53 protein-coding genes (1 of these 53 only partly in view) are annotated in these 51374 nt (G+C 36.9%); 34 read left to right on the forward strand and 19 right to left on the reverse strand.

The features are described from left to right. The 6 genes in view from ACFCYJ_RS05690 to ACFCYJ_RS05715 are tightly spaced (at most 37 nt apart) and all read left to right on the forward strand, a layout consistent with a single transcriptional unit that may run on beyond the window. Nucleotides 1-361: the final stretch of an ABC transporter ATP-binding protein gene (locus ACFCYJ_RS05690; RefSeq protein WP_376071845.1), read on the forward strand. 668 nt of this gene lie to the left of the window's left edge; 361 of the gene's 1029 nt are visible here — the last part of the coding sequence; the start codon falls outside the window, past its left edge; the stop codon is at nt 359-361. Next, the gene (locus tag ACFCYJ_RS05695; protein WP_376071848.1) at nt 336-1313 is read left to right on the forward strand and encodes an ABC transporter ATP-binding protein; all 978 of its coding nucleotides are present in this window, start codon (nt 336-338) and stop codon (nt 1311-1313) included. Before ACFCYJ_RS05690 ends, ACFCYJ_RS05695 begins: the two co-directional genes overlap by 26 nt. 37 nt (nt 1314-1350) lie before the next feature. Further along, nucleotides 1351-2322: a P1 family peptidase gene (locus tag ACFCYJ_RS05700; protein WP_376072173.1), complete on the forward strand. Its 972-nt coding sequence runs from the start codon at nt 1351-1353 to the stop codon at nt 2320-2322. Nucleotides 2323-2340: 18 nt separating this feature from the next. Beyond that, nucleotides 2341-3888, forward strand: a complete 1548-nt coding sequence (locus ACFCYJ_RS05705) for an ABC transporter substrate-binding protein (RefSeq protein ID WP_376071851.1) — start codon at nt 2341-2343, stop codon at nt 3886-3888. Between the two features lie 17 nt (nt 3889-3905). Then, the gene (locus tag ACFCYJ_RS05710) at nt 3906-4847 is read left to right on the forward strand and encodes an ABC transporter permease (RefSeq protein ID WP_376071854.1); all 942 of its coding nucleotides are present in this window, start codon (nt 3906-3908) and stop codon (nt 4845-4847) included. A 12-nt stretch (nt 4848-4859) separates the two neighbouring features. Next, a complete protein-coding gene (locus ACFCYJ_RS05715) occupies nt 4860-5687 on the forward strand; it encodes an ABC transporter permease (RefSeq protein ID WP_376071857.1) in 828 nt (275 codons plus the stop codon). Here the strand turns inward: ACFCYJ_RS05715 and ACFCYJ_RS05720 are convergent. Together ACFCYJ_RS05720 and ACFCYJ_RS05725 are read right to left on the reverse strand one after the other, a co-directional pair. Further along, nucleotides 5676-7313: a PucR family transcriptional regulator gene (locus ACFCYJ_RS05720; protein ID WP_376071860.1), complete on the reverse strand. Its 1638-nt coding sequence runs from the start codon at nt 7311-7313 to the stop codon at nt 5676-5678. The genes ACFCYJ_RS05715 and ACFCYJ_RS05720 overlap by 12 nt on opposite strands. A 206-nt stretch (nt 7314-7519) precedes the next feature. Beyond that, the gene (locus ACFCYJ_RS05725; RefSeq protein ID WP_376071863.1) at nt 7520-7972 is read right to left on the reverse strand and encodes a MarR family winged helix-turn-helix transcriptional regulator; all 453 of its coding nucleotides are present in this window, start codon (nt 7970-7972) and stop codon (nt 7520-7522) included. 161 nt (nt 7973-8133) lie between these two features. On the opposite strand from ACFCYJ_RS05725, the gene ACFCYJ_RS05730 reads away from it, so the two are divergent. Then, nucleotides 8134-8574 (forward strand): GNAT family N-acetyltransferase, encoded by a 441-nt coding sequence (locus ACFCYJ_RS05730; RefSeq protein WP_376071866.1) that lies wholly within the window; start codon nt 8134-8136, stop codon nt 8572-8574. A gap of 62 nt (nt 8575-8636) precedes the next feature. Here ACFCYJ_RS05730 and ACFCYJ_RS05735 read toward each other — a convergent pair whose 3' ends face one another. The 8 genes from ACFCYJ_RS05735 to ACFCYJ_RS05770 all read right to left on the reverse strand — a co-directional run bounded on the left by ACFCYJ_RS05735 (nt 8637) and on the right by ACFCYJ_RS05770 (nt 15855). After that, nucleotides 8637-9401 (reverse strand): aminoglycoside 6-adenylyltransferase, encoded by a 765-nt coding sequence (locus tag ACFCYJ_RS05735; RefSeq protein WP_376071869.1) that lies wholly within the window; start codon nt 9399-9401, stop codon nt 8637-8639. 62 nt (nt 9402-9463) lie between these two features. After that, the gene (locus ACFCYJ_RS05740) at nt 9464-9853 is read right to left on the reverse strand and encodes an RDD family protein (protein ID WP_376071872.1); all 390 of its coding nucleotides are present in this window, start codon (nt 9851-9853) and stop codon (nt 9464-9466) included. Between the two features lie 30 nt (nt 9854-9883). After that, nucleotides 9884-10858, reverse strand: coding sequence for a carbohydrate kinase family protein (locus ACFCYJ_RS05745; protein WP_376071875.1), 975 nt, complete (start codon nt 10856-10858; stop codon nt 9884-9886). Nucleotides 10859-10876: 18 nt separating this feature from the next. Beyond that, complete coding sequence (locus ACFCYJ_RS05750; protein ID WP_376071878.1) at nt 10877-11026, reverse strand: hypothetical protein; 150 nt, start codon at nt 11024-11026, stop codon at nt 10877-10879. A gap of 232 nt (nt 11027-11258) precedes the next feature. After that, complete coding sequence (locus tag ACFCYJ_RS05755) at nt 11259-12137, reverse strand: DMT family transporter (protein ID WP_376071881.1); 879 nt, start codon at nt 12135-12137, stop codon at nt 11259-11261. Between the two features lie 239 nt (nt 12138-12376). Next, nucleotides 12377-13627 (reverse strand): glutamate-5-semialdehyde dehydrogenase, encoded by a 1251-nt coding sequence (locus ACFCYJ_RS05760; RefSeq protein ID WP_376071884.1) that lies wholly within the window; start codon nt 13625-13627, stop codon nt 12377-12379. 12 nt (nt 13628-13639) lie between these two features. Then, a complete protein-coding gene (gene proB, locus ACFCYJ_RS05765; RefSeq protein ID WP_376071887.1) occupies nt 13640-14734 on the reverse strand; it encodes a glutamate 5-kinase in 1095 nt (364 codons plus the stop codon). A gap of 737 nt (nt 14735-15471) precedes the next feature. Further along, on the reverse strand, nt 15472-15855 hold the full coding sequence (locus ACFCYJ_RS05770) for a sodium:proton antiporter (protein ID WP_376071889.1): 384 nt from the start codon (nt 15853-15855) through the stop codon (nt 15472-15474). A gap of 285 nt (nt 15856-16140) precedes the next feature. Here ACFCYJ_RS05770 and ACFCYJ_RS05775 point away from each other — a divergent pair, with 285 nt between their 5' ends. Both ACFCYJ_RS05775 and ACFCYJ_RS05780 read left to right on the forward strand, forming a co-directional pair. After that, nucleotides 16141-16764 carry a LysE family translocator gene (locus ACFCYJ_RS05775; RefSeq protein ID WP_376071892.1) on the forward strand — a complete coding sequence of 208 codons (624 nt, stop codon included), beginning with the start codon at nt 16141-16143 and terminating at the stop codon, nt 16762-16764. A 14-nt stretch (nt 16765-16778) separates the two neighbouring features. After that, on the forward strand, nt 16779-17579 hold the full coding sequence (locus ACFCYJ_RS05780; RefSeq protein ID WP_376071894.1) for a DUF1835 domain-containing protein: 801 nt from the start codon (nt 16779-16781) through the stop codon (nt 17577-17579). Nucleotides 17580-17806: 227 nt separating this feature from the next. Here the strand turns inward: ACFCYJ_RS05780 and ACFCYJ_RS05785 are convergent, their stop codons facing one another. Beyond that, nucleotides 17807-18685 (reverse strand): LysR family transcriptional regulator, encoded by an 879-nt coding sequence (locus ACFCYJ_RS05785; RefSeq protein WP_376071897.1) that lies wholly within the window; start codon nt 18683-18685, stop codon nt 17807-17809. 441 nt (nt 18686-19126) lie between these two features. On the opposite strand from ACFCYJ_RS05785, the gene ACFCYJ_RS05790 reads away from it, so the two are divergent. Further along, the gene (locus tag ACFCYJ_RS05790) at nt 19127-19879 is read left to right on the forward strand and encodes an alpha/beta hydrolase (RefSeq protein WP_376071899.1); all 753 of its coding nucleotides are present in this window, start codon (nt 19127-19129) and stop codon (nt 19877-19879) included. Between the two features lie 501 nt (nt 19880-20380). Further along, a complete protein-coding gene (gene brnQ, locus ACFCYJ_RS05795; RefSeq protein ID WP_376071901.1) occupies nt 20381-21718 on the forward strand; it encodes a branched-chain amino acid transport system II carrier protein in 1338 nt (445 codons plus the stop codon). 261 nt (nt 21719-21979) lie between these two features. Here the strand turns inward: brnQ and ACFCYJ_RS05800 are convergent, their stop codons facing one another. Further along, nucleotides 21980-22525 carry a helix-turn-helix domain-containing protein gene (locus ACFCYJ_RS05800; protein ID WP_376071904.1) on the reverse strand — a complete coding sequence of 182 codons (546 nt, stop codon included), beginning with the start codon at nt 22523-22525 and terminating at the stop codon, nt 21980-21982. Nucleotides 22526-22994: 469 nt separating this feature from the next. On the opposite strand from ACFCYJ_RS05800, the gene dapA reads away from it, so the two are divergent. Genes dapA through abaF form a run of 3 tightly spaced genes read left to right on the forward strand, consistent with a single transcriptional unit; the run spans nt 22995 to nt 26702 of the window. Then, entirely contained in the window at nt 22995-23861 is an 867-nt protein-coding gene (gene dapA / locus ACFCYJ_RS05805) for a 4-hydroxy-tetrahydrodipicolinate synthase (RefSeq protein ID WP_376071907.1), read from the forward strand. A gap of 16 nt (nt 23862-23877) precedes the next feature. Beyond that, entirely contained in the window at nt 23878-25362 is a 1485-nt protein-coding gene (locus ACFCYJ_RS05810; protein ID WP_376071909.1) for an aldehyde dehydrogenase, read from the forward strand. 32 nt (nt 25363-25394) lie between these two features. Continuing rightward, on the forward strand, nt 25395-26702 hold the full coding sequence (gene abaF, locus ACFCYJ_RS05815; RefSeq protein WP_376071912.1) for a fosfomycin efflux MFS transporter AbaF: 1308 nt from the start codon (nt 25395-25397) through the stop codon (nt 26700-26702). A 354-nt stretch (nt 26703-27056) separates the two neighbouring features. Here abaF and ACFCYJ_RS05820 read toward each other — a convergent pair whose 3' ends face one another. Then, nucleotides 27057-27815, reverse strand: a complete 759-nt coding sequence (locus ACFCYJ_RS05820) for an SDR family oxidoreductase (RefSeq protein ID WP_376072176.1) — start codon at nt 27813-27815, stop codon at nt 27057-27059. Nucleotides 27816-28010: 195 nt separating this feature from the next. Between ACFCYJ_RS05820 and ACFCYJ_RS05825 the strand changes: the two genes are divergently transcribed. Together ACFCYJ_RS05825 and ACFCYJ_RS05830 are read left to right on the forward strand one after the other, a co-directional pair. After that, nucleotides 28011-28580 (forward strand): TetR/AcrR family transcriptional regulator, encoded by a 570-nt coding sequence (locus ACFCYJ_RS05825; protein WP_376071915.1) that lies wholly within the window; start codon nt 28011-28013, stop codon nt 28578-28580. Between the two features lie 161 nt (nt 28581-28741). After that, nucleotides 28742-28939 (forward strand): hypothetical protein, encoded by a 198-nt coding sequence (locus ACFCYJ_RS05830; protein WP_376071918.1) that lies wholly within the window; start codon nt 28742-28744, stop codon nt 28937-28939. Between the two features lie 221 nt (nt 28940-29160). On the opposite strand, the gene ACFCYJ_RS05835 is transcribed toward ACFCYJ_RS05830, so the two are convergent. After that, the gene (locus tag ACFCYJ_RS05835) at nt 29161-29451 is read right to left on the reverse strand and encodes a hypothetical protein (protein WP_376071920.1); all 291 of its coding nucleotides are present in this window, start codon (nt 29449-29451) and stop codon (nt 29161-29163) included. A gap of 444 nt (nt 29452-29895) precedes the next feature. Here ACFCYJ_RS05835 and ACFCYJ_RS05840 point away from each other — a divergent pair, with 444 nt between their 5' ends. The 9 genes from ACFCYJ_RS05840 (at nt 29896) to ACFCYJ_RS05880 (ending at nt 39533) form a co-directional block, all read left to right on the forward strand. Beyond that, nucleotides 29896-30219 (forward strand): PadR family transcriptional regulator, encoded by a 324-nt coding sequence (locus ACFCYJ_RS05840; RefSeq protein WP_376071923.1) that lies wholly within the window; start codon nt 29896-29898, stop codon nt 30217-30219. Nucleotides 30220-30268: 49 nt separating this feature from the next. Beyond that, nucleotides 30269-30475 (forward strand): DUF2812 domain-containing protein, encoded by a 207-nt coding sequence (locus ACFCYJ_RS05845; RefSeq protein ID WP_376071926.1) that lies wholly within the window; start codon nt 30269-30271, stop codon nt 30473-30475. Between the two features lie 470 nt (nt 30476-30945). Continuing rightward, nucleotides 30946-31476 (forward strand): DUF2812 domain-containing protein, encoded by a 531-nt coding sequence (locus ACFCYJ_RS05850; protein WP_376071929.1) that lies wholly within the window; start codon nt 30946-30948, stop codon nt 31474-31476. 12 nt (nt 31477-31488) lie between these two features. Beyond that, nucleotides 31489-32394: an ABC transporter ATP-binding protein gene (locus ACFCYJ_RS05855; protein ID WP_376071932.1), complete on the forward strand. Its 906-nt coding sequence runs from the start codon at nt 31489-31491 to the stop codon at nt 32392-32394. Continuing rightward, entirely contained in the window at nt 32372-33622 is a 1251-nt protein-coding gene (locus ACFCYJ_RS05860; protein WP_376071935.1) for an ABC transporter permease, read from the forward strand. The genes ACFCYJ_RS05855 and ACFCYJ_RS05860 overlap by 23 nt, the downstream gene beginning before the upstream one ends. A 337-nt stretch (nt 33623-33959) precedes the next feature. Continuing rightward, nucleotides 33960-35129, forward strand: a complete 1170-nt coding sequence (locus tag ACFCYJ_RS05865; protein ID WP_376071938.1) for a toxic anion resistance protein — start codon at nt 33960-33962, stop codon at nt 35127-35129. A 168-nt stretch (nt 35130-35297) separates the two neighbouring features. Continuing rightward, entirely contained in the window at nt 35298-35834 is a 537-nt protein-coding gene (locus ACFCYJ_RS05870; protein WP_376071941.1) for a hypothetical protein, read from the forward strand. A 111-nt stretch (nt 35835-35945) separates the two neighbouring features. Further along, nucleotides 35946-36851 (forward strand): EamA family transporter RarD, encoded by a 906-nt coding sequence (gene rarD / locus ACFCYJ_RS05875; protein ID WP_376071944.1) that lies wholly within the window; start codon nt 35946-35948, stop codon nt 36849-36851. A gap of 777 nt (nt 36852-37628) precedes the next feature. Next, nucleotides 37629-39533 carry an endonuclease MutS2 gene (locus ACFCYJ_RS05880; RefSeq protein WP_376071947.1) on the forward strand — a complete coding sequence of 635 codons (1905 nt, stop codon included), beginning with the start codon at nt 37629-37631 and terminating at the stop codon, nt 39531-39533. A gap of 49 nt (nt 39534-39582) precedes the next feature. Here ACFCYJ_RS05880 and ACFCYJ_RS05885 read toward each other — a convergent pair whose 3' ends face one another. Next, complete coding sequence (locus tag ACFCYJ_RS05885; protein ID WP_376071950.1) at nt 39583-40833, reverse strand: helix-turn-helix domain-containing protein; 1251 nt, start codon at nt 40831-40833, stop codon at nt 39583-39585. Between the two features lie 138 nt (nt 40834-40971). Between ACFCYJ_RS05885 and ACFCYJ_RS05890 the strand changes: the two genes are divergently transcribed. The 5 genes from ACFCYJ_RS05890 (at nt 40972) to ACFCYJ_RS05910 (ending at nt 44783) form a co-directional block, all read left to right on the forward strand. Beyond that, nucleotides 40972-42258: an MFS transporter gene (locus ACFCYJ_RS05890; protein ID WP_376071953.1), complete on the forward strand. Its 1287-nt coding sequence runs from the start codon at nt 40972-40974 to the stop codon at nt 42256-42258. Between the two features lie 21 nt (nt 42259-42279). Beyond that, on the forward strand, nt 42280-42423 hold the full coding sequence (locus tag ACFCYJ_RS05895) for a GNAT family N-acetyltransferase (protein WP_376071956.1): 144 nt from the start codon (nt 42280-42282) through the stop codon (nt 42421-42423). Nucleotides 42424-42835: 412 nt separating this feature from the next. Next, complete coding sequence (locus ACFCYJ_RS05900; protein WP_376071958.1) at nt 42836-43672, forward strand: aminoglycoside 6-adenylyltransferase; 837 nt, start codon at nt 42836-42838, stop codon at nt 43670-43672. Between the two features lie 151 nt (nt 43673-43823). Next, on the forward strand, nt 43824-44297 hold the full coding sequence (locus tag ACFCYJ_RS05905; protein WP_376071961.1) for an 8-oxo-dGTP diphosphatase: 474 nt from the start codon (nt 43824-43826) through the stop codon (nt 44295-44297). Nucleotides 44298-44489: 192 nt separating this feature from the next. Beyond that, a complete protein-coding gene (locus ACFCYJ_RS05910; RefSeq protein WP_376071964.1) occupies nt 44490-44783 on the forward strand; it encodes a hypothetical protein in 294 nt (97 codons plus the stop codon). Nucleotides 44784-45128: 345 nt separating this feature from the next. On the opposite strand, the gene ACFCYJ_RS05915 is transcribed toward ACFCYJ_RS05910, so the two are convergent. The 4 genes from ACFCYJ_RS05915 to ACFCYJ_RS05930 form a co-directional block, all read right to left on the reverse strand. Continuing rightward, nucleotides 45129-45845 (reverse strand): LutC/YkgG family protein, encoded by a 717-nt coding sequence (locus ACFCYJ_RS05915; RefSeq protein WP_376071967.1) that lies wholly within the window; start codon nt 45843-45845, stop codon nt 45129-45131. Beyond that, nucleotides 45845-47272 carry a LutB/LldF family L-lactate oxidation iron-sulfur protein gene (locus ACFCYJ_RS05920; RefSeq protein ID WP_376071970.1) on the reverse strand — a complete coding sequence of 476 codons (1428 nt, stop codon included), beginning with the start codon at nt 47270-47272 and terminating at the stop codon, nt 45845-45847. Before ACFCYJ_RS05920 ends, ACFCYJ_RS05915 begins: the two co-directional genes overlap by 1 nt. Before the next feature lie 16 nt (nt 47273-47288). Then, nucleotides 47289-48005 carry a (Fe-S)-binding protein gene (locus ACFCYJ_RS05925; RefSeq protein WP_376071973.1) on the reverse strand — a complete coding sequence of 239 codons (717 nt, stop codon included), beginning with the start codon at nt 48003-48005 and terminating at the stop codon, nt 47289-47291. Nucleotides 48006-48183: 178 nt separating this feature from the next. Then, on the reverse strand, nt 48184-48912 hold the full coding sequence (locus ACFCYJ_RS05930; protein WP_376071976.1) for a FadR/GntR family transcriptional regulator: 729 nt from the start codon (nt 48910-48912) through the stop codon (nt 48184-48186). A 415-nt stretch (nt 48913-49327) separates the two neighbouring features. Between ACFCYJ_RS05930 and ACFCYJ_RS05935 the strand changes: the two genes are divergently transcribed. The 4 genes from ACFCYJ_RS05935 (at nt 49328) to ACFCYJ_RS05950 (ending at nt 51341) form a co-directional block, all read left to right on the forward strand. Beyond that, nucleotides 49328-50038, forward strand: a complete 711-nt coding sequence (locus ACFCYJ_RS05935; RefSeq protein ID WP_376071979.1) for a cytochrome c biogenesis CcdA family protein — start codon at nt 49328-49330, stop codon at nt 50036-50038. 33 nt (nt 50039-50071) lie between these two features. Then, the gene (locus tag ACFCYJ_RS05940; RefSeq protein ID WP_376071982.1) at nt 50072-50449 is read left to right on the forward strand and encodes a response regulator; all 378 of its coding nucleotides are present in this window, start codon (nt 50072-50074) and stop codon (nt 50447-50449) included. Between the two features lie 31 nt (nt 50450-50480). Beyond that, nucleotides 50481-50978 carry a CcdC family protein gene (locus ACFCYJ_RS05945; RefSeq protein ID WP_376071985.1) on the forward strand — a complete coding sequence of 166 codons (498 nt, stop codon included), beginning with the start codon at nt 50481-50483 and terminating at the stop codon, nt 50976-50978. Between the two features lie 213 nt (nt 50979-51191). Continuing rightward, nucleotides 51192-51341 (forward strand): hypothetical protein, encoded by a 150-nt coding sequence (locus tag ACFCYJ_RS05950; RefSeq protein WP_376071988.1) that lies wholly within the window; start codon nt 51192-51194, stop codon nt 51339-51341. The last annotated feature ends 33 nt before the right edge of the window (nt 51342-51374 follow it).

The raw sequence follows: 51374 nt of genomic DNA on the forward strand, positions 1-51374 counted from the left end.
GAGTGTTGTAGCAGAAACGGCAGATCGCGTTATGGTCATGTATGCAGGACAAATCGTAGAAGAAGCACCCGTGCGAGAGCTTTTTATGAATCCAAAGCATCCGTATACAACTGCTCTTTTAAAAACAATGCCTAATCTAGACGCAGATGTTAAAAGATTACCGTCAATCCCAGGCACTGTTCCACCAGCTTATGCGTTACCAGAGGGCTGTCACTTTGCACCACGCTGTCCATTTGCGATGGAACAATGCCATGAGGTGCAGCCTGAGGTAATCCATATTCAAGACGAGCATAAAGTGCGCTGTCATTTATTTACGGAGAAGGGGGCGCTTGATCATGACGAAGAAAGAAGTTTTGCTTGAAATTAATCATTTAAAAGCCTACTTTCCTGTAAAACGTAAGTCGATGAAGGAAGAGAAAAAAGTCATTAAAGCAGTCGATGATATTTCTCTTGAAATTTTCCGTGGCGAGACGCTTGGGATCGTAGGAGAATCTGGCTCCGGAAAATCGACGTTTGGCCGAACTATTTTGAAACTCGTTGAACCGACCGGGGGAGAAATTTTCTATAAAGGACAGCCTATTCAGCAGTTAAAGGGCAGTAAGCTCCAAACCTATCGCAATCAAATGCAAATGATTTTTCAGGATCCTTTTGCATCGCTCAATCCTCGTATGCGAATAGGTGCCATTATCGAAGAGCCGATGAAGTTGCAATTAACATTAACGAAAGAGCAGCGCAAAAAACGTGTAAAGGAGCTTTTACAGAAGGTAGGTCTACCAGAAGATGCTGTGCAAAAGTTCCCGTATGAATTTTCCGGCGGTCAAAGACAACGAATCGGTATTGCGCGGGCTCTTGCTATTCATCCAGAGTTCATTATTGCGGACGAGCCTGTATCTGCACTAGATGTTTCGGTGCAATCACAGGTTTTGAACTTAATGATGGATTTACAGGATGAATTTCATTTGACCTATTTATTTATTTCACATGATTTAAGTGTTGTGAAACATATTAGCGATCGAGTGGCTGTGTTGTATTTAGGAAGGGTAGTGGAAATTGGCGCGAAGAAAGAATTATACGCTAATCCTCTGCATCCATATACGAAGGCGTTACTATCGGCCATTCCAGTGATCAATTTTGATGAACCGAAACAAGAAATACCGTTACAGGGTGAATTGCCAAGCCCGATGAATCCTCCTGTAGGCTGTGTGTTTCATACACGTTGTCCCTATGTCATGGACAGATGTCATCAGGAACGGCCTGTGCTTCAGGAAGAAAATAACCATCAACGGGTAGCGTGCTTTTTATATAGTAAATAGATTGAAAAATCAGTCTATATGAAGTGGGGTGTGTATGATGTTTGGCAATATTACGGATGTGCCTGGAGTTAAAGTAGGGCATGCAGAAAATAGTGAAGGAATTACAGGCTGTACAGCAATTTTAGTGGAAAATGGTGCGGTGTGCGGTGTCGATGTAAGAGGCTCAGCACCGGGCACTCGAGAGACGGATGCACTTGATCCTATTAACGAAATTGATCATGTACATGGGATTTGCTTGTCCGGAGGAAGTGCATTCGGATTGGATGCTGCGACAGGAGTAATGCAATTTTTAGAGGAGCAGGGTATTGGTGTGGATGCAGGTGTTGCTACCATTCCAATTGTTCCTAGTGCTGTACTGTTCGATCTATTTATAGGTGATCCAAAGACAAGACCTACTGCTCCAATGGGCTATGAAGCGGCTATGAGTGCAGTTGTTGGTCCATTTGCAAATGGGAATACAGGAGCTGGTTATGGTGCGACTGTAGGGAAATTGGCAGGTCCTCAATTTTGTATGAAAGGGGGGCTAGGTAGTGCCTCTATAGCTGGCAAAGAGGGTGTTGTAGTTGGCGCCATAGTTGCTGTCAACGCTGTTGGGGATGTAAAAGATCCTGCTACAAGAGCAACACTAGCAGGAGCAAGGGATCCGAAAACAGGGGAATGGCTTGATTGCTGTACTTATTTAGAAGAGCATGTGCAATCGGAAGCATTATCTGGTACGAATACGACAATCGGTGTCATTGCAGTGAATGCCAAGCTAACAAAAGCAGAGGCGAAAAAAATAGCCCAGCTTACACAAAATGCTCTTGCACGGACAATTTATCCAGTACACACAATGCTGGATGGAGATACGATTTTCGTGCTTGGTACAGGAGATAAAACATATCCAGTTGACTATTTGGGCCATTTGGCTACAAGAGCTATGGAGGAAGCAATCATTGCTGGCATTAAAGCTGCTGATAAATTAGCTGAAATTGAAAGCTTTAAAAGCATTCAAATAATGAGCACATAGGGAATAGGGGGAAATGACATGAGGCTGAAGAACAATTGGTTGATGCTGTTATTGACATTGATAGTAGTTTTACTAATTAGTGCCTGTTCAAGTGATGACAAAAAAGATGCAAGTTCTGGTGGAAAGACAGTAGCAGATTTACCTCAAGAAATCGTAATACGTATAAATGATGACCCAGATTTTTTAGATCCACATAAAGCAACAGCATCTATTTCGTACCAAATGATTCTTAATATTTTTGAAGGACTAATGGCACCACAAACAGATGGAACTTTAATAGAAGGGTTAGCCGAAAGCTATGCAATATCAGAAGATGGTTTAACATATACATTCAATATTCGTCCGGGTGTGAAATTTCATAATGGTGAGGATTTAACTGTTGAGGATATTCAGTATTCATTTGATCGTTTAATGGGGAAAAACGGTGGCGAAAAGATGTCAAACAGCTTTGATAACGTTGCGTCAACGGAAGCACCAGATGCCAATACATTTGTGATCAAGCTAAAGGAGCCAAACTCCAACTTCTTATATTCATTAACAGCACGTCAATCAGCCATCTTACCAAAAAGCAATGATGGAAAGCATAATGAAAACCCAATAGGTACGGGACCATTTGCTTATGTAAAATACTCTCCGGGCACAAATTTAGAATTGAAGAAAAATGAACACTACTGGAAGAAAGGGTTACCTTACTTGAATAAAGTGACGTTTACCTTCCAATCGGATGATCAAGCAGCAATTATGAGTTTAATGGCCAATGAAGTCGATTTAACGAGTGTACCATGGCAACGTGTAAGTGAAGTAGAAGGTAACTATAACTTATCACATCAAAATAATAACTCATCATTAATCGTGACATTTAATGAAACGAAGGCACCTTTTGATAATGTAAAGGTCCGTCAAGCAATTAACTATGCGATTAGTAAGTCCGATATTATTGACTCAGTGTATGCAGGCTATGCTGTACCACTTGGTTCAAATATGAGTCCAGCGATGGGGGACTATCAAAAGAAAGGCTTAGAAGATATGTATAAGCGTGATGTGGAAAAAGCTAAAGCATTATTAGCAGAAGCAGGCTATCCTAAAGGCTTTAAAACAAAAATTACGGTATCTTCGCATAATGATATGTATTCAAATATCGCGCAAATAGTTGCGGCTAATTTAAAGGAAATTGGTATTGATGTGGAAATTGAAGTTGTAGAATGGGGTATTTGGCTAGACCGAGTTTACTTTGGTCGCGACTATCAAATGACAACGATTGATTTAACAGGTCGTGCATCTGCCTATGAAATTTTAAATGATTACATTTCAACAAATGATAGTGAAAACTTCTTCAAATTTAAAAATGATGAATACGACAAAATTATGGTAGACGTTTTAAAAGAAAGAGATCAGGCAAAACAAATTGATTATTACCATCGTGCACAGGAAATTTTAGCTGAGCAGGCAGCAGCAGTATACATCGCAGATTATCAAATTGTCTGGGGAGCTAAGAAGCAAGTTACTGGATTAAAGAACTACCCATTCTGGTTCCATGATATGTCTGAGGTTAAAATTTCTAACTAGAAAGGGATGAGTGCTTGATGATGTATATTATACGTCGATTCATCCTGTTAATAACAACCATCCTTCTAGTGTCGATAATTACATTCGGTGTTTTTCAAATTTTACCTGGTGATCCGGTTCGGACAATGTTAGGCACTGAAGCGGACCCCACACAAATTGAAAATTTGCGATCAGAGCTTGGCTTGAATCGCCCCCTTTATGAGCAATATACAGATTGGATGAAGGGATTATTAACAGGGGAATTAGGAAATTCCATTCGTTTTTCAATGCCAGTAAAAGATTTACTGTTTAATAGATTACCTGTAACGATGTCATTGGCTGGGCTCACCCTCTTAATTGTGTTACTTATTTCCTTACCATTGGGGATGTTTGCGGCGAGAAGACAAAATAAGCTCAGTGATGTGTCGTTGTCGACAGTGACGCAAGTTGGCATGGCCATTCCTTCTTTCTGGCTTGGCATGATACTCATTTTATATATTGGTATGCAGTTCAGCTTCTTTAAAATAAGTGGGTATATTCCGTGGACGCAAAGTGTAGCAGGAGCGTTAAGTACGCTCGTTCTCCCAGCGTTAACAATTGCGATTCCACAAATTGCTGTCAATTTCCGCTATGTTCGTACGGCTATTTTAGAGCAAGTTCAGCTCGATTATGTGCGTACGGTTCGCAGTAAAGGGATGTCTGAGCAAAATGTTATGTATAAGCATGTCTTAAAAAATTCGATGATTCCCATATTAACAGTATTTGGATTGATCATGGCAGAAGTTGTTGCTGGAACGATTATTGTGGAGCAAGTATTTTCACTCCCAGGTGTTGGTCAACTCCTCATCACGGCTATTAGTAATCGTGATTTTCCATTAGTACAGGGAATCGTAATGTATATTACTGTTGCGGTGGTTATGATCAATTTTATGGTCGATATTTTATATTCCGCGTTAGATCCTAGAATCCGATTACGATGAAAGGTGGATACGATGAAAAATATACAAAGGTACATGAAAAATATCAATTTAATCATTGGTCTACTAGTCATTGTCGGTTTTCTAATCGTAATGATTATCAGCTTTTTTTATACACCACATGATGTGAACTCGATGAATATACCTCAAAAATTACGTAGCCCAAGTAGTGATTATCTTTTTGGTACGGATGAATTTGGTCGTGATATTTTTAGCCGTATAATGAAAGGAACACAAACGGCCTTTACAGTCGGTCTACTGACGGTATTTATCGGAACAATTTTTGGTATTTTAATTGGGGGTATAGCAGGGTATGTAGGAGGCTGGATCGATGAAATTTTTATGCGCATGATGGATGCATTAATGGCCTTTCCAGGAATTATATTAGCTTTAATGCTCGTTGCGGTATTTGGTCCAGGGATTGTTAATACGGCTATTGCATTAGGCATTATTGCCATACCGGCCATCGCAAGAATTACGCGAAGTGGATTCGTCCAACATCGTGACACTGAATATGTCTTAGCAGCAAAATTAATCGGCGTAAAACCTTTTAACATTATGTTTCGCCATATTTTACCTAATATTTCTTCTCAAATTATCGTCGCAGCAACTGTAACCTTTGCCACTGCGATGCTTGCGGAGGCAGCACTGAGTTATTTAGGGCTTGGCGTGCAGCCACCAAACCCTAGTTGGGGACGAATGTTAAAAGATTCACAAGCTTATTTAGTTGGAGCCCCTTGGTACACTTATGCGCCAGGTGGAGCCATTACAGTACTTGTATTAGGCTTGTATATGCTTAGCAATGCGTTACGCGATTTTATGGATCCACGTTCAAAAGCGTAACATATCAGGTGCTGTTTTTTTCAATAATTCATAGGCCTTCACCGCTATTTCTATATTGAGACGGTGAGGGGCCTGTAAAAAATCAGCTCCTAAAATATTTTCTAGTCGTTCAATTCGTTTATAGAGTGTTTGACGGACAATAAATAATTGTTCAGCTGTATCATTTTTGGCACCATTGCATGCTAAATAAACACAGAGCGTTTGATAAAGGTCATTACCATTCTTTTGATCAATCAACAGTATTTCTTGTAAATAATCTTTAACGTATTGCAAAAGGGCAGCATGGTCCTGATGTAATAACAATCTGTAAACACCTAAATCCTTGTAATAAATAGAAGAAGCAAGTTCATTGTGTTGCATTTGAATGGTTGTTTTTGCCTCTTTATAGCCTTGCTGAACGCTGTTAACGGATTGATAAACATTACTAATGCCAAAGGTAAGGGTTATTTGCTCGAAAAGCTGCGGTGTTTTTCGGGCAATAATCTGCTGTATTGCTTGATTAAAAGAGTCACGATTTTCTTCCATATCATCTGCTGCAATATAAAATGCAAGGAGTATTATTTCCTGTTGTCGAACCGAAACGGTAGGGAAGAAGCCAAGTTTTTTTAAGATGGAACGAACAAACATGACATTTTGAAGCTGTATTTCTTGCCAGTCTTCCTCTGTAAAGGTAGCGGCATAATCAAGAATAGTAAACACGACTACACGATAAAATAAGTTGCGACTTTCCATTGGCAAATAGCTCTGATGATACTGAAGATCAATGGGCTGACCTTGTATTAAGGCGAGGATAAATTCATCCTCACGACTTTGTTGGCGTTCCTGTAACATTCGATTGCGCATTAATATTTGGGCAATAGACATCGTTGCACGTTCAAGGTTTAACAATGTATAATCACTTGGCTTCGGCAGTGTAGAACGCATACATAAATAGCCCCATACTTGTCCAAGTCCGTTGACTGGAATGATGACGAAATGATCTTTGTCAATGGATAGAAGTTGTAGGGTTTCTTGTAATTCTAGTTGTTGACAGTGATCCTTCATAAGTTGTAAATACTTTTTGGCTTCTATTGGATAATAAAAGCTTTTTGTATCTTCGGAGACAAATAAAAATAATGCATCGGTATCTTGATGAAGCACCTGTAAAATTTTTAAAATTCCATTTGGCATTAGCGACAATTCCATAAACGTCTTTGATATCGTATCAAGCTGTGTTAATGCTTGCTGATGCTGATTAATAATGTAAGTATGTAGATCCTGCGTAATATCGATAAATCTTACAACCTCTTCAAAAATGATGATAGGAAAATCATGAGCATTAGCCATTGCAACCAGTTCTGCAGGGACATAATTAAAATAATCACCAATCTCAATACAAAGAGCTGCAGCACCGTTACGAATAAGGTTTTGAAAGTAAGCAATTTGTGTTTCACGCTCTAACTGTAAACCTACACCGGTTGTTAATATGAGCTCACCGCCATTTATTAACGTATCAAAATCTTTTATTTCTAAAATATGTGTCCATAGTACTTGTCGATTTAGGCCTTGTTGTCCTGCGATTAGCTTGGCGGATTCAAAATGCTTTCGCTCTAATACATCACGTACAAGTAGAGGATGTTTCGACATTAATAAGCACCTACCCTTCGAATGTACAATAATTATGTTTGATTAATCAGAAAATTTCAATGTTAAATAGAATAATAGAGTAAAGTCGGTGAATAAGGGTTCCCGGGGATAGAGACGGACGGATGTATGTGTGGAGTGGAGAGATAAAAAGGTATTTTTCGCAAAGGAAGGCGATTCCAAATGCTCAGAAGCGCAAGGAATCGCCTTTAATAATTTCGTTTATGCCCTTTTTTTACGTATTCCCAATCAGTTTCGATGTTTTGACGAATACGAATTAAAAAGTCTTGAACACTGTCCATTTCTTCAGGAGAAAAACCATCTAATGCTCTAGTATTCGAATAGTCTCCTTCTCGCTTTAAAAACGGATAAATCTTTAAACTTTTTACTGTTGGGAAAAGCTGTTTGTTTTTCTTGTTACCAACTTCAGTACGCTTTTCTACAAAGCCTTTTGTTTCTAACTTTTGAATCGCTCGGGAGGCAGTTGTGCGATCTACCTTCAATAGTTCCGCAACCTTTTCCTGAATAATACCAGGGTTTTCACAGATGCGGGTGACATACAAATATTGTCCCTTTGTTAAATCGAGTTCTTTAAACTCAATATTACTAATGGAATCAAGTGCCCGCGCAATCGCACCAATATCTCGTAAAATTTCCTTCATTGATTGCCTCCGAAAAATATTGTATTTGCAATAAAAAATACTCTATACTATATATTATCATCCATGCAAGGAAATTTCACTTCATATCTACAGGTGATTTTCTTTTCCAAGCAGCGGAGATTACGCTTCTAAACCATCAAAAAACGAGGAGGAATATAAAAATGAACACAAAAAAAATTACAGATGAAAAAGATTTACAAACAGCATTTGCGATTCGTCAAAAAGTTTTTATTGATGAGCAAAAGGTGCCAGAGGAAGAAGAATTTGATGAATTCGACACGCTAGATGCAGCATGTGATCATATTCTTGTGTACTATAACGAACAACCTGTGGGCACTGGCAGACTGCGAGTTGTTGATGGCTACGGCAAACTAGAGCGTATATGTATATTAGTAGAATTCCGCAAATTTGGTCTAGGTAAAGTGATTATCCAAAGTTTAGAGGAAATAGCATTTGAAAAAGGTTTAACAAAATCTAAATTAAACGCGCAATCCTATGCAGAGGGCTTTTATGAAAAATTAGGCTATAAGCGTGAAGGTGAAGAATTTATGGATTGTGACATCCCACATATTTTAATGAAAAAACAATTTAATAGAGTGTAGTGGTATTTATTTTTCATTTAACAAAATAGCAAACTAGGTTTAATTTAGTTTGCTATTTTGTTTTAGTGCAATAGCTCTTTTATTTTTTCCCAGAATGGCTTAATTTTTTCTTTATTCGGCACATTTTCAAATATCCAATCTGATTCGTTTTCGAATGCGTTCACTAATTTCTTTACTGCCATCTCATGTGTTACAAGGCTCATACAATTCATGATATCGACTACCCCATCTAATGGGTCAGTAGGTAACGAATTATACAACGCTTTAAGTCCAAGTAAAGCCCGCTCAGGACAATATTTATGCAGTAGAACTTTTGCGAAGTGTTCTAAACTATTCCGTAGTAAATGAACACTCCAAATCTCATTTCCACGTTTAGCACTCCAATAATATTGATACAAATACCAAAGCGTATCATCTACAGCATCTTGAAATTCGAGTGAAGTTAATGACAAAGTAGTAATTTTTTGTTTAGCTGTGAGAATTTCATTTGGATCAAATAATATTTTAATCGCATCGTGATCACTTATTTCAGAGGGAGTTACTGTAAATAAATCGATATGAATCAAATCGTCATATACGACTAGTAGCTGAGGGGCAATAATATAAATGTCATCAACAAATAATGTATCCTTATAAGTTTCAATATGCTTCTTGCGATTGGGTAAAAACGCTTCAATATTTTCTTCCTTCACAACGCAATACATATCGATATCTGAAAATTCATCATGCTCCTCTCTAGCCATGGATCCTCTTAAAAATACAGCTTCAATATAGTGATCATCTTTTAAACTTTCAAGTAAAACCTCAACAATATGATCCAAATTCAAGTGTATCCTCTCCTTTTATTAAAACAGGCTACCCAAAGTATGTTTTGAGTAGCCTTATTTTCCTAGACTTCCTTTACAACAGTGTCTGAGAAGTTATCGTGAGGAAGAAGTTGTCCATTTTGTTGTTCATATGCAGTTGGATTTTTCAAGTAATCGAATGGGCTAATTGAGTCACGGTAAGCCATTCGTTTCAAAAGTTGAGAGGAAGTCAGCTTAGTCCCATGTTCATTTTCAAGAACTAGACCCATTTTTTTGTAGCCAACTGTTTGGCCCTTTTTACGTAATTGTGCAAATTCAAGTGACCACAAAACGACTGTTGGTGTGACAATGGCATGAATGGCCTCGTTTTTTACTTTTTTTCGCAGGACATATTCAATCCCAGTTGTGACAGCCGTTGAAATTGCCAAATCAATTAGAAATGCTTTTGTTCGTTTTTTAGTAATAGATTTCATCGAAGTACCTCCTCATAAGTTCCGAAATTTTTAAAGGAATATATTATTTTTAAATGGTAATTCTTGTTTAGTAAGGTAAGAGGCAATGGCCCCATGTTTTTCTGTCGAAGCTCCTGCATAGCTATTCGCGAATGTAAGGAGGGAGGTAGCATGCTGCTGACAAAAGTCGATTAGATTAATCGCTGTAATCTGTTTGCTAAGGAGAATAGCTAACAATGCGCCAATAAAGGCATCACCCGCTCCAGTTGTATCAATCGCATGGACTTTATCAGCTGGTACTTTAACATGAAACTTTTTAGTATAAAGACTTGCACCTTCTGCTCCACGAGTAATTGTGATCACTTGTACTTTCCCTTGAAATAATGATTGGACCGCTGTTTCCTCCTCCTCAATCGCTGTTAAAAATAAAAGTTCTTCCTCGGACAATTTAATGATATGGGCCTTTGGTAAAAATTCTAAAATGGTTTGACGGCATGCCTTCGCATCATTCCATAGTGGCAAGCGAACATTTGGATCAAAAGAAACAAGACTACCTGCCTGATGAGCCTGTTCAATCAAGGCCACATGTGCATGTTTCATCGGGCTTTCTACTAAATTAACTGAACAAAAATGAAGAATATCTTTATCTGTTAATAGACTAGTTGGGAGTTGCTTTTTGTTGTATAGCAAATCTGCAGCGTGGCGGCGATAAAATAAGAAATCACGTGCTCCATCACTTGTCAGTGAAACAAAGGCTAGACTTGTTTCACCCTCAACAGTTTGAACAATATAGTTCGTATCGACATCGGCCTTTTTTAATGTTTCTACTAGAAAATCTCCAAAAGCATCCTGACCTACCTGTGTAATGAGGGCTGCTTGTTGCTCAAGCTTAGCACAAACAGCGGCAACATTGGCAGGGGCCCCACCAGCATTTTTAGTAAATTGCTCAACTGTAGCAAGGGAGGCATTTTGTTCAGTAGGTGTAAAATCAATTAATAATTCACCGATTGCATAAAGTTTACTCACGGAAAATCCTCCTTTATATCAATTTCGCCTTAGCGTAATTGTAGCTGACGCTTTGCTTTCGCTACAGAAAAATTGCCACAGGCGTGGGCTTTCCGTCGCTCTGTTTGACCTTTCCGTCACTAAGCGCTTTGTATCCGTCGTTCTGCCAGTCCATTCCGTCGCCTTCATGTGTATCCGTTGTTCTGCCCGACCTTCCATCACCTTGCCCTTGGCGTTTTAGCCTGAGTTCCTCTATTTCAGTATGTGTTTGGATATTCACTGAAAAGGAAGCACACCCGCATTCATCTCTTCACCTTTAAAGGTGGGAGTCTTGACGCTTTGCTTTCGCTACAAAAAACATCTGTAGCTGACGCTTCGCTTTCGCTACAAAAAACATCCGCTGTATGAAGATAAATAAGAACTACGCCTGAGACATACGCTTTTTCTTTGGTACGTAAATAGTATAGAAAATACCACCAAAAATTAATGCAATACCAACTGTTTGCATGAAGCTCGGCATAAAATCAAGCAACAGCATATCAAGAAATATAGCCACAACTGGGTCAACAAATACTAATACTGAAACTAGAATGGTAGAGAGACTACGAATACTATCAAAAAATAAATAGTAAACAAACCCTGTATGAATAAAGCCTGTACCTAATATATATAGCCAGTTTGTTGTCGTTAAGCTTTCAAATAACGAAAAATTAACAAATGGGAATAGTATGATAATTCCGACCGTTGTTTGAATATATGTTAATGCGTAGGAGCTAAGCTTTGTGATCGTTTTACTTGTTAGCATCGTAAATGCGTAAAACAATGCAGACAGTAATGCCCAAATAAAGCCTGATTTCATAAATTCAGAGAGGGACATAAAATTATTTAAACCAATAATGAACATACTGCCGATAAAACAAGTGAGTGTTGCTAGTAAAGCTTGAATAGTCATCTTTTCTTTTAAAAACAATGTGCCAAAAATTAAAACGAATATTGGTGCTAAATTATAGATAGAAATGGCAATGGAAATCGACATTTCTTCAAAGGCTTTAAATAAAAATACCCAGTTTAAGACAATAAAGACACCGCATAGAAGTGTACGTAATATTTCTTTTTTATCCCATTTCTCCGTCTTATGACCACCAGTGATAAGCCACATTCCTCCAAGGAAGAGAGTAGCACAAATACATCTAACAAAAACTAGCTCGATTGCAGGTACGCCCGTATGAACGGTGAAAAATCCAATAGAGCCGAACAGAGCCATAGAAACAGTTAGTTTGATAATCGCTGATATGTTCATATAAAACCTTCTTTCTTAAATTTTATTATAATTTTTGACGCATGTGAAAGTAGGGGAGACTTAACGTTATTTCGCCCCCCCATTATCAAAGTTCTTCACTCACATAGTGGTCAGAACTGCCCAGCTAAGAGTAAAATTCGCCACGTCCCTTTACAAATCTTTCAAATCCCTAGACTTCAAAAAATAAGCAAAGAAAGCCGACAGCGTATGTCAACTGTCGGCTTTTCCTAGTTCTACAATTATTCTCGGATTTGGCCGTTACCGTGAATGTAATACTTTGTAGATGTTAACGCAGGTAAACCCATTGGTCCGCGAGCGTGTAATTTTTGCGTACTAATGCCGATTTCTGCACCGTAGCCAAATTCAAAGCCGTCTGTGAAGCGAGTGGAGGCATTATGATAAACAGCAGCAGCATCCACGCTATGTAAGAAAGTATCTGCTGCTAACTGATCCTCTGTCATAATAGCTTCAGAGTGGTTCGTGCCGTATTTATTAATGTGTTCGATTGCTTCATAAACGTTTTCCACAATTTTGACACTGATCTTTAAATCTAAATATTCAGTTGCATAGTCTTCTACAGTTGCTAGTTGCGCGAAATCAAGAGCTTGACAAATGGTTTCATCACCGATAATTGTCACACCTGTTCGATGCATAGCACTTAGTAGCTGTTTGCCATGTTCATTGAACCAATCAGGATGAATAAGTAAGCTTTCTGCTGCATTACAAACCGAAGGACGCTGTGTTTTTGCATTGATACAAATCTTTTCTGTTTTTATGTAATCGGCCGTTTGGTCTACATAAATATGACAGTTGCCAGCACCTGTTTCTAATACTGGTACAGTGGCTTCATTTACTACTAAGTCAATAAGTGCCTTTCCACCACGAGGAATTAAAACATCTAAGTATTCTTTTAAATGGAATAATTCTTTGACAGTTTCTCGATTTGTATCCTCGATTAATTGTACTGCGTCCGCAGGGATAGCCGTTTTTCTAAGTGCACGATGAATACTTGCCACTAGCGCTACATTAGAAAATTTTGCAGAAGAGCTGCCACGTAAAATGACTGCATTGCCTGTTTTCAATGATAAAGTTGCCGCATCCACTGTTACATTCGGTCGTGCCTCGTAAATCATCCCGATAACGCCAATTGGCACTAGACGCTTTTCAATTAGTAAGCCATTATCTTTTTCTATTCGTTCTAAGAGACTGCCTACTGGATCATTTAATTCAACTAGTAAATGAATAGCATTTGACATTGCCTGCACTCGTTCTTTGTTTAGCATGATGCGATCGAGGGTAGAAGCGGGCATTCCTTGTTTCTCGCCATTTGCTAAATCCTTTGCATTTTCAGCAATGATAGTATCTTGGTCGATTAGTAATTGCTCAGCAATTTTTGTGAGAGCCTCATTTTTCTCGCAAGTTGTTTTAATATTTAAAATATAGCTTGCGGCCTTAGCCAGCTTTCCTTTTTGTTGAACTTCACTCGTCATGTGAATTCCTCCTTAATTTGTTTGGATTTTAAGCCATTTATCTCGATGAATGACCTCAATGGGATAGTTCGCTAACTCATCTGTACGTTTTCCCATCGCATGTGCTAACTCTAGGGAAGAATATAAGACCTCACCACGGCCAAGCAGTCCCTTGTCACTATAAACCTCGACAACGTCACCATTTGCGAAGTCGCCTTCGACCCGATATACACCAGCAGGCAACAAGCTTTTCCCATTTGCCAATAATGCATGTTCAGCACCGCTATCTATAAAAATTTTACCAGATACTTCCGTGAGTGCAATCCACTGTTTATTATTCGTTAAAACAGCAAGTGCGTCATGCTCAACATACGTACCATCACCATGTCCTTCTACTATATCGACAAGCTTATTAGCACCGTGACCGGTTCCAATAAACACTTTGACACCTGCATTTAAAGCTGATCGAGCTGCCAGTAATTTGGATTCCATACCACCTGTACCGACCTTTGACCCTGAACCATCTGCAAAGCCAAGCATCTCATCAGAAACCTCTGTTAAACGATCAATACGTTGGGCATCGGGGTTTTTAATTGGATTGGCATTATACAAGCCATTGATGTCTGTTAAGATAATGAGTTGATCAGCATGTACAAGACCACTTACAAGTGCCGATAACATGTCGTTATCGCCAAAGGTTAATTCGCTGACAGATACCGTATCGTTTTCGTTAATGATAGGTAGAATGGAGCGCTCTAATAATTCCTCAAATGTGGCACAGGCATTTTTATAGCGCTCTTTTTTTGAAAAATCAGTGCGTGTCAGTAAAATTTGAGCAGGCACAATATCATAAATACTAAATAAAGCATTGTAGGTTTGAATCAGTAAACTTTGCCCAACTGCCGCTGCAGCCTGTTTACCTTTTACTGTAACGGGACGAGAAGGGTACCCTAGCTGTTTAAAGCCTGCTGCAACTGCACCTGACGAAACAAGCAAGACTTCATGACCGTATTTTTTTAATTCAGCTATCGCTTGAACATGGTCCATTAAACGTATTTTATCAATTTCACCTTTTGCATTTGTTAAGGAGCTACTCCCAATTTTGACGACGATTCTTTTTCTTTCCATAGCAATACCTCCAATTCGTCATTCACTTCTATAATCAATTATGCCTCGGCATAATTGCGTCCGGAATCGACTTTGTGCTTAGGCCTGCGTGAGGGCCGACACGATGTCGGTCATTTCGGTAATGCCACAGGACGTGGCGTTTTTACCGATGCAGGTCAATTAGCCGTTATCGCATGGATGCGATGATTTTAGGCTAACATCCTTTATTAACTCCTTTTCGATTCCGTGACATCCGCCGGAGGCTTTAGGCCAACAGATGTTTTTTGTGCGAAAGCGTAGTGCTAACGCAGCGGCAGCAACATGAAGTTAAAAATAAAAAAACCTTTTCATCCTAATAAATTAGGACGAAAAGGTTTGCTTTCCGTGGTACCACCTAGATTGAACATCATTGACATTCCACTTTGCTCATAACGCTTGAGACTGCGCCTAGTTTAGCTAGGACGATTTACGAAGTAGGTTCTTTAGTCTTTCTTGTACAATGCCTTACAGCCGATGGGCATCGCTCTCTGATCAAGCAGTTTCTAGGTACTAATCTTCGCTCGTTTTAATTGTATAATTCAATATCTTTTTTGAATGGACCCTTATCAATTATTTTGGTTGGTGTCCGATTTCTATAAAGGATGCACTACTTTAGCATGTCTGTCAAGCTGATTAGGAATGTTAATAAAAATTTTTGAATAAATAAGCAGTTAATACTGAACGATCGGGGATAAAGTGTAGGGGCAACATAACCATGTTTACTTGAACCACCAGATTGCGATAAATAGTGGGAGCATCGCTATAACAATTACGAAAAAACTCCATACTATTTGTTTTCCTGAAGACATATTTTTCGGTTTTATACTCATTTTTTCATATAGTTCGTTGATGGCACGTTGTTCTTTTGCATAAAGCATTGTTTGAAATTCATCGTAATCTTGAATATAACTTGAGGGAGGGCGAGGGCTAAAGCGCAAACTTCGAATATCGTCTGTAATCTCTTTTTCACCCATCCAATAAGTAATAACTGGCGCTAACCCTGAATTTTGCGTAGCTTGTACCCCGATATCATGTGTTTTCATTTTATAATAGACATTTCCTTGCTCGTCTTCATATTGCTTTACAATATCACTTATTGCCATCAACAAGCACCTCTTTCTCCAAAACATACGACTTTTACGTTATGATAATATTCATTATAATGGATTAAAGCAGAAAAGTATTGCCGAAACGAGCAGAATGGGCTAGATGTTTTTGTAAAAATTTAGAAAAGATGTATCGAAATGTAGTATAATAAAAAAATCCATTTTATAGTTGTTCTTTTCTAAAAGTAATTTTTCATTACTAAAAGCAGGGTTAGTCGGAATGGAAATTAACCCCACTTATGATGAGTATTTTTATAAAAGTAATAGAAAGAAGGGATAATATTGGCATTTTCAACCTTAATGGCGTTTTTAGGAGCGGCAATTATTTTAACACTAATGCCAGGTCCAGATAATTTATTTGTTCTTGCACAAAGCATCACACAGGATAAAAAGGCCGGTATAGCAACATCACTTGGCTTATGTACAGGTTTGCTCGTCCATATAGGTGCGGCGGTTCTCGGTATCTCTGCTATTATTTATCAATCAACAGTTACTTTCTCTATTGTTAAGTTTGCAGGAGCGGCGTATTTATTGTACTTAGCATGGCAATCGTTTCGTGCGAAAGGCGATCCATTCACACTGGAACAGCAAAATGAACAAGCCTATGTGACGTTATATCGAAAAGGTATTTTAATGAATATTTTAAATCCAAAAGTTTCTTTATTTTTCTTAGCACTATTGCCACAGTTTGTAAATCCTTCTAATGGCCATGTAGGTTTACAGATGTTAATTTTGGGTATTGTATTTTTAGTACAAGCGCTTATACTATTTTCTTTATTTAGTATTTTTGCCGGTAAAGTAAGAAAAGTAATTATTGGGAAGCCTGCAATTGCTAAACGATTAAATATGATCCAAGGCGTACTTTTCACTTTTATTGGCATACAAATAGCGCTAAGTAAACAGTAAAATGGGGGATTTTCATGGCAATTTTACATATAACGTTTAGCTTATCTACACAGGGTTCAATTAAACATGCAATACGACAACATCATTTACAACGAGATGAGTCAGTGCTTAGTGTCAATGAGATTTTCTCGATTGGTCCGCTATGCAGCTCAGAAGAACGAAAAAGCTGGTTAAGAGCCAACATCTTTAGGGACAGTGAAGAACGTGAATTGAACGAGGATCTTCATAAAGAATGGAAGAAAAAAATTGCATGTTTACCGTGCGATGTTGATGTCTGGGTATGGTACAGTCAAAGTACTCATGAAGAGATTGGGTTACGTTATGTCATGAGCGAGTTGATCAATAAATGTAGTATGGTATATGGGATTGATGCGACAGATGGCTTGAAACGTGTACAGCCAAACATGATGATTCGTCAAACAGGTGAGCTTTCACCAGACTTGCTTATGAAGCTACGTTCTGAGGCAAAGCGTTTTTCTATTGATGAGTGTCAGCAACTTGCTAAGGAATGGGACGAGCTAAAACAAAACCCTAGTACATTGCGAGTTTGGCAAGATGGAATTGTCCATGTAGCGGAGGATGCATTGGATCCTATCATTATAGAATGTGCCGAAAAAGTACATGCAGAACTAAATGAGGAATGGCTTAAACCGATGCGTATTATCGGTGAAACAATTGGTTCAATTGATGAATATTTAGGTGAAGAGTTTGTGGAAAAACGCCTATTGACCCTTGCAAAGCAGGGACTTTTTGAGATTGATGGAAATACAACAGATATGTATTCGTATCAATTAAAATATGTAGGGAAAAAATAATAAAACAGCTTCCGGTAACCACCTTTCGTTTGGAGAAGGTGGTTTTTTGTTGTTCACGAAAATTGCCTTTACGTGAAAGCTTAAAAATTTATTTTCGTGAAAAGTCATTTAAAGGAATATCTGCTATACTAATTTTTCCGCAATTGAACATATAAAGAAAAGCGAGTAACAAATGTTACTCACTTTTATGCTTTAGCTCATTTTAGGAATGATAGAGCTAGCAATTACTATTTTTCGTAAAAATCGAATACAAATTGCTGAAATTGCCGTGCTGACGGTGGAAGATATCGATTTTCAATCCAAGCCATACCTATGATCCGTTCACAAACCATATCCTCCACACGAATTTTCGCCAATTTATTTGGATTCAAGTCTTCGTCTACAGGCAGTAACGACACGCCGAGGCCAGCACCTACAAAACCAGCTACTGTTGATACCTCATCACCTTCAAAAGTAATCTTCGGTTTGATACCTGCAGCATTTAATAATCTATCAGCTGTACGGCGCAATGCGTAACCCTTTTTCATTAGAACAAAATTCTCATGTTCAAGTTCCTTCATTTTGATACTTTTACGTTTGGCGAAGGGATGATCGATTGGTACCATAATATAAAGCTCATCACGCCACAGCTCCTTCCAACAAACAGGTGGCTCCGTGTCAATCGCTGCGAGTAAGCAAAGATCTAACTCTCCTGCAAGTAATTGCTTCAATTGGGAGTGTGAGTAATTTTGTGTAAAGTGAAAGCGTATATGCGGATGGTTCTGACGGAAGGCGCGAATCAAATCAGGAACGATGCTAGTCCCTAGAGTATGTAAAAAGCCGAGTGATACATCTCCTAGCTCTGGGTTATTAAGCTCCTGTAATTCTATAACTGCTTTTTCGTATTCCTTACGCATACGTAGGACACGATACAAAAAAAGCTCGCCATATCGGTTGAGCATAATCGAGCGTCCTTGTCGGTCGAATAAAGGTACTCCTAACTCCTCTTCAAGCTTTGAAATAGAACGACTTAATGCTGGTTGAGAAATCGCTAATGTTTCAGCAGCACGAGTCATATGCTCAAGCTTTGCTACTGCTACAAAATATTCTAATTGCTGCCATTCCATTTTTTCACCTCAATTCCCGTTATTTTTAAGTTAACTGCATTATAACGGTAAAAGAGTAGGAAGTATAGGCACATCAAGTGAAACTTTAGTCAGTAAGGTTTCCCTCACTGACTATTAGTCTTCACCAATCGGGCACTTTACGGGCAGTTCATCTCTTTGCTTTCAGGTGGTAGTTTTGTACTTGTCTCTTCGTTTTTGGTAGGGATCATTTACTGCAGTTAAAGCGGGATGAAAATTTTTTTGAAAAACGGAGCACGTAAAATGAAGATTGGAAAATGAAAGTAGTAGAAAGTGTGATATAACAGCCATTAACCTTACATCGTTAATGCACAAAAGACATTAATATGATAAAAACTATAAATTGTACATTATGAATAAAGGGTGTTAAGATAGACACATAAATTACACAATTACAAGTTTCCGTGAAGGGGATATTATAAAATGAATTTATCAAAGCCACAACCTCTAACAATTGAGGGAGGCAAAAAAGCCGTACTATTACTGCATGGATTCACAGGTAGCACAAAAGATGTAAAAAAGCTAGGTGAATTTTTATCAAAACGTGGTTATACAGTTCATGCACCGATTTATAGTGGGCATGGTGTAGAACCAGAAGCATTACTTGAAACAAGACCAGAAGACTGGTGGAACGATGTTGTGGAAGGTTATAACTTCCTAAAAAGTAATGGTCATGAAGAAATCGCGGTAGTAGGAATTTCACTTGGCGGCGTATTTTCGTTAAAAGTAGCAGAGACGTTTCCTGTGAAAGCATGTGTTGCCATGTGTGCACCAATCACACGCGATAACTCAAAAGGCTTATTTACACGTTTATATCATTACGCTCGTTTATATAAACATTTTGAAAATAAATCAAAAGATCAAATTATTTCAGAATTACATGAATTACGTATTACACCTAAGGATTCATTAGATGGTGTGACACGTTTAACAACAGAAACACGCGATGACTTATCTACAATCAAAGCACCTACATTAGTATTACAAGGTTCATTAGATGATGAGCTTTATCAAGAAAGTGCGCCATTCATTATAAATACTGTGGAAACTGATGATAAAGAGATTATTTGGTATGAAAATTCTGGCCATATTATTACATTAGATAAAGAGCGCGATAAAGTGTATGAGGACGTATTTAAGTTTTTAGATCATGTAGAGTGGTCTGTCGCAAACTAAGGAGCTGTCAACAGACAGCTCTTTTAGTTTTGTCTACTTAAAGCTAAGAACTGTACAATTAACGATTATAAAAGAAAAAACTATTGTTTTTAAAATAAATGCCTGATACCATAGTGGAATTGCAGCAAGGAAATCTCTTCGATTTAAATTATTTGCAATAGATCAATTTCGCCTTGGCGTAATTGTAGCTGTCGCTTTGCTTTCGCTACACAAAACATATGTTGCTGTCGCTTCGCTTTCGCACAGATAAACAATGCGTCCGGATTTTGAATTGTGCCTAGGCCTGCACGATGCAGGTCAGTTAGCCGTTTTCGCAGGATGCGAATGTTTTAGGCTAACATCCTTGTATTCATTCCTTTCAAAATCCGTGACATCCGCCAGAGGCTTTAACTTCTTTCAGCGGATGTTTGGACACCCGCTGAAAAGAGGGAGACGACGTTTCACTTTCGCAATAAAAGCATTTGCTGAAAGAAGTTAAATACATCTAAGGAGTTCATCAAAATGCAACAGAAAATACCTTTTTCAACATATGCAGTCATCGGTACGATGCTTTTCGGACTGTATTTTGGAGCGGGGAATCTTATTTTTCCAATTCAGCTTGGACAATTAGCAGGGACCAACTTTTGGTTTGGCCTAATTGGATTTTTAGTAACAGCTATCGGTTTACCGTTTCTAGGTATTTTAGCTATTGGTTTATCAGGTAGTAACGGTTTGCGTGACTTAGCGAGCCGCGTTCACCCATTATTCGGTGTCATCTTTTCATTAGCTCTTTATTTAACGATCGGTCCTTTTTTTGCGATTCCACGTACAGCGACAGTTCCGTTTGTTGTTGGCTTTGAACCTTATATACAAGCAGAGCATACAACACTTCTACTTGCTTTATTTAGCTTTGTATTTTTTGCCATCGTTTATTATTTCTCATTGAATCCAGCGAAAATTATGGATTATATCGGAAAATATTTAACACCAGCATTTCTGATTGTGTTATTTATTTTAATTATTATTAGTATTGTAAAACCGATGGGGCATTTCCAACCGCCAATGGGAGATTATATTGATTCAGCATTTATGACAGGCTTTAAAGAAGGCTATAACACAATGGATGCATTAGCTTCACTAGCCTTTGGTATTGTTGTCATTAATGCAATTAAAAGCGCAGGAATAACAGACAGAAAAGAAATTGCTAAGGCAACGTGGAAATCTGGTATTTTTGCCATGGCATTAATGATGTTAATATACGGTTTAATCACGTATATGGGGGCTTCAAGTATTGGAGCTGTTGGTACATTTGACAACGGTGGTTTAATATTTGCCGCAGTGGCAGATCACTATTTTGGATCATACGGGGCTATTTTATTGGCAGTTATTATTGTCCTTGCTTGTTTAAAGACAAGTATTGGCTTAATCACTTCTTGTAGTGAATTTTTCAATGAAGTATTTCCGAAAATTAGCTATAAATGGTTTGTATTGATCTTGTGCGTTATGTCATTTACAATTGCCAACTTCGGATTAACGAACATTATTAAATTTGCCATTCCAGTGCTGATGTTCCTATATCCGATAGCAATTGTCTTAATTGTACTTGCATTATGCTCATCACTATTTAAAAATAAGCAAACGGTATATGCGGTTGCTATGATTTTTACAATTTTTATTAGTGTTATTGATGGCTATAAAGCATTAGTAGTTAGCATTCCTACGGCGAAGCTAAGTATTTTTGATGCGATTGAGAAAGCTTATTCGAATATTTTACCTTTTTACGACATAGGCTTAGGATGGATATTACCAGCGTTAATTGGGGCATTAATAGGATACTTATTCCCAGCAAGAAGAGCGTAATAGTTTTAAATACCACAATCTATGGGTTGTGGTATTTTGTTTTTGAGAGTTATTTACAAACTGACATAAAAACATGTAACAGAAAGACTGTACATGAAATCTAACGCTATAGCAGTACTGATCGTAGCTGTCCTCTCTTTTGTTTTTTCAGGAAGGTTGACCGAGACTGTATTCAATTTCGCATAAAAAATACTCACAGAGTGCAATGCGCTGTGAGTATTTTTTTGTTCAATCGAAGTGTCTTATGAATCCGCTTGAACATTATACTGGAATACTAGAAATACAAAGGAACTTTACAATTGAATCTGTTTTATTTATCCAGTTATGAGGGGTAGTCGAATCTAGGAAAATACAATCATAAGGATTCAAATCATGCTCCTCTGTGTCAATGATGATGGTTAGCGTTCCTTCTAGAACATAAAGAAATTCTTGCCCCGAATGTGAATAAGAATCCTCTCGATTTGCACCTGGATTCAGCAATACTAAAATCGGATTAAAGAGTGGATTTTCAATGTTTCCCGCTAAATCTCTATAAAAAAATTGATTATGCATGGTGTTTGTCTTACTAATAATATTTCTCATAACTGTCGGTGCGGTCTGCTCATCGGAATTTGAAAAAAAGTAGCTTGGATTGACACCGAGTGCTTCAGAAATTTTTTTCAATGATTCGAGCGTTATGGATGATTTTGATCGTTCGACCTGTGATAAAAAGCTAATTGAAAGATTCGTTTGATCAGCAATTTGTTTTAATGTTAACCTTCGCTCTTTTCGTAAACTCTTCATTTTTGCTCCAATTAAGTCATTCACTTTTCTCCACTCCTGTTACTGATATGAAAATAAAAATTTAGTTAAAATCTATTGCATAAATGTATGTTAATAGTTAATCTGCCTTTGAATATTTCTAAATCAACTAATTAATTTTGCAATTAATAATAGCTAATTATCACTATCCCTTATAACGCAGTTTAGTGCATCTGTCCAAATTCCAAATATAAGGAGTCACGTTGATAGGATAACATAAAAGCTCTAATTTCAGAACGATTACAAAAAAATCGACTTGTAGAAATATAGTAAATTATATCGTAATGCCAAAGTGAAGAGTATCAATTAATGTTGAAGTACCACTTTAATAGTTCGAAAGTATAACTTTTAAAATATTCTGAAAATTACATTTACAATGAGAATCCAGTGTGTTACTATCATGAATAATTGAAGTGGTACTTCAATAATAGCTTTTTAAAATCAAGTAATCTATCACAAATAAAGGAGAATGAATATGAATTTTCATGGCATTTTGGTTCCGTTAGTAACCCCGTTTAAAAGCGATAAAAGCTTAGATGTAGATACTTTAAAGCAATTGACTAACACATTTATTGAAAAAGGTGTTACTGGTTTAGTGGTGTGTGGAACGACAGGCGAATACTACGCCTTAAACGAAGCAGAACGTGAAACCGTTTTAAAAACAGTAGTAGAAATTGCTAAAGGTCGTATTACTTTAATTGCAGGTATCAATGATTTATCAACTGAAGGTGCGGTTAACCGTGCCAAACAAGCCAAAAATTTGGGCTATGAAGGTTTGATGTTATCACCGACACCTTATAGCTTGCCAGACCAAACGGGTTTAATTGACCATTATGAAACGGTAGCAGCGGCAACCGATTTACCTATTATCATGTACAACTTTCCAGCTCGAATCGGCATTGAAATTGAATACGACACGGTGGTGTATTTGTCGAAAAATCCAAATATTGTTGCTATTAAAGAAAGTAGTGGGGACTTTAGCCGCGCACTACGTTTGTTACAAACCCCATTTGAGAATTTTGAAGTGATTTGCGGTTGTGATGATCAGCCTGTAGACTTTTTCTTCTGGGGTGCTAAAAGCTGGATTGCTGGTGCAGGTAATGTGTTCCCAGTAGAGCAAATAGCCCTGTTCAAGGCTACACAGACCGGTGATTGGGATAAGGCTCGACAAATCATGAGGGATATCTACCCGGCTATTCACTCTATGGAGTCCGGTAACTATAACCAAAAAGCTAAATTAGGCTGCCTGAAAGGTGAAATCAACGTTGGTTCGGTACGCCTACCTTTATCTGATTTATCAGAAGTGGGAAAAGCAGAATTTTTGGCCTTTTTTAATAAATAATCGGGAGGAGAGACAGATGATCGTATCAAAAGAACAAGTCTTTGCCCTTGCTAATGAAGGAAAGCTATGGGCAGGCAACTTAATTGATGGTTTTACGAGTACAACCTGCAAAATAGAAAACCGCACTCCCATCGACAACAGCATAATTGGCTATATTGCTGATGGTGATGCACGAGATGTAGACGCTGCTGTTAAGGTAGCCAAAGACACATTTGAAGCAGGTACTTGGAGTCAATTATCTCCCAGTGAGCGCAAAAAAGTAATGATTTGCTGGGCAAAATTGCTAGAAGAGCACAGCGAAGAATTGGCTGCCTTGGATTGCGTGGATGCTGGTAAACCTATTACCGAATGTTTAAATACCGACATACCAGCAACCATCGATACATTTTATTGGTATGCTGAAGCCATTGATAAAGTCTTTGGCAAAGTCGCTCCTACGGGTAAAGATGCTTTAGGATTAATTATCACGGAACCCATTGGCGTAGTTGGTGCGGTATTACCTTGGAACTTCCCTGCGCAAATGTTTGCTTGGAAAGTGGCACCTGCTTTAGCCGCTGGTAATTCTGTGATTGTGAAGCCTGCTGAATTAACTTCGCTTAGCGCTTTCCGTATGATTGAACTTGCTTATGAAGCAGGTGTGCCTAAAGGCGCTTTAAGCTTGGTGTGTGGTTTGGGAGAAAAAGTAGGTGAACCTTTGGGGCGGAGTATGGATGTGGACGTTGTCTCCTTCACAGGTTCAACTGAAGTTGGTAGATATTTCTTGAAGTACTCAGCTGAAAGTAACCTTAAAGAAATTATTTTAGAGTGCGGTGGCAAAAGTCCACAAGTGGTGTTTGAAGATGCTGATTTGGATGCGGCTGTTCCACATATTTTATCAGCCGCCTTCTGGAACATGAGTGAAAACTGCAGCTGTGGTTCAAGATTAATCGTACATGAATCTATCAAAGAGGAATTATTAGAAAAATTAAAGTCCGGATTAACAAGCTGGAGAGTGGGTAATCCGATGGATGAGTCGGTTTCCATTGGCCCCATGGTTGAAGAAGCACACTTTAATAAAGTGAAATCGTTCTTGGGCATTACTCTTCAAGAAGGTGGTCGCATAGTTACTGGAGGCAGCATTCACAGTGATTTGGGCAGTGGCTGGTACATCGAACCAACTATTTTTGATAATGTAACCGCAAATATGACCTTGTTCCAAAATGAAGTATTTGGTCCGATTTTAGCAGTTAGTACGTTCGAAACGGAAGAAGAAGCCATTGCACTTGCCAATGACACCTCTTATGGTTTGGCTGCTTCTTTTTATAGTCAAAATATACAGCGGACGATGCGCGTGGCACGTGCGATTAAAGCAGGAACCGTTTCAGTGAATGGCTTTAGCGAAGGTGATATTACCACTCCATTTGGAGGCTTTAAACAATCTGGTTTTGGTGGTAAGGACAATGGCTTAGAAGCATTTGAACAATATGTACAGTCAAAAGTAATTTGGTACGTTCATTCATAATAATTTGAACCGGATTTTTGGGGGGAGTATATATGGAGAAAACAGATAATAAACAGCTAAAAAAAGTTGTTGCTGCATCGATGATTGGATCTGTAGCTGAATGGTATGAATTTTTCTTATATGGTACCGCTTCTGCTCTCGTTTTCGGAGAATTGTTTTTCCAAAAAACAGGAAACGCTATTGACGGAATTCTAGCTGCATTTGCTCTCTATGCAGTAGGCTTTCTAGCTAGACCTATCGGCGGACTTGTTTTTGGTCATTATGGTGATAAAATTGGGCGTAAAAATTTATTACAAATTAGTTTGGTTATCGTTGGAATTACGACTTTCTTAATGGGATGTATTCCAACATTCAACAGTATTGGCTATTGGGCTCCTATCTTACTCGTAACTTTACGTTTAATTCAAGGATTTGCTTTCGGCGGAGAGTGGGGAGGAGCAGTTATTTTAGTATCTGAGCACAGTCCTGACGATCGACGTGGTTATTGGGCAAGCTGGCCACAGGCGGGTGTGCCATTGGGTAATTTAATAGCTACAATTGTCCTTTTACTTTTATCTAAAAACTTAAGCCCCGAACAATTTATGGACTGGGGTTGGCGTGTAGCATTTTGGTTCTCTGCAGTTGTCGTACTAATTGGTCTTTGGATTCGTAAAAGTGTAGATGATGCCCCTGTTTTCAAAGAAGCTCAAGAAAAACAAGCGCAATTAGAAAAACAACAATTAGGGGTTATAGAAGTGATTAAATACCATAAAAAAGCGATTATTGCTGGTATTGGTGCTCGTTTTGCAGAAAATATCTTATACTATATGGTTGTCACTTTCTCCATTAGTTATTTGAAACTTGTTGTCAATAAAGATACTTCACAAATTTTATTATTAATGTTTGGCGCCCATGCTATTCACTTTTTTTTCATACCATTAATGGGACACTTAAGTGATGTTTGGGGTCGGAAGTCAATCTATCTTACAGGAGCCTTTTTAACTGCATTTTGGGGATTTATTGGGTTCCCAATGATGGATACAGGGAATGATTGGATCATCATGGCTGCCATTATTATTGGTTTATTCATACAATCGATGACGTATTCACCATACTCAGCATTAATGACAGAGTTATTCCCAACTCATATCAGATATACAGCTTTGTCTTTATGTTATCAAGTAGCACCAATTTTAGCAGGCTCATTGGCTCCATTAATTTCATTAAGTCTTCTAAATAAATTTAATAGCTCCATCCCAATTTCAATTTATTTGGTCATAGCAAGTATCATTTCTATTTCATGTATGATGCTAGTAAAAGAAACTAAAGGAAAATCACTCACTTTTAAGAAAGCACAGTAACTATTATCGTTAGCTATAGATTCTTATAAGTAAGGTTAAAGTCAATTAGCAAATACAATAGGTTTAAAACTACTATTAATTTACAATAAAGTTTGATATGAATGATCTCTTGGAATAGTGTGTCTCTAAGAGGTCATTTTTTGATTTTTTATAGAACAGTCTTCCTAATCATTGATATGGATTAAAGGTAGACTATTAAACAAGATTATTCTGCATATAAAAAGGGTCCAGGAATGCATTAATAGGGATGAACTTTAACGGATAAAGGCCAAATACAAAATGAGTTCGATACAATATCGAACTCATTTTAAACATGCTACCAAATGAAATAACCTCAGATGTGCATAGAGAAACTTAGTAAGCCGTCCAACCACCATCAACAGCTATTACTTGTCCGTTGACAAAACTTGCTTCATCTGAGCCAAGGAAAATAGCAAGCTGAGCGATTTCCTCAGGTTGTCCTGCTCGTGGGTTAATGGACAAACCTAGTGATTGTCGAGCAGCACCTGTTTGGCTCACATTTGTCATGGTAGAAGCAATGTTTGTGATAACTGCACCTGGTGCGATACCATTGCAGCGAATATTTTTATCTGCATACATGAATGCTGTGTTTTTTGTCAGTCCAACAACAGCATGCTTAGAAGCAGTGTAGGCAGCCCCAGCACGTGCTCCATATAGACCGCCAGCAGAAATATTGTTAACAAAGACACCATGTCCTTGAGCAAGGAAAATCTCTGTCGCCATACGCATTGAACGCATAACAGCAGTAGTGTTTACCGCGAATAATTTGTCCCATCGTTCATCAGAAACTTCACCAACTGGCTCCATACCATCCATAATACCAGCATTATTCACTAAAATATCTAATTTGCCATAAGCATTTTTTGTTTCATCAAATAAGCGTTGTAGTTCTTCTGTTGAAGCGACATTTGTTTGAACCGCGATTGCTGTGCCACCAGCTGCTTCGATTCCTTCAACAACAGCTTGTGCACCTTCTAAATTTAAGTCAGAAACTACGACCTTTGCTCCTTCTTTTGCATAACCTTCTGCGATTGCTTTACCCATACCTGACGCTGCACCTGTTACGATGGCAACTTTACCTTCTAATCTCATCATAAAAACCTCCTATAATTTAAGTTCTTTCACCAGAGTTTGCCCCAGTATTCAAAGATATATTATGTTAGATATTGAACATGTGTTCATTAAAATAATATAATAATTTTGTAAGCGATTTCAATACGCAAAATACTAAGAACTGTTCAGTAATCAACACATATAGAAAAATCTGTTTAGTAAGGGGGAAGAAATTTGAGCGCTAACGATTTAAGAGTTGTCAAAACGAAGCAAGCATTACATAATGCTTTACTAACTTTATTAAGTGAGAAGCCTTTAGAAAACATTACAATCGCAGAAATTTGTCGGGTGGCAAAGGTGAATAGAGGTACCTTCTACTTGCACTATGAGCAAAAGGAAGGGCTATTTGAGGAATACTTTCAGGAAATTATGGAGGATTTGAATAATTCCTATGAGGAACCGTACCGTGCAGTAACAACGTTAGATAAAAACCAAATAGATCCAAATACTATTCGTATTTTCCATCATATAGAGCGCTTTAAATTGTTCTATCGCATTGTTTTTTCTAAAAATGTGCCGTTGACCTACTATTACATGTTATTTGATGGAATTTTCTCTCTGCTAAAAAGGGATATCACCATCCATAATGAAATACATGATGAGATATCCATTGAATATTACAGTGCATATCAAGCAAATGCAATCATCGGCCTAATCATTCAATGGTATCGTCAAGATTTTGTGGCCAGCGTAAGTACCTTAAATAAACAACTTGCTGCTATTTTGCGAATTGGTGAAAAGTAATGAATGATGGCATAGAAGAGTGGAACAAAATAGGCGAGTTAATGAGCGATATACTAACTAAATGTCAATAAAATTTAGGTATCATAGTAAATAATGTATAGCTCTCGGCAAAATGAGAGGTTGATTTCCGTTCCGACTGAGCGCTTTCCTGGGGGCGTCCGATGAGCCGCTTGGGCCAACAGGATGTTGGTCACGAAGGCGTTATCACAGGATGTGATGCTCTTAGCCTTCGTTCCTCTATTTGCTCGCTCCAGGGTCTCATCTGTGACGCTGATCCCCAAGGAGTCGCTCAGTCTCCACTCCAATCAACCACTTCGCAAAGTATGTGTCTTCTAGCATGTATTATGTCACTGTTATAAGTCTATTCTGATTGATTATGCTGAGTTTTAATAGCGTTCACTTTTGACACACACATAAAATTTATAAAAGTTATTCGTTATTGTTGATGGGCTAGCCTGGAACGGAAATCATCTTCATTTAAAGCTCCATAATATACACAAAGATATCCTTTATCATTTTGTTTTTTAACTCTATCAGCGATGTACTAACTCATCATTAGTATATCGCTTTTTTGACAATATTATTGAACAGTAGCAGGGACTATGTGCTCGCTTTTTACTTTTGATTTTTTAAAAGCAACGACGATAGCGGAAATGGCCAATGTTACTGCAATGATCATTCCTAACGAGCTACAATTACTCATTAAATTATCAGTGCTTCCACCAAAAATAATTGTGTAATAGCCATCTGCTCCGTAACTAGCTGGAAGAAGCGACGCTAGTTTGTAGTAAAAATCAGATAGCATCGCTTGTGGAACAAGAACACCTGAAGTAACAAGCTGCATAGAAAGAGCGCAAATATTAAAAATCATACCCAAGTTACCAAAAATGATGATAAAGGCTTGTGCTAGGCAGAGGAAAGCCCAGAACATTAATGCTTGAAAAAGATATACTGTTAAAAAATTTACTTGACTTGAAATATTAAATAGATGCATTAAGCCAATCGTTAATAGCGGAAGGGCAAAGGCGACACTAGCATAGAGTCATTTCATATGCAATATAAATACTGAAGGACAGTGGAAATCAATAAACGTTTGGATGACCAAAGATTGCTTTTGTTAATGCCAAGAACTGCTTAGATGTTCAGTTATCCAGGAAAATCACTCGTAGTGAATCAAAACAACCTCATAGTGCTACACTAAGAATATAATAACTTTTTATGGAAAAAATAGCGTTGACAACTATATCGTCAGCTGATATATTTTAAATGTATCAGCTGACGATATATTGTTAGACGATATAAAAGGGGGATTCGTATGACACAAGAGCATCCGCCATTAACAGAAGGCGTTTATTATATTTTATTAGCGTTATTTGATGCTAGGCATGGTTACGGCATCATGCAACTGGTAGAGGAAATGAGTAATGGTCGAGTTCGTCTTGGAGCGGGAACGATTTATGGAGCAATCAAAACATTGCTCGAACGAGGGTGGATTGAGGCGCTAGATGGTGACGGCCGAAAAAAAGAATACATCATTACAGAAAGTGGAAAGAAAGTTATTAAATACGAAATTTTGAGATTAAGGGAACTTTTTGACAATGGTATCCGTATAACAATGGATGATGGAACAAATGGATAAATATCGATGAGTCTTTAACCCGTATGATATTGAGAAATGAGTTAACGATATGGCAAGCCAAGGTTGGCATTTAAAAAAGTTCACTTGGATACGTTTTACGTTTGAAAGTGGGGAACCAGGTAGCTATATTTATCGGCATGATGAATTGGAGCGATTTGGTGCCTCATACGAAGATGAATACTTAGAATTTCTAAAGTCCTCGGGAATTACAGGTAGATCGTTCTGGCTGTATCGTATTCTTCAGGAAGCCAGATGATGGACCTTTTGAACTTTACTCTGATAAGAAAAATAAAATTAGTAAGCTTTCTCAAAAAAATTCGGTGCTACTATCGCTTATCCTTCTTAATTTGGTTTTGGGATTAATTGGTCTGAGTGGGATTTTTTTAACACAGGCAATAGAATGGATTAAATTATCAAAGAATATCAGTAATATTCTTTTGGTCGTGTTATATTTTATACCATTCTTAAAACTTGTGCGTGTGCGTAATAAATTGAAGAAGGATTTGGATTTGTTCACAGATTAGTTTAGGAGATGTCTGAGAAGGGTAGTTACAATAGAGCTAATTTTATAAGAAAGTTACTTTTTCTTCGAATTATTTTCCGGGAAATCAGAAAAATCTAACAATTAATCGAAAGAATGCAACGTTAAAACGACTACTATTAAGGCGCATATTTTACCAGGAGTTCACATCAATTTTATAAGATTTAGATGGGAGGTGGAACTTTATGAAAAAAAGAGTGTATCATTTTTTTTTCGATCATGAAAAAGAAGAAGCATGGGTTAATGATATGGCGGAACAAGGTTGGCATCTAAAGCGTACAATGGTGGGTTACTTTATTTTTGAAAAAGGGGAACCTGGTCAATACATTTATCGCAATGAACTAGTTAAAGGTAAAAAGCAGGACTACTATGATTTTTTAGAGACGATGAATATTGAGTTTGTTTCAAAATTTGGATGTTGGGCATATTACCGAAAAAATAAATCAGAGGGGCCATTTGAATTATTTTCAGATAGTTCTTCGAAAATAAAGTATTTAAAATCAATAAGCCGTCTTTTTATAGCAGCAACATTGCTAAATCTTTTTTTTGGATTTATCAATCTTTATATTGGACTTGGTGAATCTACAGAAAGATTCTTAAACATGGGAGTATCATTCTTAAATTTTGTAGTCGTAATGATCATGTGTATACAGATTATTAAAAATGAAAGGCGTAAAAAAGGACTGCAACGAGAATTACATATATTTGAAGCGTAAGGGGGAAAAAAGATGACATTACAATTAGAACAAGTCACAAAGAAATACAAAGATTTCACAGCGGTCGATAATCTGAATTTTACCATAAAAAAAGGTGAGATTTTTGGGCTGATTGGTCAAAATGGAGCCGGCAAAACAACGACATTCCGAATGATTTTAGATTTACAGGAGACAACGGCTGGAACGATTACATGGGATGGCAAACCCGTTAATGCTATCAACCGTGATGTACTCGGCTATTTACCAGAGGAACGAGGCATTTTTCCGACGATGAAGGTGGAGGATCAACTTTACTTTTTTGGCGAGCTACGTGGCATGAAGAAGTCGGAGTTAAAGAAGGCGATTGACTATTGGATTAGCCGATTTGAGCTCGAAGATAGAAGGAAAGATAAGGCTGAAACTTTATCAAAAGGGAATCAGCAAAAAGTACAACTGATTGCTAGCTTTATTCATAAACCGCAGTTCTTAATACTAGACGAACCATTCAGTGGACTTGATCCTGTGAATAAAGATTTACTGAGGGATGCTATATTGCTTTTAAAAGAACAGGGCACAACGATTTTGTTCTCCAGTCACCAGATGGATAATGTAGAGGAGCTATGCGATCATCTTTGTCTATTAAAACGTGGAGTTTCTCTATTTTCAGGTAGTCTACTAGATTTAAAGAAACAATACGGAAAAACTAGATTGGCAGTACGTACAGAGTGGTCGACAACTCAATTGTTGACACTTGAAGGAGTCAAAGATGTCAGAGTGGAGAAAGAGCAAACTGTGCTCACTCTGGAGGATGAGAGCTATGCACAAAGCATTTTCGAGAAACTTTCAAATGGTAAATATATAGAAAAATTCAGCTTAGATTATTTATCGTTAGATGAGATCTTTAAAGATAAGGTAGGTGGCAACGTTGTCGAAGTTTAATTTATTAATGAAACAGCTTTACAAATCAAAAATTAAATCAAAATCCTTTGTTGTAATGACAGTCATTTATATACTAGGGATGTCTGTTGCAATTTTCTGGTCGGATATTAAAGAGCTTTTTACAGGTGATGATCATGCGCAACAAATTGCGATTGTCAACGAAACAAAAGCTGATTTAAGCGGTCTCTTTGTATCTAATGGCGATATGGAATTTATACAAAATGAATCGAATATATCGGAGCTAGAGAAAAAGGTCAAAGATGAAAAGCTAGATGCCGTTGTTAAAATAACAGATCAAGATGGACAACTACATGCTGAAATTTCTACTTTCACTCCGTTGAAATTAAATGATCAAGGTGCGATAAATTCGATACTGCAACTTGCTGGCCAAAATTATGCTGTACAACAGTTATCATTAACGCCCGACCAAGCAGCTCAAATTATGAGTGCAAAAACGATTATCGGTGAGAAAAACTTAAATAAAGAGTCTAATGGTGGTAAAAGCGAAGAAGAAAAACAATCAGGACTAGTGGTATCTTATGCAGTTGGTATTTTAATCTATTTCTTTATTTCTACATTCCTATCTATGATTACAACGGAAATTGCTACTGAAAAAGGTTCACGTGCAATGGAAATGCTACTAGTTAGTGTAAAGCCAGCTACCCATTTTAAAGCAAAAATTGCTGGTGTGCTTTTACTCGCATTAACACAGATGGGTATTATTACAGTTGTCTTCCTAATCTATGCGAAATTTGCGAAGAACGGTTTTGTTTGGGATATGGCAGCTAGCATTGTTAAAGAATTATCGATAGGTTATGTGATATACGCCATTTTATTCTTACTACTAACAATTATTCTTTACTTAATTGTAGGAGCATTATTCGGTTCTTTAGTGTCTAAAGTTGAAGAATCAGGTCAAGTATTAATGCCAGCCATGATGATTACTATCATTGGTTTCTATGTTATGATAACGGGAATGGGTAATCCAGATACAATGATCATTAAGGTATTCTCTTATATTCCATTTACGTCTGGAATGATCATGCCGATGCGTATCGGGGCTACTGATATAGGTGTAACGGTACCACTTTTATCGTTAGGTATTTTAATCGCAACAATTATTGTGACTTACTTATTCAGCATATCATTCTATAAACGCAGCGTGCTAACTTATAGTTCAGGTGGCGTTATCCAAAAAATTAAGACAGTACTAAAAGTGACAACATGATGATGAAAGCAGCTACATGAAGTAGCTGCTTTTTCAGTTCTAACATTCCAATAATAGAAAATGGTGTAAAGTATTTCGTGTGTACAGTCGAATTTCCTAATGAAACAAGCTATAATTTATAGTAGAGAGTGACGTTTTGTTATCTCAAACAAGGATTGAAGCTTTATTAACAAAATCATCTATATAACGTCTTGCAACATAAGAGAATCAACTAGAGCATCACGGGGGTTCCCCTATATTTAGTAACTCTTATTTTGCAAGGCCCGACTAAAATGAAACTTTTTCAGCTTGGAATCGTATGTAAGTAAAAGAGATAAATCGCAGGGGGTAAAACTTTATGTCTGAATTCGACAACGACCTATTAAAATCAAAGGATCCATTCGCATCAGAAAATCCATTATTACAACCCAATCCATTATTACAGGTGGAGCAAGAGCAAAAACCAGTACTTGTTTCTGAACAGGAGCTATCACAAATTGCACAGAACCAACTTAAATTAAAGCAAGATCCTGAGGTTCATTCATTAGCACAAAAAATTGATGTGAAAGATCAAATTGCTATGCTAGAGCTTGGAAAAGAAACAGCGAATGGTATTTCTACCTTTTCAGATAAAATGCTAGCAACGATGAAAACAAGTAAGCTTGAGGAATCAAGTGTATTATTAAATAATTTAAATAGAATTATGGATAAATTTGATCCTCAAGATTTTGCGGAGGATAAAAAAGGTGGCTTCCTTACAAAGCTGTTCAGTAAAGGAAAGGAACAATTAGAAAAGTTTCTATCCAAATATGACAGCATGAACAAGGAAGTTGATGTCATTTTCCGTGAGGTTCAAAAATACGAAGGTGAAATGAAACATAATACAGTTGATCTAGAAAACTTATATGATCAAAACTTAAACTATTTCCAAACGTTAAGTAAATTTATTGCAGCAATTGAAGTAAAAACAGATGAAGTACGTTCATCATTACCAGCACTAGAACAAAAAGCGCAAACAGGCGATCAATTAGCAGCAATGGAATATGAAACAATGGTACGTGCCGTTGATTTACTAGAACAACGTCGTTATGATTTAGAAATGGCGCAACAAGTGTCATTCCAATCTGCTCCACAAATTCGATTAATGCAGCAAGGAAATAACCACTTAATTGCTAAAATTAACTCTGCATTTGTGACAACAATTCCTATATTCAAGCAAGGGCTTATTCATGCGGTGACGTTAAAGCGCCAAAAGCTTATTTCTGATTCAATGAGTGAATTAGACCGTCGTACAAATGAAATGCTTGTCAAAAATGCAGAAAATATTAGTAAAAATAGCGTTAATATCGCGCGTGCGGCTGGTAGCCCAAGCATTAAAATCGAAACAATTGAAACGACATGGCAAACAATTATGTCTGGTATTCAAGAAACGAAGCAAATTCAAGCAGAAACAGCTAAAAATCGTGAGGATGGCCGTAAACGTATTGAACGTCTGCAGCTAGAATACGAAAAACTGAAAAAAATGTAATCGTGAAACTTCTTGCAATCTTACTTTGCAAGAAGTTTTTTTGACAAATCAGAAATTCTTCATTATGATAAGGTAAATGAGAATGATTATCAAATGAGAAGGAAGCGAAAAAATGCTAAACAATGCAATTCGATTACATAAAATAATCAATCATGGAGTAAATAAAAGATGATGAGCAAAATGAATCCAACTTTATTATCCTGTGAGCCTTTAAAGGATGGAACACTTGCGATTAATACGACAGAAAACCTAATGCTCGTGTTAAAAAGTCGCTACCATGAATTAACGCATATTGAAGAGCTGTACAATGCCATGCATATAGATTTAGATGAAAAGCACACTATTTTAGAGCAAGAGAGAAAAATTTTAAAGAAACAAAATTTAGAGCTTGTGGAAGACATACAAAAAATAAAGCAGCAAAACGCCGTCTTACAAAAAAAGTTGACTGAATATAATTGTGTCGTAAATGAGCTAAAGGAGCTTCGTCGACAAAATACAGAGCTACTAATTGAGCTGAGTAAATACACTACCTTGTCGAGGGAAACACTTTCAAGCCCATTAAAATCTATGATTCGTGATATGCGAGAGCAGGGAGTAGGGATTAAGGAAATCCATATTCGTATAAAACGACAAATCAATCCAGATATCAGCTATAGTATGGTACGTAAATATATCTCAGAGCTTGAATCCAAGAATAAAGCATAACACCCAAATCAAATTCGTCATTTACAGTTAACAATCAAAGCCCTATAATTAGTCTATTCTTTAATTAAGTAAATTTTATCGATTTCAACAAGAGTAGGAGAGTTAGAGGCAATGTCAAATGAGAAAAAAGGGGTTTTGGCGGCATTTTTTGCCTATGCTTTGTGGGGTGCATTTCCGCTTTATTGGAAATTACTTGAGCATGTGCCGAGTTTGGAAATTTTACTGTCACGCGTCATTTGGTCCTTTGTCTTTACAGTACTAGCAGTAATAGTATTTGGAATGCGTAAGGAACTTCTCGCAGACTTAAAATATTTGTGGTCACACCAAAAGCATTTTTGGCAACTTGTTGGGGCTTCATTTGTTATTTCAATGAACTGGTTTTTATATATTTGGGCAGTTACTCATAACCACTTAATAGAAACGAGCTTAGGCTATTATATTAATCCTTTACTGTCAGTGATATTTGGGGTTGTTTTCTTTAAAGAAACACTTAGTCGTGCGCAATGGGCGGCTACCGGAATTGCCTTTATTGCTGTCATTATTTTAACGATTAATTATGGATCAATTCCATGGGTAGCACTTCTTATTGCTTTATCCTTCGCCATTTACGGTGTTCTGAAAAAGAAAATTAAGCTTGATGCGACAAGAGGTCTAGCCATTGAAACGTTATTTATTCTACCGTTTGCATTAGGCTATTATGTTTACCTCTTTACAACGAATCAAGCATCATTTTTACATGTTGATGTGCAAACAGACATCCTCATGATTGTGAGTGGTATAGTGACAGCCGTGCCATTAATTTTATTTGCAAAAGGTGCACAAAATATTCCGCTTTATTTATTAGGCTTTATTCAATACGTATCACCAACGATTGTGTTAGTTTTAGGGATCGTGCTTTATAAAGAACCGTTTAGTCAAATAGAGCTATTAGCATTTAGCATTATTTGGGCAGCCTTACTACTGTTTTCAGGCTCGAAAATCATTGAAGTGAGAAGTGCACATCATAAATCAGCCTAAAAAAGGACTTGTAGACATTTTCTACAGGTCTTTTTTGCATAGCTGAAAGGAATTATATAAGGGGACGGGACCATCGTTACTGTATAACTATGAAATATTTGTATGGTAATATATTTTGGGTATTTAAACTAGAAGGAATAAAAAGTAGGAATTAAAATGAATCACCCGTATAAAAAGTATGCAACTACAGAATTATGGCACGTTATTTAGGAAGCTATAGAAGACTAGTTGCTAATCAAAATGACAAGAAGAGAATATATAGTTGGTTATCTTTGTGCAAAACTTAGTCATATGGAAGGAGATTGAGCACGGTACGGTTGAGATTTCTTTTATTGTAAGACAAAAATAAGCAACTTTACTTTTTTGGCAGCATATAGTAATATTATGTCAATCAATTAGATAACAATGATGAATATTTTAAATTAATGAGAGGTGCTTTTGATGAGTGCGGTAGGTTCTAAATAGGAACAACTAAATGAAATAAATTTAATGACGACGGGGGATTTACGTCATAAAGTGACCCCTTGTTTAGTCGTGGATTTATTTCGATACCTATGAAGATACCTACAATACTTTATAAAGCGTGGAATGCTCTGAATGTACTTCATTTTGTTGAAGTTTTTTCACGATGCTTCTTACACATGCCTTGTAATGTAAAAAGCTGTGGGATCCCCACAGCTTTTTTGTCTTTTTTAATTGAATAAAAAATCATTGATATCTAAATGAGTAGGTATCTTCATGAACGATTATGGAAAATCAACGTGAGGAGAATTTAGAATGAATCATACTACTTTTGAGAAGTTACAATACAATGAATTGAAGGATATCGTTAAATCATACTGTGTCAGTGGGTTAGGGAAACAGTTATTAGATAAATTAACGCCGAGCTCAAATTTGACAGTTGTTAAAAATCGTTTGAATGAAACGACTGAGGCACGAGCAATTTTAGTTGCGGAAGGTCATGTCCCGTTTTTAGGGGTATCTAATATTGACAATACGATTAAAAAACTTGAAAAGGGCATTATTTTAGACCCTAGTGAGTTAGTAAGCATCTCAGACTTTTTAAGAGGCTGTAGAAAAATTAAAAAATTTATGCTGGAAAAAGAATTTTTTGCACCAGTACTTGCATCCTATGCTATTTCGATGTCTGAATTTAAAAGTGTGGAAGAAGAAATTAACTTTGCGATTAAAGCTAATCGTGTTGATTCAGCTGCTAGTAGAGAATTAAAGCGTATCCGAAATCATATCGAAACAACAGAGGAAAAAATTAAAGACCGCTTAGCAAAATTTTTAAATAATAGTGCAAATAAAACATATATCCAGGAATTTTTTATAAGTAAAAAGGATGATCGATACACGATTCCTATTAAGGCTTCCTATAAGAATCATGTGCAAGGGACGGTAGTAGAAATTTCATCAAAAGGTGCTACGGTCTTTATGGAGCCAAGTGCTGTCGCTAAATTAAATGTGGAATTGGCCACTTTGAAGGCAGAGGAAGCGGTGGAGGAATATCAGATTTTAGCGACGTTATCAGGATTACTGATGGAAAATATTCGTGAAATCAACATCAACATGGAGTTAATTAGCCAATATGATATGGTGTTTGCTAAAGCCAAGTTTAGCAAGCATATTGGAGGCGTAGAACCGAGTTTAAATGATGTTGGCTATGTGAAGCTCGTCAATTGCAAGCATCCACTGTTAACAGGTGAGGCGGTGCCACTTCATTTTGAAATTGGTAAAGACTATCGCAGCTTAATCATTACAGGACCGAATGCTGGCGGAAAAACAGTTGTCCTAAAAACTATTGGCTTGTTAACATTGGCTACAATGTCAGGCTTCCATATTGTTGCGGATAAAGGTACTGAAATAGCTATATACGATCATATTTTTGTAGACATTGGTGATAATCAAAGTATTGAAAATGCACTTAGTACGTTTTCATCCCATATGAAAAACCTTTCGGATATTATGAGGGCATCCAATAATAATACTCTTTTGCTGTTTGATGAAATAGGTAGCGGTACGGAACCAAATGAAGGAGCAGCGTTGGCGATTTCCATTTTAGAGGAGTTCTATCACATGGGCTGTATAACAGTAGCAACAACTCATTATGGAGAAATTAAGCGTTTTTCAGAAATGCATAGTGATTTTATGAATGCGGCGATGCGTTTTAATAGTGAAACATTAGAACCATTATACAAATTAGTGATCGGAACATCTGGAGAAAGTAATGCTCTATGGATTTCTAAGAAAATGAATATACGTGAAACGGTATTACAAAGAGCGAAAGGCTATATTGACAATAAGGATTATCATTTAGAACGAGTAAATGACAGAAAAATCAGGAAGGCCAAGATTGAGAATGAGAAAACTGCAGTAAAGTGTGAATTTAAAAAGGGAGATCGTGTGAAGTTGTTAGATCATGATGACGTTGGAGTCGTTTATCAAGAAATGGATAATTTCTATAATGTTGTCGTGTTCTATGAGAGAGAATTCATAAAGGTAAATGTTAAGCGCTTGGCATTAGACCTACCAGCAACAGAATTATACCCAGAAGGATATGATTTAGAGAGTTTATTTGTGGATTATAAAGATCGAAAACTTCAGCATGATATAGAGCGCGGATCGAAAAAAGCCCTTCGCAAGATTCAGAAGGAAATTAGAAAAGATAAATTGAGCTAATAAAAAAGGGATTGCACATAAATGTATGTTAATGTGCAATCCTTTTTATTTATTGAACCGAATTTATTTGTGCTTTAATCGAATAATAAGTTTCTTCAATTTTTTGTTTATAAGGTAGATCGATTAAATCCTGAGAATCCTTATAGGCCCTTTTGGCGATTTCGTAGGCAGTTGTTAACTCACCGAAATGTGCATAGCAAAGTGCTTTATAGGAAAAGCACTCATTTAAACTTAATATGTCAAAGGGATGTAAGATGAATGGAGGATTATTTGTAAACTGTTCAAATGCTTCCTTAGCTTCTTCATATTGACCTAGTAAATATAAGGATTTTCCTTTTTCTGAATAGTAAAAGTTTTTTTCGAAAATAACCGAGCTATCATGCATAAGTGTACCAAAACGCTCTATTTCTTCTAGTGCCTGCTGATAATCGTGCGTATAATTGTTATAATAATGCGCTCTTAATACGAAAATCAAAGCATCCACACTCATTTGTTCGGCAAAAATCCGATACTGCTCAAGCTTCTTCAGCATATGCTCTACTTGCTCGAAATCATGGTCAATCATGGCACAAAACGCCCCAATACGATACATATCATCTATATAAGAGTAAAATTGATTTTTATGTGCATTGGTAATGGTCTCATAAATAAGCTGTTTACCTTCTTCATATTCGCCAATTGCTAACTGAAAAACGCTAATATAATAAGCCATTTTCACAGTATCTCTCGAATCTAATTGGTAATTTTCCTGCTCAACTTCTTCTTTCGCCTGCAAAATACAAGAATAAGCCATTTTGTACTTTCGTTCTTCCGATAATATGCCCAACTGTAATATATAGGTTTCAAACCAATGACTTAGTAAATTAATTTCTTTAAACATAATGCGTGCCTGTTGAAGCGGTGATTCCCAGGTAGTTAATCTCGCATGATGTTGTGCTGCTGCATATATATACAGTAAACGCCCTGCCTCATAACTAAGCGAAAGCTCTTCTACATAAGGCTTAATCATCTCTACAATTTGCTGTACATTATCTGTATTACCAAGTTTTAATTCAGCAAATAAAATTTCTACCTGCTCTAAAAGATGACGTATGGAAGAGGGGGTTACATGTTCAAGCAATTCACTAGCTTTTACGCCTAAACGTTCCGCTATATAATCAAGACTTTCCATCGAAGGCTTGGCCTTATCATTTTCAATTTGGCTTAACATACCTTTTGTTAGACGATCACCAGCAAGTGCCTCTAATGTTAATTTTCGTTCCTTCCTTAATTTGCGAATTCGTGTGCCTAAAGAGTCCACTGCCTTGCCTCCTTTTTAAAACATGTCCTTTGTTTAATTATATTAAACTTTTTGTTGCGTGAAAAGAGGAAGGTGTGTTATATTTTGTTTAATTAAATTAAACTTTTTAACCTAATTAAAAATATGGAGGGATTTTAGATGAATGAAGCGGAAAAATATAAAAGGGCGACGTATCATTTATGGACATTTACAGCTAGTAAAATGATTTCGTTGTTAGGGTCTCATGTATTATCATTTGGAATTGGTTTATATATTTTAGCACTGACAGGGTCAGCGATGAGTTTTGCGACAACGATGATTTGTTCCATTTTGCCTCGTGCATTAGTCGCACCTCTGGCGGGTTATGTAGCTGATAATTATTCAAAAAAACGCACAATTTTATTAGCACAAGCAGGTACAATATTGACCGTTGTTGGGTTACTACTCTATACAGAAATGGTCGGTTTGTCGGTTTATGCTATTTATATTGCAACAGTTTTTAATACAATATGCTCAGCCTTTTCAAGTGTAACGTTTTCTTCGTCAATCGCTACACTAGTAAATCCAGAACGCCTACAAAAAGCAATGTCATTTAATCAAATGTCAGTGTCGATTGCAGCAATTGGAGGACCAGTAATCGGGGGAATGATGTATGGATTTTTCTCCATGGAAGCATTTTTACTTCTACACATGGTGGCCTATGTGATTGCATTCTGTTTAGAAGCCACAATGAATTTTACTCTCTATAGTACAAGAAATCAGAGTACAGAGAAGGAAAAAATGTGGGCTGGGCTAGTTAGTGGCTTTCATTATATTAAGCAACAAAAAGTTGTTAAAACAATAATGTGGATTTCATTATGGATTAATTTGTTTTTCTCTGCCATCGTGGTGGGGGGGACTTATATTATTATTGAATTATTAAAAGTTAAATCAACTCATTTTGGTTTTATAGAAGCTTCAGGTGCAGTTGGTATGCTTGTTGCTTCCGTCTATTTCGCAACACGGGCAGAGGTCAAGGCCCCACTACGTTTTTCTAAATTTAGCCTATTATTGTTGGCTAGCAGTTTAGGGTTTGCGGTTGTCCCATTAGTAACGAATTTCTCCTATTTAACCATTGTGATCTTTTATCTTGTCATCTATTTTATTTTCGCTATTTTTGAGATGGGGATTAACATGCCAATTATGGTTTATATGCAAAAGTTAATTTCAGAAGAATACCGTGGACGTGTGTTGGGATTAATGGAAACAATGGCAATGTCAATGATGCCGATTGGAATGGTTGTTTACGGCATTTTGTACGATTCATTCCCAGCCACGATTATTTTACTTGTCACAAGTGTGATTATCGTGACGATATCACTAGTTATGCTACGAACATCTGTCTTAAAAGAAGCACATCCAGAGTTTTATGAACAAAAGGTAGTGACTGAGAGTGTAGCGAATTAATGTCTCGCTTTGAAGGTAAGGGTGGTAACAGCGATTCATAACCATTTATCAGCTGAAGAAGAAGCTGAAATTGGTGGTATATGTATAATGGATGAGTTCAGAGGACTATCGCTTGCAAATGAGTTAGTAGATTACTTAGTAAAAGAAGCTAAAAAAGTAATTTAAAAGAAATCTACTGTCTACCATTTGAAGAGTTAAAGTGTTTTTATGGGAAACTTGGTTTTGAAGAATTTGACTATGAGGGAAAACAAATTAACAATCATATATTAAAGAAGTATCAATGGTGCTTAGACAACTATGAGAAAAAGGTTTTATTACTTAAATTATAATACTTCCTCTTCAAGAAACGGATGCGATTCTTCATTTATGAGGGGCTTTTTCTTGTGCTGCTATCGGAGCAGGCTAGTGATATAATTAAAATCAACTTTTATACATTATTAAATTTTAATCTTAAAATAATTGGAGAAGTTAGGATGTCCATAAGAGAACATTTTATATAACGTCGCTTATTATTAATTAGAGGACACCTCCTAATAAAAATGGGTAATACGAAATTAATTATTTAGGAGGAGAAAAAATGCGTTCAGAAAAAGAAATGATGGAATTAATATTACGAGTTGCCGAGAAAGATGAAAGAGTACGAGCTGTCGCAATGAATGGTTCTCGAACAAATTCTAATGTGCCTAAAGATACTTTCAGAGATTATGATATTGTTTATCTTGTATCTGACTTACAATCGTTTCTAATCAATCCTAATTGGGTTAATGTTTTCGGGAAAAGAATAATAATGCAAACACCAGAGGATATGGCAATGTTTCCACCTGAATTGGGTGGAAGATTCACCTATCTAATGCTATTTGAGGATGGTAATAGAATTGATTTAATGCTGATTCCGAGTGAGGAAAAAGATATTTATTGTTCTGAAGATAGATTAACAGTTATTTTATTAGATAAAGATGGCAATATGCCTAAGCTTTCTGAACCAACAGATAAAGATTACTGGGTAAAAAAGCCTTCTGCTGAATTTTTTGCTGATTGTTGTAATGAATTTTGGTGGGTTTCAACGTATGTCGCAAAAGGATTATGGAGACAAGAAATACTTTACGCCTATGATCACTTAAATAGTGTAAGAGAAATGTTACTAATAATGCTTGATTGGAAAGTTGGTATAGAAACCAATTTTTCTTTGAGTGTAGGAAAAAACAGTAAGTACTTAAAGTCCTACCTTGATAACGAAATTTGGGAAAGATTGATGAAAACATATCCAAATGGAGATTACGAACAAGTTTGGAATTCGTTGTTTGAAACAATTGACTTGTTTGAGCAAGTAGCTATTGAAGTAGCAAGTATTCTCGAATATCAATACCCTTTTGAAGATGCGAATAAGGTAAAACAATACCTTACCAAAAATTAAACCCAATATTTGTGAAGGTATACACTTAAACTAATGCGGCTTTACTTCAATAAGAGGTAGAGCCTTTTTCTACTTAAACTAAAGACGCAATTTAGTTGAATAAGAAGGACATATATATGGGAATATTTATTTGAAAAATATGGAGGGAATTATGAGTAATTCTATTAATTATAAAATATGGACTGTTTGTATGATTCAAAGTGAAGAGAAGGTTTTACTTCTGGATAGACAGCACGACAATTTCAAAGGGTTTATTCCACCGGGTGGTAAAGTTGAGTTTCCTGAAAGCATTGTAGAGAGTGCTATCAGAGAAGTAAAAGAAGAAACTGGGTTAGAAGTTAGAAACCTTATTTATAAAGGGCTTTATGAATATGTTAATCCAGTCGCTAAAGATAGATATATGATATTTAATTACATAACAAAGGATTTCGAGGGTGAACTCTTGGAAGATGCTCCAGAGGGGAAAGCGGTTTGGGTAGATATAGAGAGCGCATATAAACTTCCTATGCAGACATCGATACGGAGAAGATTTCCTTTATTTTTTAAAGATGGAACATTTGAGATTCAAGTTGAATGGAACCACGAAGAAAATAAAGAAGAGAAAGTTACTATACGTAACACATAAAACTTCTTATTAAACTAAAGGGGGCGTTACTTGAAGACCATTGATCCGCTTAGACAGTTCTTTTTTCTTATTGAACTAACGGAACAGAATAGTTCAATAACTACTTGAGAGATTATGAAAATAATGGGTAAGGTTATTTTTAGGAAACTTCGTAATATATGTAAACGTTAAATCTAAAAAGGGGCTGATTTAATGTTAGTAGATGCTTTTAATTATTTAAAATTTTCAATGGGTGTTTTTATTTTTAGTTTGTTAGTTACATTAATTTTAATATTATTAAAAAATTCTGTTGTAAATGGATATTCGGTCATTATGTTGGCCTTTGTTTCTTGTATCGTATCAGGGGTACTTATGATTATTGTGGGATACATAGCTGATGAAGTTCCATCGGGTGGAGACCCAATCACCTTATATATGTTTTTAGTTGTTCTATTACTAAGTATGGTGAATATGATTTTTGTTTCAAGAAAACGAAGGGAAATATAGTAAATAAAATAGTAGATAATCAACAAATTTTGTGAAAAATTGTACTTAAACAAACGGGGTGCGTTAATTAAAGATCATTGAGTTGCATTGGCAGCTCTTTTTTCTTTATTGAATTAACGGAGCAGGTTAGTTGAATAGAATTAAACAATTTTATTATTAAATTTTGAGTGCAAACATATTTAAATGGATAAGAATTAAACAACTTTAAAGAGCCTTACTACAATTTAGCATGTAGCAAGGCTCTTATATTTTTATAAGAAAATTAAATAACTTTATGCGACAGCTACAAATGATTTCTGCGCGAAAGCGAAGCGACAGCAGCAATTACACCAAGGCGAAATTGATTTACTGATCCTCAATTACTATATAAGTGGCTTTCATTGGCCCATGTACACCAACAATAAGAATCATTTCGATATCTGCTGAATTACTTGGCCCTGTAATAAAGTTGATACAGGAGGCAATTTGCTCGCCATTTCGGACTTTTTCGCTAATTAAGCGGGCTGCTTGAGTCATTCGTGGAACGATCGTACTTTTAGGGATTAAAATAATAGAGTTCTCGGGTAAAAAACTGACGGATCTACCTTTATCCTTACTACTAAAAAGTACAGCAGTTCCTGATTCTGCTAATGTTATTTCACTAATCGTAATGCCGATGTTAGCTTTTTCAGCCTGTCGAATATTTTCCGCTGGCTGCTCGGAATTCCATTCGTACAGCTGAATATTTACTTGAGGCCATTGCTCGGTCATTAGTGATGATAGACCAAAGTTCTTAAACCGCTCGTCTTTCCATGTTATAACAGATTGACTTCCATAATTATCAACTACTTTTTGTAAGTCTGTTGGAAGATTTGCTGTATTTGAAATGACAATATCCGTATGAATATTTTTGCATTGTTCAGCTAAAACCTCTACTAACTCATCTTTTGTTTTATCTTTTAGGACGCGATCTTGTGGGTGATATTGCCATGTAGGACGCGCAATTTCTGTTTTTGGCGCACGTCCAAGCTGTTTCGCAATGTTTGCTAAAAATACATCTCTATTTTCAATAGTACCTGCCATTATTCATCGCCTCCTCTTTGGCGGTGTTTAAACCAGTTACGGAAATTATCTTTATTTGGTGCTGGAAAATCCCTTGCTTCTGTCCATGCTTTTAGTGGGCCTGGGCCATTTGAGATTTTCTGATCTTTTGTAAATGGCGCCATTGCTGGTGAAGCCATTTTTGTCGCCATTTTATATAAGGTAGGGGAGGAAGCTCCTAAACCAAAGGCCTTCATTAATAGCTTTTCTGATACAGGAGCTTTCCCTTCGTTTTCAACAATTACTTGGCGATGTCTATGAATAAGCTGATGTAACGGTATTTTGACAGGACAAGCATCAGTGCAGGCGCCGCATAATGTGGAGGCATATGGTAACTCTTTAAAATCCTCATAGCCGCCTAATAATGGTGAAAGAACGACACCTACTGGCCCAGAATAGATAGAACCATAAGCATGCCCACCAACATGACGATAAACAGGACAAGCATTAACACATGCTGCACAGCGAATACATTGTAAAATAGGCTGGAACTCACTCCCTAAAATATCAGAACGTCCATTATCGACGATGACTAAATGAAATTCCTCTGGTCCATCTGTGTCACCATCATCTTTAATCCCCGTTAATGTTGTAATATAGCTTGTTAATTTTTGTCCAACTGCGCTTCTAGTTAATAAGCTGACTAGCACTTCCATTTCTTCAAATGTAGGAACAATTCTTTCCATCCCCATTACCGTAATTTGCGTTTTCGGCAAGGCTGTTACTAAATCTGCGTTCCCTTCATTCGTCACGAGTGTTATCGAGCCGCTCTCTGCAATAGCAAAGTTACAGCCTGTAATGCCTATGTCTGCTGTTAAATATTCATGCCTTAATTTTTCACGTACATATAAGGCTAAATCCTCAGGCTTTTCACTTTTCTCATAGCCTTGTTTTTCTTTGAAAATATCACGAATCTGTTCTTTATTTTTATGCAAAGCTGGGGCAACGATATGAGAGGGTGGCTCGTGATCATCTACTTGCAAAATGTATTCTCCTAAATCTGTTTCAATGACTTCGCACCCGATTTCTTCTAAAGCTGCGTTTAAATCAATTTCCTCCGTCACCATAGATTTTGATTTCACTATTTTAGCGGCATTTTTCTTTTTAGCTACACCTTGAATATAGTCTGTCGCTTCTTTCGCGGTTTGCGCAAAGTAAACATGTCCACCTCTGTTAGCGACATTTTCACTCAGCTGATATAAGTAATAATCTAAGTTCGCAAGCACATGCTTTCGAATTTCTTCTCCATGAGAGCGCCATTCCTCCCAATGTCCGAGCTCATCAGCCTGTTTTAGCCGACGTGTTTGAAAGCGTTCCTGTGCGCTTGACACAGCCCCGCGCATAAACGTATTATCTAATTCTTTCGATACTCGATCATTAAATCGTTCATCACTTGTTTTCATGGCCATTTCTTTTACCTCCCTCTTAGCGGCAATTTAATACTTCCGCAATATGCATGACTTTAATAGGCTTACCTTGCCGATTAATTCGGCCACCGATATTGATTAAGCAACCCGCATCGGCACCGATTAGAATGTCTGCCCCTGTTTCTTCAACATTCTGTACTTTCTCATTGACCATTGCTCCTGAAATATTGCCCATTTTTACTGAAAACGTTCCGCCAAATCCACAGCATCGATCTTTTCCTGGAAGTTCTACATACTGTAAGCCTTTCACTTGATTTAATAATTTTAACGGTGCTTCTGTAACACCGAGTAGACGTGTCATATGACAGGAGGTATGATAAGTAGCCTTGCCCTCTAAATGTGCACCTACATCCTCGACCTTTAATACATGTACAATAAACTCTGTAAATTCATATGTTTTATCTGCCAATGCTTGCGCTTTTGGCTCCCAAACAGGATCGCCCTTAAATACTTCTGGATATTCCTTAAACATATAAGCACAAGAACCAGAAGGGGAGACGACGTATTCGGCATGTTCAAATGCTGTGATCATTTTTTTTATAGCATTTTTAGATTCTTTTACATAGCCACTATTGTAGGCAGGCTGCCCACAGCAAATTTGATTTTCAGGAAAGTCTAGGTCACAGCCAAGCCTTTCAAGAACTTCAACAACAGCTTTGCCTACATCACCTTGAAACATATCAACTAAACAAGTCGCAAAAAGTGTTACTTTCATGAGTATCGCTCCTTTTTGTCTCTATTACTCCTCAAATAACTAATCAACAGGTCATCTGATGACTTGGTGATAAATATATTATTTTTATAATACTACAACTTTTCAGACGAATGAAAGGTGTTTGTTGAAATTTTCAAAAAATAAATAGCTGCCTATTATAAAAACTAGGCAGCCATTGTTATTTTATGGATTCAGTTGTTTCGAAATATTGCAATAAGACCTTTTCCACATTATTTAAATGCGATGCCATAGCATGTTTTGCAAGTTCTTCATTTTGCTGTTTTATTGCGAGGAAAATTTGCATATGTTCGTCATATAGCATTTCACTTGTTATTTTTTTTGAGTACAACCAAATTCTACGTGTCTCTTTCATCGTTTCGATCATTAAAGCTGAAACCTGGTCTAATATAGTTGCAAGTAAGGGATTTTGAGATGCTGCAGAAATGGCCGAGTGAAATTGAAAATCCGCTTTTTCACCTAGCTCTCCATCACCTTGTACATGTTTCATCTCATCTAAAATTTGCATCATTGACTGTAGGTCCTCATCTGTTCGATGAATGGCTGCGCTAGCCGCTGTGCCTACTTCAATAATTTTGCGTACTTCTAACAAATGTGAGATATCCTGCTTATTTGTTAAAATGGCAGTTGATAATGGAAAATCGAGCTGATTGAATTGATTACTTTTAACAAATGTACCTGAGCCCTGTTTAATTTCAATTAGCCCCATTGCTTTTAAAGCGGAAAGAGCTTCTCGGATGGCTGATCTACTTACTTGTAATTGTTCGGAAAGTTGTTCAACTGAATCGAGTCGGTCACCAGGCTTTAGTTCGCCAGCTCTAATTTTTTCATAGAGGATTTCGGACACTTCCTCATATATTTTTTTCGGTTTAATTTTTCTTAATTCCAAGGACTACACCTCATTTATCTCTATCAATGGCTCTATTGTTTTTTTATTATACATGAAGAAAAGAAATTTTCTCACTATTTAACCGTAAATACTTTTTGTAAATAAAAATAGGTTCTTCATGTCGGAATTAATACTCTACAAAAAAAGCTGTGCACCTGCATCATAGCTCTGCGCAATGCAGAATAATGATGAATTTTGTTGACAGATAATATAAGGGGGGCGCATAATGCAAAAGTATATGAACAACTACTCGTTGATGTAAAAAAGTTTGAACATTAAATTTGTATGAAAATATGATGGAACTTCACTTTTTCAACACCTTTTTGCCATGAAACGTTCACAAACAGGAAGGGCGCAATTTACAGCGATTTTTGGTACGATGGAGGCAGTAACTGTAAGGAGCGAGTGAGAAAATATGGAAACTGATATTAACGTATTTTTAGCTTTAGGTGCAGGGTTTTTAAGCTTTATTTCACCATGTACTCTACCGCTGTATCCAGCATTTTTATCATACATAACAGGTATGACATTAGATGAGCTAAAAACGGAACGAGGTATGATGCAAAAGCGTGCTATTATGCACACCCTCTTCTTTTTACTAGGATTTTCAATTATTTTTATTATGATTGGACTAGGCGCATCTTTTGCAAAAGAGTTTTTCCTTAATTATCAAACATTATTACGTCAGATTGGTGCCATCTTAATCGTTGTATTTGGATTAATGATTGTGGGATTACTACAAATTGACTTTTTAATGAAGGATCGAAAATTCCAATTTAAAAACCGACCATCTGGTTATTTGGGATCATTATTAATCGGAATCGCTTTTGCGGCAGGATGGACGCCGTGTACAGGCCCGATCTTAATGTCAATTATCATGTTGGCTGGAACAAATCCAAGTGCAGGATTTAGCTATATGTTAGCTTATTATTTAGGATTTGCGATTCCGTTTTTCGTGTTATCTTTCTTTATAGCGCGTATGTCATGGATTCGTACACACAGCCAAAAAATTGTGAAAATCGGTGGCTATATTATGATTGCCGTGGGTATTTTACTATTCTTTGATGGATTGACGTATATTACACGATTTTTAGAGCCTATTTTTGGTGGATTTAAGGGCTTCTAATCTGCTAAACTAAAGAGGCAACCGACTTTTAACGTGGAAGGAGATGATCATGTGCCTACAGTTTTAGTAGTGGATGATACGCTCTTTATGCGTGTTGCAATAAGTAACATGTTTACTGAATGGGGTTATGAGGTAGTCGGCAAGGCAGCAAATGGTAAAGAAGCTGTGGCGATGTATCGTGAGTTACAACCAGATCTTGTAACGATGGATGTAACAATGCCCGTTATGACAGGTATAGCAGCAGTAAAAGAAATCATCCCAGAATTTCCAGATGCAAAAATAATTATGATTACAGCTTTAGGACAACAGAAGTTAATCGTAGAAGCAATTGAAAGTGGTGCAAAGGATTTTATGACAAAACCTTTCGAGCCAGAAAGATTAAAAGCTGTAGTTGATCAATTACTTGGATAAAATTGTTAACGACATTAGAGGAGGAAATTTTATGTTTGACAATATCCCTTCTCAATATTATGTAATAGGTTCAACCATAATGGCCATTTTTATGGGTACCTTTGTCATGGTTATTCGTATGCGTGCATCTAAGAAACCGACAAATGAGAAGAAAATTATCATTCCACCTATTGCGATGTCTTCAGGTGCGTTAATGTTTTTATTTGAACAGTTTCGAGTGCCACCCATGCAAATTCTTGAAGCGGTAGCAGTCGGCGTGGTGTTCTCAACAATCTTAATTGCCACTTCTAAATTTGAAGTAAAAGGTCAAGATATTTATTTAAAACGTTCAAAAGCATTCGTTTTTATACTAATCGGACTGTTAGTGTTCCGTGTAATTGCAAAAATGATATTAAGTAGCTCCATTGACGTTGGTGAATTAGCAGGAATGTTTTGGATTTTAGCATTCGCTATGTTACTCCCTTGGCGAATCGCAATGCTTATTCAATTTATAAAAATCAAAAAAACAATTCCGCTGAAGAATATTTAATGGAAAACTACACTAGAGATTTTATCTAGTGTAGTTTTTTTATTGAACGCAGTTTGGCTGATGGATAGAGCGGTTCGAGCGATAGAGAGGTTTGGCAAAGTGAAGGATAGAAATCAGAGCGACGGATAGAATTGCCAGAACGACGGAAAGAAAGACAGAAACGAAGGAAAGAAGAGTCAAAGTGACGGATAGAAATTAGAGCGACGGATGGAGTTGCCGGAGCGACGGAAAGTATCGATCGAGCGACGGAAAGAAGAGCCAAAGTGGCGGATAGAAATCAGAGCGACGGATGGAGTTGCCGGAACGACGGAAAGAAAGACAGAAACGAAGGAAAGAAGAGTCAAAGTGACGGATAGAAATTAGAGCGACGGATGGAGTTGCCGGAGCGACGGAAAG

It is taken from the genome of Lysinibacillus sp. NPDC056232 (genome assembly GCF_042267565.1).
Classification (GTDB): domain Bacteria; phylum Bacillota; class Bacilli; order Bacillales_A; family Planococcaceae; genus Lysinibacillus.

Bases quoted from the DNA above. Each gene is read 5' to 3' on its own strand.
- ACFCYJ_RS05695 (WP_376071848.1), top strand. From the start codon at position 336: ATGACGAAGAAAGAAGTTTTGCTTGAAATTAATCATTTAAAAGCCTAC.
- ACFCYJ_RS05700 (WP_376072173.1), top strand. From the start codon at position 1,351: ATGTTTGGCAATATTACGGATGTGCCTGGAGTTAAAGTAGGGCATGCA.
- ACFCYJ_RS05705 (WP_376071851.1), top strand. From the start codon at position 2,341: ATGAGGCTGAAGAACAATTGGTTGATGCTGTTATTGACATTGATAGTA.
- ACFCYJ_RS05710 (WP_376071854.1), top strand. From the start codon at position 3,906: ATGATGTATATTATACGTCGATTCATCCTGTTAATAACAACCATCCTT.
- ACFCYJ_RS05715 (WP_376071857.1), top strand. From the start codon at position 4,860: ATGAAAAATATACAAAGGTACATGAAAAATATCAATTTAATCATTGGT.
- ACFCYJ_RS05720 (WP_376071860.1), bottom strand. From the start codon at position 7,313: ATGTCGAAACATCCTCTACTTGTACGTGATGTATTAGAGCGAAAGCAT.
- ACFCYJ_RS05725 (WP_376071863.1), bottom strand. From the start codon at position 7,972: ATGAAGGAAATTTTACGAGATATTGGTGCGATTGCGCGGGCACTTGAT.
- ACFCYJ_RS05730 (WP_376071866.1), top strand. From the start codon at position 8,134: ATGAACACAAAAAAAATTACAGATGAAAAAGATTTACAAACAGCATTT.
- ACFCYJ_RS05740 (WP_376071872.1), bottom strand. From the start codon at position 9,853: ATGAAATCTATTACTAAAAAACGAACAAAAGCATTTCTAATTGATTTG.
- ACFCYJ_RS05750 (WP_376071878.1), bottom strand. From the start codon at position 11,026: ATGAAGGCGACGGAATGGACTGGCAGAACGACGGATACAAAGCGCTTA.
- ACFCYJ_RS05755 (WP_376071881.1), bottom strand. From the start codon at position 12,137: ATGAACATATCAGCGATTATCAAACTAACTGTTTCTATGGCTCTGTTC.
- ACFCYJ_RS05760 (WP_376071884.1), bottom strand. From the start codon at position 13,627: ATGACGAGTGAAGTTCAACAAAAAGGAAAGCTGGCTAAGGCCGCAAGC.
- proB (WP_376071887.1), bottom strand. From the start codon at position 14,734: ATGGAAAGAAAAAGAATCGTCGTCAAAATTGGGAGTAGCTCCTTAACA.
- ACFCYJ_RS05770 (WP_376071889.1), bottom strand. From the start codon at position 15,855: ATGGCAATAAGTGATATTGTAAAGCAATATGAAGACGAGCAAGGAAAT.
- ACFCYJ_RS05780 (WP_376071894.1), top strand. From the start codon at position 16,779: ATGGCAATTTTACATATAACGTTTAGCTTATCTACACAGGGTTCAATT.
- ACFCYJ_RS05785 (WP_376071897.1), bottom strand. From the start codon at position 18,685: ATGGAATGGCAGCAATTAGAATATTTTGTAGCAGTAGCAAAGCTTGAG.
- ACFCYJ_RS05790 (WP_376071899.1), top strand. From the start codon at position 19,127: ATGAATTTATCAAAGCCACAACCTCTAACAATTGAGGGAGGCAAAAAA.
- brnQ (WP_376071901.1), top strand. From the start codon at position 20,381: ATGCAACAGAAAATACCTTTTTCAACATATGCAGTCATCGGTACGATG.
- dapA (WP_376071907.1), top strand. From the start codon at position 22,995: ATGAATTTTCATGGCATTTTGGTTCCGTTAGTAACCCCGTTTAAAAGC.
- ACFCYJ_RS05810 (WP_376071909.1), top strand. From the start codon at position 23,878: ATGATCGTATCAAAAGAACAAGTCTTTGCCCTTGCTAATGAAGGAAAG.
- abaF (WP_376071912.1), top strand. From the start codon at position 25,395: ATGGAGAAAACAGATAATAAACAGCTAAAAAAAGTTGTTGCTGCATCG.
- ACFCYJ_RS05820 (WP_376072176.1), bottom strand. From the start codon at position 27,815: ATGAGATTAGAAGGTAAAGTTGCCATCGTAACAGGTGCAGCGTCAGGT.
- ACFCYJ_RS05830 (WP_376071918.1), top strand. From the start codon at position 28,742: ATGAGCCGCTTGGGCCAACAGGATGTTGGTCACGAAGGCGTTATCACA.
- ACFCYJ_RS05835 (WP_376071920.1), bottom strand. From the start codon at position 29,451: ATGATTTTTAATATTTGCGCTCTTTCTATGCAGCTTGTTACTTCAGGT.
- ACFCYJ_RS05840 (WP_376071923.1), top strand. From the start codon at position 29,896: ATGACACAAGAGCATCCGCCATTAACAGAAGGCGTTTATTATATTTTA.
- ACFCYJ_RS05845 (WP_376071926.1), top strand. From the start codon at position 30,269: ATGGCAAGCCAAGGTTGGCATTTAAAAAAGTTCACTTGGATACGTTTT.
- ACFCYJ_RS05850 (WP_376071929.1), top strand. From the start codon at position 30,946: ATGAAAAAAAGAGTGTATCATTTTTTTTTCGATCATGAAAAAGAAGAA.
- ACFCYJ_RS05855 (WP_376071932.1), top strand. From the start codon at position 31,489: ATGACATTACAATTAGAACAAGTCACAAAGAAATACAAAGATTTCACA.
- ACFCYJ_RS05865 (WP_376071938.1), top strand. From the start codon at position 33,960: ATGTCTGAATTCGACAACGACCTATTAAAATCAAAGGATCCATTCGCA.
- ACFCYJ_RS05870 (WP_376071941.1), top strand. From the start codon at position 35,298: ATGATGAGCAAAATGAATCCAACTTTATTATCCTGTGAGCCTTTAAAG.
- rarD (WP_376071944.1), top strand. From the start codon at position 35,946: ATGTCAAATGAGAAAAAAGGGGTTTTGGCGGCATTTTTTGCCTATGCT.
- ACFCYJ_RS05880 (WP_376071947.1), top strand. From the start codon at position 37,629: ATGAATCATACTACTTTTGAGAAGTTACAATACAATGAATTGAAGGAT.
- ACFCYJ_RS05890 (WP_376071953.1), top strand. From the start codon at position 40,972: ATGAATGAAGCGGAAAAATATAAAAGGGCGACGTATCATTTATGGACA.
- ACFCYJ_RS05900 (WP_376071958.1), top strand. From the start codon at position 42,836: ATGCGTTCAGAAAAAGAAATGATGGAATTAATATTACGAGTTGCCGAG.
- ACFCYJ_RS05905 (WP_376071961.1), top strand. From the start codon at position 43,824: ATGAGTAATTCTATTAATTATAAAATATGGACTGTTTGTATGATTCAA.
- ACFCYJ_RS05910 (WP_376071964.1), top strand. From the start codon at position 44,490: ATGTTAGTAGATGCTTTTAATTATTTAAAATTTTCAATGGGTGTTTTT.
- ACFCYJ_RS05915 (WP_376071967.1), bottom strand. From the start codon at position 45,845: ATGGCAGGTACTATTGAAAATAGAGATGTATTTTTAGCAAACATTGCG.
- ACFCYJ_RS05920 (WP_376071970.1), bottom strand. From the start codon at position 47,272: ATGGCCATGAAAACAAGTGATGAACGATTTAATGATCGAGTATCGAAA.
- ACFCYJ_RS05925 (WP_376071973.1), bottom strand. From the start codon at position 48,005: ATGAAAGTAACACTTTTTGCGACTTGTTTAGTTGATATGTTTCAAGGT.
- ACFCYJ_RS05935 (WP_376071979.1), top strand. From the start codon at position 49,328: ATGGAAACTGATATTAACGTATTTTTAGCTTTAGGTGCAGGGTTTTTA.
- ACFCYJ_RS05945 (WP_376071985.1), top strand. From the start codon at position 50,481: ATGTTTGACAATATCCCTTCTCAATATTATGTAATAGGTTCAACCATA.